39 protein-coding genes and 2 tRNA genes are annotated in these 48747 nt (G+C 38.4%); 12 read left to right on the top strand and 29 right to left on the bottom strand.

The genetic code is table 11. The annotated features are described in order from the left end of the window. The 10 genes from HMPREF9180_RS04760 to HMPREF9180_RS04720 form a co-directional block, all read right to left on the bottom strand. A partial coding sequence (locus HMPREF9180_RS04760; protein WP_029745405.1) for an Ig-like domain-containing protein occupies positions 1-1397 on the bottom strand: 1397 nt, incomplete at its 3' end. Between the two features lie 272 nt (positions 1398-1669). Continuing rightward, positions 1670-2377 carry a glucosamine-6-phosphate deaminase gene (locus tag HMPREF9180_RS04755; protein ID WP_006145346.1) on the bottom strand — a complete coding sequence of 236 codons (708 nt, stop codon included), beginning with the start codon at positions 2375-2377 and terminating at the stop codon, positions 1670-1672. A gap of 150 nt (positions 2378-2527) precedes the next feature. Then, the gene (locus tag HMPREF9180_RS04750) at positions 2528-5113 is read right to left on the bottom strand and encodes a GbpC/Spa domain-containing protein (RefSeq protein WP_006145345.1); all 2586 of its coding nucleotides are present in this window, start codon (positions 5111-5113) and stop codon (positions 2528-2530) included. A gap of 235 nt (positions 5114-5348) precedes the next feature. Next, positions 5349-12185: an SspB-related isopeptide-forming adhesin gene (locus HMPREF9180_RS0101730; protein WP_025168645.1), complete on the bottom strand. Its 6837-nt coding sequence runs from the start codon at positions 12183-12185 to the stop codon at positions 5349-5351. 390 nt (positions 12186-12575) lie between these two features. Next, on the bottom strand, positions 12576-15752 hold the full coding sequence (gene carB / locus HMPREF9180_RS04745) for a carbamoyl-phosphate synthase large subunit (RefSeq protein WP_006145343.1): 3177 nt from the start codon (positions 15750-15752) through the stop codon (positions 12576-12578). 197 nt (positions 15753-15949) lie between these two features. After that, positions 15950-17032, bottom strand: a complete 1083-nt coding sequence (locus tag HMPREF9180_RS04740; RefSeq protein ID WP_006145341.1) for a carbamoyl phosphate synthase small subunit — start codon at positions 17030-17032, stop codon at positions 15950-15952. Positions 17033-17081: 49 nt separating this feature from the next. Beyond that, on the bottom strand, positions 17082-18005 hold the full coding sequence (locus tag HMPREF9180_RS04735; protein ID WP_006145340.1) for an aspartate carbamoyltransferase catalytic subunit: 924 nt from the start codon (positions 18003-18005) through the stop codon (positions 17082-17084). A gap of 17 nt (positions 18006-18022) precedes the next feature. Continuing rightward, the gene (pyrR, locus tag HMPREF9180_RS04730) at positions 18023-18544 is read right to left on the bottom strand and encodes a bifunctional pyr operon transcriptional regulator/uracil phosphoribosyltransferase PyrR (RefSeq protein ID WP_006145339.1); all 522 of its coding nucleotides are present in this window, start codon (positions 18542-18544) and stop codon (positions 18023-18025) included. Positions 18545-18753: 209 nt separating this feature from the next. After that, a complete protein-coding gene (nth, locus tag HMPREF9180_RS04725) occupies positions 18754-19383 on the bottom strand; it encodes an endonuclease III (protein ID WP_006145338.1) in 630 nt (209 codons plus the stop codon). After that, entirely contained in the window at positions 19384-19926 is a 543-nt protein-coding gene (locus tag HMPREF9180_RS04720; protein ID WP_006145337.1) for a YceD family protein, read from the bottom strand. It lies immediately after the preceding gene. Positions 19927-20091: 165 nt separating this feature from the next. Between HMPREF9180_RS04720 and HMPREF9180_RS04715 the strand changes: the two genes are divergently transcribed. The 3 genes from HMPREF9180_RS04715 to HMPREF9180_RS04705 all read left to right on the top strand — a co-directional run bounded on the left by HMPREF9180_RS04715 (position 20092) and on the right by HMPREF9180_RS04705 (position 22765). Further along, entirely contained in the window at positions 20092-20421 is a 330-nt protein-coding gene (locus HMPREF9180_RS04715) for a hypothetical protein (RefSeq protein WP_006145336.1), read from the top strand. An 80-nt stretch (positions 20422-20501) separates the two neighbouring features. Further along, positions 20502-20873: an EXLDI protein gene (locus HMPREF9180_RS04710; protein ID WP_006145335.1), complete on the top strand. Its 372-nt coding sequence runs from the start codon at positions 20502-20504 to the stop codon at positions 20871-20873. A gap of 365 nt (positions 20874-21238) precedes the next feature. Next, positions 21239-22765 (top strand): ATP-binding cassette domain-containing protein, encoded by a 1527-nt coding sequence (locus tag HMPREF9180_RS04705; protein ID WP_006145334.1) that lies wholly within the window; start codon positions 21239-21241, stop codon positions 22763-22765. A gap of 64 nt (positions 22766-22829) precedes the next feature. On the opposite strand, the gene HMPREF9180_RS04700 is transcribed toward HMPREF9180_RS04705, so the two are convergent. Then, positions 22830-23381: a LemA family protein gene (locus tag HMPREF9180_RS04700; protein ID WP_006145333.1), complete on the bottom strand. Its 552-nt coding sequence runs from the start codon at positions 23379-23381 to the stop codon at positions 22830-22832. Between the two features lie 93 nt (positions 23382-23474). Between HMPREF9180_RS04700 and rsmG the strand changes: the two genes are divergently transcribed. Together rsmG and HMPREF9180_RS04690 are read left to right on the top strand one after the other, a co-directional pair. Then, entirely contained in the window at positions 23475-24188 is a 714-nt protein-coding gene (gene rsmG, locus HMPREF9180_RS04695) for a 16S rRNA (guanine(527)-N(7))-methyltransferase RsmG (protein WP_006145332.1), read from the top strand. A gap of 297 nt (positions 24189-24485) precedes the next feature. Then, positions 24486-25769, top strand: a complete 1284-nt coding sequence (locus HMPREF9180_RS04690; protein WP_025168644.1) for a uracil-xanthine permease family protein — start codon at positions 24486-24488, stop codon at positions 25767-25769. Positions 25770-25810: 41 nt separating this feature from the next. On the opposite strand, the gene HMPREF9180_RS04685 is transcribed toward HMPREF9180_RS04690, so the two are convergent. From HMPREF9180_RS04685 to HMPREF9180_RS04665, 5 genes are all read right to left on the bottom strand, one after another. Next, positions 25811-26719 carry a DMT family transporter gene (locus HMPREF9180_RS04685; RefSeq protein ID WP_006145330.1) on the bottom strand — a complete coding sequence of 303 codons (909 nt, stop codon included), beginning with the start codon at positions 26717-26719 and terminating at the stop codon, positions 25811-25813. 4 nt (positions 26720-26723) lie between these two features. Continuing rightward, a complete protein-coding gene (locus tag HMPREF9180_RS04680; protein WP_006145329.1) occupies positions 26724-27662 on the bottom strand; it encodes a serine hydrolase domain-containing protein in 939 nt (312 codons plus the stop codon). Further along, complete coding sequence (locus HMPREF9180_RS04675; protein ID WP_006145328.1) at positions 27659-28384, bottom strand: CppA N-terminal domain-containing protein; 726 nt, start codon at positions 28382-28384, stop codon at positions 27659-27661. Before HMPREF9180_RS04675 ends, HMPREF9180_RS04680 begins: the two co-directional genes overlap by 4 nt. 148 nt (positions 28385-28532) lie before the next feature. Continuing rightward, positions 28533-29351, bottom strand: a complete 819-nt coding sequence (locus tag HMPREF9180_RS04670) for an endonuclease/exonuclease/phosphatase family protein (RefSeq protein ID WP_006145327.1) — start codon at positions 29349-29351, stop codon at positions 28533-28535. Between the two features lie 52 nt (positions 29352-29403). Then, positions 29404-31590 carry a PTS transporter subunit IIBC gene (locus HMPREF9180_RS04665; protein ID WP_006145326.1) on the bottom strand — a complete coding sequence of 729 codons (2187 nt, stop codon included), beginning with the start codon at positions 31588-31590 and terminating at the stop codon, positions 29404-29406. A gap of 188 nt (positions 31591-31778) precedes the next feature. Here HMPREF9180_RS04665 and mnmL point away from each other — a divergent pair, with 188 nt between their 5' ends. Genes mnmL through HMPREF9180_RS04640 form a run of 5 tightly spaced genes read left to right on the top strand, consistent with a single transcriptional unit; the run spans position 31779 to position 36491 of the window. Beyond that, positions 31779-32729, top strand: coding sequence for a tRNA modification radical SAM protein MnmL/YtqA (gene mnmL / locus HMPREF9180_RS04660; protein WP_006145325.1), 951 nt, complete (start codon positions 31779-31781; stop codon positions 32727-32729). Continuing rightward, positions 32713-33270: a tRNA 5-(aminomethyl)-2-thiouridylate-methyltransferase MnmM gene (gene mnmM, locus HMPREF9180_RS04655; RefSeq protein ID WP_006145324.1), complete on the top strand. Its 558-nt coding sequence runs from the start codon at positions 32713-32715 to the stop codon at positions 33268-33270. Before mnmL ends, mnmM begins: the two co-directional genes overlap by 17 nt. After that, positions 33263-33517, top strand: a complete 255-nt coding sequence (locus HMPREF9180_RS04650; RefSeq protein ID WP_006145323.1) for a hypothetical protein — start codon at positions 33263-33265, stop codon at positions 33515-33517. The genes mnmM and HMPREF9180_RS04650 overlap by 8 nt, the downstream gene beginning before the upstream one ends. Before the next feature lie 11 nt (positions 33518-33528). Further along, on the top strand, positions 33529-35583 hold the full coding sequence (locus HMPREF9180_RS04645) for a cation:proton antiporter (protein ID WP_006145322.1): 2055 nt from the start codon (positions 33529-33531) through the stop codon (positions 35581-35583). 44 nt (positions 35584-35627) lie between these two features. Further along, entirely contained in the window at positions 35628-36491 is an 864-nt protein-coding gene (locus tag HMPREF9180_RS04640; protein ID WP_006145321.1) for a YihY/virulence factor BrkB family protein, read from the top strand. A 67-nt stretch (positions 36492-36558) separates the two neighbouring features. Here HMPREF9180_RS04640 and HMPREF9180_RS04635 read toward each other — a convergent pair whose 3' ends face one another. Together HMPREF9180_RS04635 and HMPREF9180_RS04630 are read right to left on the bottom strand one after the other, a co-directional pair. Beyond that, on the bottom strand, positions 36559-37500 hold the full coding sequence (locus HMPREF9180_RS04635; RefSeq protein ID WP_006145320.1) for an ATP-grasp domain-containing protein: 942 nt from the start codon (positions 37498-37500) through the stop codon (positions 36559-36561). Positions 37501-37513: 13 nt separating this feature from the next. Then, positions 37514-38764: a dicarboxylate/amino acid:cation symporter gene (locus HMPREF9180_RS04630; RefSeq protein ID WP_006145319.1), complete on the bottom strand. Its 1251-nt coding sequence runs from the start codon at positions 38762-38764 to the stop codon at positions 37514-37516. 244 nt (positions 38765-39008) lie between these two features. Here HMPREF9180_RS04630 and HMPREF9180_RS04625 point away from each other — a divergent pair, with 244 nt between their 5' ends. Further along, positions 39009-39368 carry a DUF3397 family protein gene (locus HMPREF9180_RS04625; RefSeq protein ID WP_025168642.1) on the top strand — a complete coding sequence of 120 codons (360 nt, stop codon included), beginning with the start codon at positions 39009-39011 and terminating at the stop codon, positions 39366-39368. A gap of 108 nt (positions 39369-39476) precedes the next feature. Next, complete coding sequence (locus tag HMPREF9180_RS04620; protein ID WP_006145317.1) at positions 39477-41138, top strand: N-acetylmuramoyl-L-alanine amidase; 1662 nt, start codon at positions 39477-39479, stop codon at positions 41136-41138. Between the two features lie 37 nt (positions 41139-41175). Here HMPREF9180_RS04620 and HMPREF9180_RS04615 read toward each other — a convergent pair whose 3' ends face one another. The 11 genes from HMPREF9180_RS04615 to codY all read right to left on the bottom strand — a co-directional run bounded on the left by HMPREF9180_RS04615 (position 41176) and on the right by codY (position 48508). After that, positions 41176-41490 (bottom strand): hypothetical protein, encoded by a 315-nt coding sequence (locus tag HMPREF9180_RS04615; RefSeq protein WP_006145316.1) that lies wholly within the window; start codon positions 41488-41490, stop codon positions 41176-41178. Between the two features lie 173 nt (positions 41491-41663). After that, positions 41664-41736, bottom strand: a tRNA-Thr gene (locus tag HMPREF9180_RS04610). Between the two features lie 46 nt (positions 41737-41782). After that, on the bottom strand, positions 41783-42244 hold the full coding sequence (locus HMPREF9180_RS04605; protein WP_025168641.1) for a GNAT family N-acetyltransferase: 462 nt from the start codon (positions 42242-42244) through the stop codon (positions 41783-41785). A gap of 38 nt (positions 42245-42282) precedes the next feature. Continuing rightward, positions 42283-43068, bottom strand: coding sequence for an ABC transporter permease (locus HMPREF9180_RS04600; protein WP_006145314.1), 786 nt, complete (start codon positions 43066-43068; stop codon positions 42283-42285). A 1-nt stretch (position 43069) separates the two neighbouring features. Further along, positions 43070-43888, bottom strand: coding sequence for an ABC transporter permease (locus HMPREF9180_RS04595; protein WP_006145313.1), 819 nt, complete (start codon positions 43886-43888; stop codon positions 43070-43072). Position 43889: 1 nt separating this feature from the next. After that, complete coding sequence (locus HMPREF9180_RS04590) at positions 43890-44882, bottom strand: ABC transporter ATP-binding protein (protein ID WP_006145312.1); 993 nt, start codon at positions 44880-44882, stop codon at positions 43890-43892. A gap of 318 nt (positions 44883-45200) precedes the next feature. Further along, the gene (locus HMPREF9180_RS04585) at positions 45201-45746 is read right to left on the bottom strand and encodes a histidine phosphatase family protein (RefSeq protein ID WP_006145311.1); all 546 of its coding nucleotides are present in this window, start codon (positions 45744-45746) and stop codon (positions 45201-45203) included. A 163-nt stretch (positions 45747-45909) separates the two neighbouring features. Then, a complete protein-coding gene (locus HMPREF9180_RS04580) occupies positions 45910-46791 on the bottom strand; it encodes a class II fructose-bisphosphate aldolase (protein WP_025168640.1) in 882 nt (293 codons plus the stop codon). Between the two features lie 190 nt (positions 46792-46981). Beyond that, positions 46982-47067 (bottom strand) — tRNA-Leu (locus HMPREF9180_RS04575). 77 nt (positions 47068-47144) lie between these two features. Continuing rightward, a complete protein-coding gene (locus HMPREF9180_RS04570) occupies positions 47145-47720 on the bottom strand; it encodes a cysteine hydrolase family protein (RefSeq protein ID WP_006145309.1) in 576 nt (191 codons plus the stop codon). Then, positions 47720-48508, bottom strand: coding sequence for a GTP-sensing pleiotropic transcriptional regulator CodY (codY, locus tag HMPREF9180_RS04565; RefSeq protein WP_006145308.1), 789 nt, complete (start codon positions 48506-48508; stop codon positions 47720-47722). The genes HMPREF9180_RS04570 and codY overlap by 1 nt, the downstream gene beginning before the upstream one ends. Between the last annotated feature and the right edge of the window lie 239 nt (positions 48509-48747).

Genomic DNA, 48747 nt, shown 5'->3' with positions numbered 1-48747 from the left:
GAGGTTGTTGTCGGCGCTTCTGTCGTTGTTGTCGTTGTGGTTGTTGTCGGCGCTTCTGTTGTTGTAGTCGTTGTGGTTGTTGTCGGCGCTTCTGTTGTGGTTGTCGTAGTTGTGGTTTGTTCTTTTGGATTGACGATTGTTTTTGTAACTGATTTATCAGCTCCAAAATCTGTTGCATTCACTTCTGTGTCTGCTGTATTTATCACATAACCCTTTGGTGCTTCAACTTCAGTTAAGATATACTTGTCTTTCAAAAGGCCAGTTACTGTAATTTTCCCTTCAGCATCTGTAACATACTCACCAATCACTTGATTGTTAGCTTGTCGAACAACCTTAAATTTAGCACCAGCTACTGGTTGGTTTTCATCATCAACTTTATGGATATGAATCGTGAATACATATCCAATACCTGACCCACCAGATACTTGAACTACAGTTGATTGTACAACCTCTTTAATAGTTATTCCTTTACCTTTTAAGACAGCGTCATTATTCAAGATTTCGCCATCTGCTGGTGAATAATTGGCTTGAACATTATATTCAATGCGGTACTGGTCATTTTCTGTAATATCACCAAGTTGAATAACAAATGACTGACCATCTTCACTGACTGTAACAGTATGTTGGTCTGTTACATCTGTTCTATCTGTAAATTCCCAGAGACCTTTCACATAGTCAAACTTACCCTTGATCACTCGAATACTATCTTTGATATAAGATGCATTAGAAAACTTCAACGTGTCTTCTACAGTTGCATCTTGGACACTTTCTTTAGTACGGTTAATTGAGATAGTGTAAGAAAGTATATTTTGCTCTGCATTACTTACCCAACCTGTTTTAGAAAAAAGCTCTGGGTTTCCATCTCCAACACCGGTAAAGTTAACCTTGTCAACGATCTGTGTTTTTCCATTAATTGTTACCTCGACAGGGATTTCTCCTTTTTCAGGGTGTTTTTGGAAATCCACTCGAGTATAGACAAAGAAAGATCCACTGGTATCAGAGTGCTTTTCTACATAATCCGTATACGTTAATACGATATGTTTTTTAGTTTCGTCGATTTTAGCATTTGCGATGACTTCATTTGTTTTTTCATCACGAATCTCAAAATTTTCTGATTCGATATATAAAGCATCTGACAAATCTACAACCGTGGTATCACCAGCTTTAACATCTTTATCTGTCAAATCATATGTTGCGTTAAGCCTAAATGTAACCCACTGTTCCAAATCTTTCTCAAGATTACCACCTGAATTATTTGCAATATCTAATGATGTTATGGCATCAATAGTCTTACTACTTGCTGTATTTTCTGCAAAAGCTTTGTTCAAGCTAAGAGAAAAAATGATCGTAAATAAGCAAATAATGAACGAAAAAAAAGCTATTTTTTTCTTATTCACCTTAAATAGTCTCCTTAAATTTAATTGTTTAGACATTAAACGATTTCAGTATACCAGTATTTTTTACTAAAGTCTAGTTTTATTCATAAAATAGTTTGAAATATATTTATAAAAAACACTTTTTATATATTTTACGTTTATTAGGTGTTGTTATTTTATAATCCGTTCTTTTTTAAACCTGACTGCTAGATATTTTTAAATGTTTACTTATCAAATATCAAACAAAAAGACCAATCAAAGTAAACCATAGATTGGTCTATATAAATGTCAACTTATTTCTTTAACAAGCTAAGTGCTTCTGCATCCGCAATAATAGTCACATCCGAATGATTTTGCAAACTACTTGCTGGTAGATTTTCAGTCACTGGACCTTCAACAGTTCCGGCAATAGCTTCTGCTTTTGACGGGCCATAAGCGAAGAGAAGAATAGATTTGGCATCTAAGATATTTTTAATACCCATTGAAATAGCTTGTGTTGGTACGTCTTCGACTTTATCAAAGAAACGAGCATTAGCCTCAATGGTAGACTGATCAAGGTCTACAAGATGTGTTTGGCTATCGAACGGAGTTCCTGGTTCGTTAAATCCAATGTGACCATTTCGACCAATTCCCAAGATTTGCAAATCAACCGGATGATCAGCAAGAATTTGATTATAGCGTTCTACTTCTTCTTCTGCATTGTCTTTAACTCCACGAGGCAAAAAGCTTTCTTTGAATGGCTTTTTATTGAATAGATTTTCTTGCATAAAGTAACGATAAGATTGTGGGTTATCTCCATCAAGACCTACATATTCGTCCAAGTTGACACTTGTAAGGTTTGAAAAATCAAGGTCACTCTCTACGATTTCTCTGTAGAACTCAAGTGGACTGCTACCTGTCGCAAGTCCTAATGTTTGAGCACCATTTGCTAACTTTTCTTTTAAAATTTCAAAAGCTACTTTTCCACCTTCTTCAGGATTTTTTACTTGAATAACTTTCATAATTGTTCCTCCATATTTCTTTATTTCATTATATGGTATAGACCAATTTTTGTCAAGTGTAAACGGTTTAATATTTTAAATTTTATAGGATAAAGTTAAGTAAAAAAAGAAGACTAAACTAGTCTTCTCTTTTTAAACTGTCAGAATGAATTAGTCTTCTTTTTTCTTTCTTGACAAAGCATAACCGGCAGTAGCTAAACCAATAAGTGCTGAATAAGTCATGAATGATTGTTCAACTGAACCAGTATTTGGCAATGATTTCTTAGATGATTCTGGTTTTGATTCTGGCTTAGGCTCTGGTTTTGGTTCTGGCTTAGGCTCTGGTTTTGGTTCTGGCTTAGGCTCTGGTTTTGGTTCTGGCTTAGGTTGTGGTTTTTCATTTTCCTTGATAAGCACAACATTTTTATTCCATTCAACAACTGGTTTTTCTGTTTCTTTCTTAACAGGATCCTTCAGCAACTCAGGTGCTTCTGGTTTAACCGGTTCACTTGGTAGGACAGGTACAGTTTTATATTCTGGTTCTGTCGGTGGAACTGGTTTTTCTTTAACAGTTGGTACTTCTGTCAATTCTGGTTTTTCAGGTTTAACTGGAGGTGTTGGTTCTGTTGGTTTAACTGGCTCTTCACCTGGATCTTGAGGGAAGCCAACGTTTGAGTTGATAGAGAACCAATAGAGAGTTGCTTCACCTGTTGCGTTAGCACCTTTTGCTGTAAATTCAAGATGACCATCTTTCAAAATAACAGCAGCACCACCATAGTAAAGGTAAGGGCTCTTAGGATCATCCCAACCCTTAGTTTCACTTGAAGAGTCTGCATTAAATGTAGCACCTTGATCCATGTATTGGTTTTGTTCTTTAGCAGATACTTCTTTTGTCGATGAATCTTGGTCTACACTTGAATTTGGAAGTTTAATAAACTCTTTGTCACCAATGTTTACAGACTCAACGTGAGGAGTATCTTGGTGTTTCATTTTTGGTGTGTATCTCAAAACACCTGATGTAGCGTCTACAGTGTAAGAACCGATAACGTCTGATTTATCACCGAATGTGTAATCTTCAGTACCAACTGAGTGACCATTTCCGCCACCAGATGCGTTCACTGTTGTAGCATCAACTGCTGTTTCTCCAGTTACTTTGAAGGCATCATCAACCCATGTTGCTTTTTGAGCAACAATTTTCAAAGGATTATCAGCATTGATATCAACTTCTGCACTACCGAAGTCAGCCTTACCGCTTTTCACAACAACGTCTGCACCATCAAGTTTTGGTTCACTTCCATCTGAATATGGATCCCAAGTTCCACGAACTGTATTGCCTTCGCTATCTTTAGCTTCAACAACTAGAGGACGAGGTTTGTCATTTTCAACATAAGATGCACCATTCCAGTGGTTAAGTGAGTTAAGGGCAAGGATTGCATTGTGTTGTGACAAATCAATCAATTGGTCATTTTCATCATAAAACTCAATGTCAACACCAACTGTAACTGGGTTTTCAGTATCAGTTGAGCTACCAATTGTCATTGTAACCGCTGGATCGTTATAAATTTGAACGATTCCTTTTCCATCTGATGATGGAAGGCTCTTCACATCGTATTTATAAACAACTTTTGCAATACGTTTTTCTTCGCTACCTTTTACAATTTTAGCTTGAGTAAGTCCTGTGTATGTCACATCAAATTTATCTCCGACTTTTACAACTCCCCACTCAATTTCATTATTAGCATATGGGTTTGTAGTTGTCAAATCAGAATCTTGTAGATTCTTTGTTTCATACATTTTAGTAGCTTTACCATCACCGTACATGCGAGATTGACCTTCTTTTGTCAAGTAAGTTGTTAATCCAGTTGTTTGGTGTGTGATTTTAGTTGTTTCGCCATCAGCAAGTTCTTCAGATAGGAATGTCAAATCTTGTTTGTATTTCTCAGGATTTCCACCACGCTCTGCAACCATCTTATTGAAGGCATCTTTAGCATCATCGTATTGTGCTTTTTTCTTGTTGTAAATTTCGAGCTCAATCAAGTAAGCAGCTTGTGCTTCATCATAAGCAGCTTTTTTAGTCTTGTAGTCAGCTAATTTAGCTTCATATTCTGCTTGAGCTAATTTATTACTTTCAGTAGCTTCTTGATTTGCTGTTACAGATGCATTGTATGCTGCAAGTGCTGTGTTATATTCTTCAAGAGCTTTTTCATAAGCAACACGTGCTTCTTCATTACTCTGTTCTACTGCTGTTTTTTCTGCTGATTTTTCAGTCAATTCTTTTTTATAAGCAGTAAGTTTTTCGTTGTAAGCTGCAAGCTCTTTATCGTAGTTTGCTTGTGTAGCAGCATTTTTAGCATCAACTTCAGCTTTTTCTTTTTCGTAAGCTTCTTGATTTGCTGCCACTTCAGCTTTATAATCAGCCACAGTTTTATTAATATCAGTAACTTGTTTTTCGTAATCTTTAGCAGCGGCTTCCTCTGAATCTTGCTTTTTAGTCTCAGTTTCTTTAACTTCAAGACCTTCATTTGTGGCAGCAGTTTTAGCTTCTTCCAATTTCTCTGGAACTGCAACTTCTTTTGTTTCTTCTCCAGCTACTGTTGTAATTGAAGTAACCGGTGTAGTTGCTGATGAAGTTTCATCGGCAGATACAGTCGCAATACCTGCAGCAGCAATCACTGTTGCGACCGCAACAGAACCAAAAGCAACTGAGGTTTTTCTCAAGGCATACTTAATCGTTTTATTATTCTTTAACGATGACATGACAATTCCTTCTTTTATTTAAGATTTAAAACATTCTCAAGAAAAAGATTTGATTCTTAAAAACATACTAATTTTATCAAAAAAAATATGTGATTTCAATAATTTTTATTTTCTTTCAATAAAATTTCATAGACATTTAAAAATAATAAAAAGGCCTTGCTCTTACGAGCAAAGCCTCTTCATTTCAGAACTAAAATCGTTAGTTCATCGCTAAATGAATGCGATTTTGTATATTTTATTCTTCACGTTTTTTACGTTTTACAACCAAACCTAGACCTACAAGACCAAGCGCAGCACCAAGTGCAGCAACTCCAGATTTAGATTGTTCACCAGTATTTGGCAACTCAGGACCTTTAGGTTTTTCTGGTGTTGGCGGTGTTGGCGGTGTTGGCGGTGTTGGCGGTGTTGGCGGTGTTGGCGGTGTTGGTGGTGTTGGTGGTGTTGGTGGTGTTGGTGGTGTTGGCGGTGTTGGCGGTGTTGGTGGTGTTGGTGGTGTTGGTGGTGTTGGTGGTGTTGGTGGTGTTGGTGGTGTTGGCGGTGTTACCTTGTTGTTAAACTCAGTATCTTCAGGCATTTGTGAAGTAAGGGTCAACACTTTACCATCCTTAGTTACAGTAACTCCAACAGTCACTACCATCTTGTCATACTCAACTCCAGCCTCTGTACCTTTCACTTCTTCTACATGATAGATATGAGTGCCTTCTTGACCACGTTTGAACTCAAGAGCTGAGAACTTGATCTTACCTTCTGCATCGTTGCTTACAGTTTCAATTACGTTGCCATCTTTGTCTTTCAACACGAAGCTGAATTCTCCAGCTTTCAACGCACGACCTTCCAATTTCTTCGTGAAGTTGAATTCAACTTTTACTGGGATATTAACAACACGTTTTTCAGTTGGTTTTTCTGGTTTTTCAACTGATTTCTTAGTTGGATCATATTGGTGAACAATTTGAGAAGCTGTATTTTCAATATCTACACCTTCCTTAGCAGTGTCCTTGATATGTGCAAGAATATCAAACTTATAGTAACGACCAAACGCTAGCTTAGTAGTATCAATTACTTGTGTATCTTCCGCATCACCGAGTGATTTAGTCAAATCAACCTTAGACGTAGCAGTAATAACACCATCTTCAACCTTGATATCGAACTTGTCAGTCACATCAGCTCCAGTTACTGAATCGTAAGCCTTAATTTCAGATACATTAACATCCAAGTTTTCGTTGTCATATTTATCTGTAATTCCTAAAGATTGAATATTGTGACCTTCTTTGAATTTAGTTGTATCCAACCATACTTGGTAAACAACCTTATCACCTTTATGGAGTGTTTGAGTATTGATATTTTGCTTTTCATTATTATCAACATTGTCCACATATGGATCTTTGTTGGTATCAGCTACTTTATCAGTCAACTCTTTATCATCATCCAGAAGTTTAGTTCCAGTAATATCAAATTTTTCTTCATTAAGGATGTATTTTTCTGGGTTAAACTCAGGAGTTTCTGGTGGAGTCACACGGTTGTTAAATTCTTTATCCGCAGGTTCTGTCACGTTTGTGATCAAGGCTTTCGCAGTACCGTCATGAGATACTGTTACAGTTACTTCTGCTTTCATTGTATCGTATGATACAGTTTCGTCTGTACCCTTAACCTCTGTTACAGTGTACTTGTAAGTACCTTCTTGACCCTTCTTGTATTTAAGGGCAGTAACAGTTTCACCAGCTTTATTAGTGTAATCTACTGGAGCAAACTTGATCTTGCCAGCCGCATCGTTGGTTGCAGTCGCAATCACAACATTGTCGCTGTCTTTCAACTCGAATGTGAATTCGTTAGCTTTCAGTTCACGACCTTCCAATTTCTTAGTGAAGTTAAATTCTACTGAGATTGGAACACTGTTGACACGTTTTTCAGTTGGTTTGTTTGGTTTTTCAACAGTCTTGCTTACTGGGTTGTAGTAGTTAACGACTTGTGCTGCCTTGTTTTCAATATCTGCACCAGCTACGACATCATCTTTCACTGTTGCTGGGATATCGAACTTGTAGTAACGTCCGAATTCGAATTTAGTTGTATCGATCACTTGTGTGTTTTCAGCGTCGCTAAGTGACTTCGTGAAGCCATCTTTCAGGTTAGCTGTCAGAACACCATTGTTATCAGAGATATCGAATTTCGTCGTAACGTCTGCACCAGTAACGGAATCGTAAACCTTGATATCTGAAGCATTAACAGTCAATTTATCCTTGTCGTAGTTATCTGTGATTCCTACTGTTTGGATATTGTCTTTGTTGTTTGCGTCAAATTTAGTTGTATCCAACCATACTTGATAGTAAAGTTTTTGACCACGTTCAACTGGTTTCGTATTCAAATTTTCATCTTCGTTGTTGTTAGTTGTATCCACATATGGGTTTGTATTTGTTTCACCATATTTATCTGTCAACTCAGAATCGTCATCAGCGAGCTTCGTACCTGTAATATCGAATTTCGCTTTAGAAACAACGTATTTCTCTGGTTGGAACTTAGGCTCTTCTGGAGGGCGAACTGTGTTATTAAATTCTTTATCGGCAATATCTCCGACCTTAGCAACTAAAGCTTTAGCTGTACCATCATGAGAAACAGTGACTGTTACAACAGCCTTCATATTGTCATACGTAACGGTTGAGTCTATACCAGCAACTTCTACTACTTTGTAACGGTAAACACCGAGATCATTGTTTGTGTATTTAAGGCTAGTGAATTTAATCTTACCATCCTTATCATTAGTTGCTGTTTCAAGAACATTGAATTCATCATCGTCTAACAATTGGAAAGTAAACTCATTCGCTTTCAATTGACGACCTGCAAGAGCTTTCTTGAAGTCAAGTTCAATTTGAATTGGGACGTTGTTTACACGTTTTTCAGTTGGTTTGCTTGGTTTTTCAACTTTTTTAGTCGTTGGGTTGTAGTAGTTTACTACTTGAGCCGCACTATTCTCGATGTCTACACCACCAGGAACATCAGCTTTCACTGTTGTTGGGATATCGAACTTGTAGTAACGTCCGAATTCGAATTTAGTTGTATCGATCACTTGCGTGTTTTCTGCGTCACCAAGTGACTTCGTGAAGCCATCTTTAAGGGTTGCAGTAATCACACCATCATTTACAGCGATATCGAATTTATCAGTTACTTCTGCACCTGTTACAGAGTCGTAGGCTTTGATGTCAGCTGCATTAAGATTTAATTTAGCTTCATCATAGTTATCTGAGATACCAACTGTTTGGATGTTGTCCTTGTTAGCAGCATCAAATTTAGTTGTATCCAACCATACTTGGTAAACTAATTTAGAACCACGTTCAACAGTCTTAGTATTTAAGTTTTCCACTTCATTATTGATGGTATTATCCGCGTATGGATTCGCGTTTGTTTCACCATATTTATCTGTCAACTCAGAATCGTCATCAATGAGCTTATCACCAGTGATATCGTATTTCTCTTTAGAAACAACGTATTTCTCTGGTTGGAACTTAGGTTCTTCTGGAGGAGTAACTGTATTGTTGAACTCTTTATCAGCAGCATCTGTTACGTTGGCAACAATTGCCTTTGCTGTACCATCATGTGATACAACTACTTTAACAGTAGCAACCATTGTGTCATAATTGACAGTTGCATCTGCACCAGGAGTTTCTTCTACTGTGTAGTTGTAAGTCTTACCAAGATCATCGCGACCGAACTCGAGAGTCTTGAAGACAGCATTACCAGCAGCATCATTCTTCACGCGTTCAACTTCAACGCCGTCTTTCTTCAATACGAATTCGAATTCGTTGGCTTGAAGTTCACGACCATCCAAACGTTTAGTGAAGTTCATTTCCACTGGAACTGGAACGCTGTTGACACGTTTTTGTGTTGGTTTTTCAGGTTTTTCAACTGTCTTGCTTACTGGGTTGTAAACGTGAACTGTTTGGTTGGCTGTATTTTCAATATCAGCACCAGCTTTAACAGATTCTTTCACAGTTGCTGGAATATCAAATTTATAGTAACGTCCAAATTCGAACTCAGTTGTGTCGATAATAGGAGCATGCACTTTATCTTTGATAAATTCATCTTTTGAAGTTGCAGTAATCGTACCATTTTCAACTTTGATGTCGAATTTATTGGTTACTTCTGCACCAGTTACTGAATCATATGCTTTGATATCCGCTGCATTGACGTCCAATTTATCAGCGTCGTATGTATCAGATACACCAACGTATTGGATGTTATTTGCTTCAGTGAATTTAGTAGTATCAAGCCATACTTGGTAAACTAATTTAGAACCACGTTTAACTGTCTTGGTATTCAAGTTTTCTGGTTCGTTGTTAGTGGTCTTGTCTACATATGGATCTGCATTTGTTTCAGTGTATTCATTTGCCAACTCATCGTCGTCGTTCATCAACTTGTTGCCAGTAATATCATATTTCTCTTTAGAAACGACAAATTTTTCTGGTTGGAATTCAGGTGTTGCTGGAGGAGTGACTTTGTTGTTGAATTCAGTATCTTCTTGAGTGTCAGTTGATTCCCCAGCAGCATTCTTACCACCTGTTGAAGCAATATCTGTAACAGTTGTTAAGGTATGGCCATTTTTAGCAACTTTTACACGAACAAATGCTTTCATGGTATCGTATGTCATACCAAACTCTTTATCTGCATCAGCTGGGATAACTTCCTCAACAGAGTATGAGTGGGTACCAATTTTAGTATTGTCATATGACAATTCAGTAAAGGTCACATTTCCTTCTTCATCATTCTTAACTGTTTCAATAACATTACCATCTTGATCTTTGAGAACAAAGCTGAATTCACCAGCTTTTAACTTACGACCGGCTAATTTTTTAGTAAAGTCAAATTTTGTAACAACTGGAGCAACAACATAGTTATTGAAGATTTTATCATCATTACTTGCGCTAAATCCACCTTCTGAACTGTATTTAACTGTAGCTTCCAAGTCACCCTGAGTGTTCTCAGTTACATTGACAGTCATGGTTACTGTCATCGAATCGTAATCTACATTTGCATCAGAACCCTTTTGTTCAGTGATCTTGTATTTATAAGTACCAACTTTGTTAAAGGAAAGCTTGCTGAATGTAGCTTTTCCATCTTTATTGCTTACTGTTTCTTCATGTTTGTCAGGTGTACTTTTCTCTTCTGTTAATTTGAATGTAAACTCACCGTCTGTCAAGACACGTCCGTCCAATTGTTTTTCAACTTCCGGAGTCACTTCAACTGGATTTTGTTTGACGTAGTAATAAATTGGTTGTTTGTATGGTGTTAATGAGTTGAGCAAGTCAACGTTTGTACCGATTCCATTAACTCCACGTTCCAATTGAGCATTTGGAGAAAGATGACCGATATTATCTCCCAAGAATGGTACGAATACAGTTTTCTTAGGTGTGTATCCTGCTGCTGTTTGGAAATCAAATGGAAGTTCTTTACCATTTGGATATTCTGTTTTTGCTCCAGTTCTTGGATCTGTTACTGTGTGCGCAATAGTTGTAAGAGGTGATTTCTTAACTACTAAATCTTCTTTATTATAATCACCTGGTTTAATCGGTTTTGTTTCTGCAAGCAACATGTAACCGTCTGTACTTAATGAACCATCAGTACGTTTGCTTTGTTGTTTTGGATCAAGAAGATAAACACGAACGACTACAGTTCCATCTTCGCCGACGATTTCCTTAATACGCTTAATTCCTGCACGCTCAGCGTCCATGAATTTGGTACCAACAGTATAAGGGCGACTTACATAACCAGATGTTGTATCTGGATCTGCCGTTTGGTACAATTTGTAGCCATCAAATTGACGCTCACCAGATGCTGTGAAGTTTTGTCCTTCCATAGCTTTAGTGGTATATCTAGCCAAATCTTCTTCATTGCCATTTGGAACGTAGTCTTGAACAGTTTTATCTGTTTTATTGGCGTTAAATGTCGCATTGTTTTTATCAACTACTTTATAATAAGTTGTTTTTTCTACAAAACGTGGGATTTTACTGTTAGTATCCGTAATTGTACGACCATTATAAGCAGGTTCTACAACGTTAATAATATCTGTTGATGTACGAGCAGCATATACAGCATCGTATAATTTTTTCTCATCTGGAGTAAGGTTGTGACTAGGAGCGACTAAAGCTTGGATACTCGCACCAACTTCATAACCGTATTGTAGGAATGGTTGAGCTGGTTCAGCTTTACTAGCAGGTGTCCCTTTATCATAATCTACTTGATAAGTTAACTCTCCCTTTGATGCAGTCGCAGTAGTTGTAAATTTTTGAATACCACTTGATGAAGTAATCGTTCTAGTTTCTACTACATTACCAGTCGTTTTATCAATCAATTCAACAACTGTATCTGTAGAATCATCAAATCTCTTATAAGCACGAGAGTAATATTTTGTGTTGTAACGTTCGTTGAAGCGAGTAAGGTCTACAATACTGTATGTATAGTAATCACCTTCTTTTCTTGCATATCCAGCTGGTACAGTTTGAGACCTAACCGTAGCTCCATTTGGATTCTGTATAGTTGGATCAACTGTTTCACCATCTTTTAGATAGGTACTAACACTGACAGGCTTAGAGTTGTGATCTCCAGAAACTGCATCTTCAGTTGTAGCACGACGATTACGAACTTTAGGTTTATCACCTTCTGAAATAGCTGGCTTAGTTTCTTCAGCTTTTTCAACCGGCTTAGCAGTTTCCTTATTAGCAACTTCAGACTCAGTTGAAGCAGGTTTTACTTCTTCTGCTTTTTCTGAAGACACTGGTTCAGATTTAGCTTCTTCTACTTTAGACTCAGAAGTAGGTTTTGCTTCTTCTACTTTATTTTCTACAGCAAGCTCAGCAGTTGCAACATTTGCTACAACATCTTGTTCCTTTTTAGAGGAATCCTCACTTCTGACATCCTTTTTCACCAACTCAGTTTTTTCTTCAGAAGCTGGTTGTGTAGGAAGCTCAGAAGCTTGAACTGCACCACCATTAGCCATCAAAAAGCTAAGAGTTGTCCCTAAAAATACAGATGCAACACCTACCTTATATTTTCTCAAAGAAAAACGTTGTTGTTCCTTTCTTATCATATGAATAAGTTCTCCTTTTATATATTTTACTAACAGAAGGTAATATTTCTACAAATCTTGTACCCTATGCACAATAATTGAAAGCTAGAATTTACCCACTTTAACATTTCTATCATATCAAAAAATCAATATTAATTCAATTAATTATATACTCTGGAAAACGCCTTCTTATTGATTTTAACAGTATTTTTAGCTATCTATAATTTATAATATATATTTACATGTATGCATAAATCAGTCCTTATATACAAGATTTTTTATTTAATAATCTTTTTCATTTATTATATTTCTTTTTCTAAATATTTTAATTTGATTACATTTTAATGATTGTGAAAACCTTATCATTGTTTTCATAAATAAAAAAAGATTCTCCAAAGAGAATCTTATTTTTTAAATCGCTTCTGTGACAAAACTTCTGCTTTCTAATACTTTTAGCATGGCATCTGCTGTATCCAAAGCTGTAAAGAGAGGCACCCCATGTTCGATAGCTGAACGTCTGATTTGCTCTCCATCTTCATCGGCTGTCCGTTTGGTACCAACAGTGTTGATGATAGCTTGAATTTTTCCTTTGCGGACATAGCTTGGGATATCGTGTTCATCATCACCAATCTTACCAACGAGTTGGGCTTGCAATCCATGACTTGCAAAGAACTCCGCTGTTCCTGCAGTTGCAAGGATTCCGTAACCAATATTTTGGAAACGACGCGCTAATTCCAAGGCTTCTTCTTTTGCATCATCAGCGATGGTAAAGACAACATTTCCAAAGGTTGGCAAGTGAAGGTAAGAAGCTTCAAAGGCCTTGTAGAGAGCTTTTTCAAGAGTAGTATCAGAACCCATAACTTCCCCTGTTGACTTCATTTCAGGGCCGAGCAAGCTGTCTACTTTCGCTAGCTTGGTAAAGGAGAAGACTGGCGCTTTGATATGAACTCGTGTACTTTCAGGGTAAAGTCCATCTTGGTAACCAAGTTCTTCGAGACTTTGACCAAGAATCAACTTAGTCGCTACCTGTGCCATAGGGATATTGGTTACTTTTGAAAGGAATGGTACGGTACGGCTAGCACGAGGGTTTACTTCAATGACGTATACTTTCTCATCCTTGATAACAAACTGAATGTTCATCATACCAAGACAGTTGAGGCCAATTGCCAGACGCTTAGTGTAATCTGCAATCGTGTCTTGCACCTTTTGAGACAAGGTTTGTGGAGGGTAAACAGCCATTGAGTCACCTGAGTGGACACCAGCACGTTCGATATGTTCCATGATACCTGGAATGAGAACATTTTGTCCGTCTGAGATGGCATCAACTTCACATTCTTGTCCAACGATATAAGAGTCGACAAGAACTGGATGGTCTGGGCTTGCCTTAACGGCTGTACGCATGTAAGAACGAAGGTCTTCTTCGTTTTCTACAATTTCCATGGCACGTCCACCCAAGACATAAGAAGGACGAACAAGGACTGGGAAACCAATCTTACTTGCTGCAAGCACCGCTTCTTCTTCATTGGTTGCTGTTTGTCCAGGAGGTTGTGGAATATCCAAGTCTTTGAGGGCTTGTTCGAAGAGGTCACGGTCTTCGGCACGGTCTAGGTCAGCGACTTGTGTACCAAGAATGGTCACACCAGCTTTGGCTAAAGGCTCAGCAAGGTTGATAGCTGTTTGACCACCAAATTGAACGATAACACCTTTTGGTTGCTCTAAATCGATAACATTCATAACATCTTCGAACGTTAATGGTTCAAAGTAGAGTTTATCAGATACAGAGAAGTCTGTTGAAACTGTCTCTGGATTTGAGTTCATGATGATAGCTTCGTAACCAGCAGCTTGAATCGCCTTAACTGAGTGAACCGTTGCGTAGTCAAACTCAACCCCTTGACCGATACGGATTGGACCAGAACCCAAGACTAGAACAGATTCCTTATCAGACTTGATAGATTCATTTTCCCAACCATAGGTTGAATAGAAGTACGGAGTTTCTGATTCAAACTCTGCAGCACAAGTATCAACCATCTTGTAAACTGGGACAATCTTGTTTTCTAAACGTAGTTGGCGAACATGGTCAGCCGTAGTTCCCCAAAGTTCAGCAATTTTACGATCTGAGAAACCATTGAGTTTTGCTGTTTTTAGGACTGCTAGATCTTGTGGATGTGCGCCCAATTCTTGCTCAATCTCAAAGATATGCAAGAGTTTATCGAGATAGAAGATATCAATCTTAGTCAAGTCAGCAATCTCTTCTGGTGTATAACCACGACGAATGGCTTCAGATACGTAGAAAAGACGGTCATCCTGTGCTTTGACAACTTTTTCAATCAAGGCATCATCTGAGACTTCTGCAAGTTCAGGCATTTCATTGTGGTGAACTCCAATTTCAAGAGAACGACAAGCCTTAAGAAGTGATTCCTCGATGTTACGACCGATAGCCATAACTTCTCCAGTTGCCTTCATCTGAGTACCAAGACGACGTTCACCCTTTTCAAACTTGTCAAATGGGAAGCGTGGAATCTTTGCAACCACATAGTCAAGGGCTGGTTCAAACATAGCATAAGTTGAACCTGTAACAGGGTTAATAACCTCATCCAATGTCAATCCTACTGCAATCTTAGCAGCCAATTTAGCGATTGGATAACCTGTTGCCTTAGAGGCAAGAGCTGAAGAACGAGATACACGAGGATTTACTTCGATGACATAGTACTTAAAACTGTGTGGATCAAGTGCAAGCTGAACGTTACATCCGCCTTCAATCTTGAGAGCGCGGATAATGCTCAAACTAGCATCACGAAGCATTTGGTTTTCATAGTCAGACATGGTTTGCGCAGGGGCAAATACGATAGAGTCCCCTGTGTGAATCCCGACAGGGTCAAAGTTTTCCATGTTACAAACAACAAGGGCATTATCAGCTGAGTCACGCATGACTTCATACTCAATTTCCTTGAAACCGGCAATGGAACGTTCAATCAAACACTGGGTAACAGGTGACAACTTCAAACCATTTTCAGCAATTTCACGTAATTCTGCTTCATTGGCACACATACCACCACCAGTACCACCTAGAGTAAAGGCTGGGCGGACGATAACTGGGTAGCCAATAGTTGCTGCAAAGGCAACTGCTCCCTCAACCGTGTTTACAATTTCTGATTCTGGAATTGGTTGCTTGAGTTCTTCCATCAATTGTTTAAAGAGATCGCGGTCCTCTGCTTGGTCGATAGCAGACAATTTAGTCCCGAGAAGTTCTACTCCAAGCTCATCCAAGATACCATTTTTTGACAATTCCATGGCCATATTAAGCCCTGTTTGCCCTCCAAGAGTTGGAAGCAAAGCATCTGGACGTTCCTTACGGAGAATACGAGTCACAAACTCAAGTGTAATCGGTTCGATGTAGACCTTGTCTGCAATCTCTTTATCCGTCATGATGGTTGCAGGATTTGAGTTAACCAAAACAACCTCATACCCCTCTTCTTTCAAAGACAAGCAGGCCTGGGTTCCAGCATAGTCAAACTCAGCAGCCTGACCAATAATAATCGGACCAGAACCAATCACCATAATTTTTTGAATATCAGTACGTTTAGGCATTTATAAGATATTAAGGGCGTCAAGCGGACAAAGCTAAAATAGGAGTTATGACGAAGAACTGTCAGTTCTAGAAATAACTATCTTTTTAGCACCGTCCGTAGCCCGTATTCAGTTCAGCAAATACGGACCACCCTTCTCCTTTCTATTCGTCGCCTCACAGGGCGACATTAAATAAATTCTCCGACGATTTTTAGTCGTCATTTATTTGTTTGTTTAAAGGCTTCCATCATCTCAATGAACTCATCAAATAGATAACTTGCATCGTGAGGGCCTGGAGCTGCGTCTGGGTGGAATTGCACAGAGAAACCTGGTTGGTATCTGTGACGCACTCCTTCAACTGACTTGTCATTGATTTCTTCGTGGGTGATAATCAAGTGTTCAGGTAAATCCTCACGGCTGACTGCATAACCATGGTTTTGACTCGTGAAGTCCACGCGCCCTGTCGCAATTTCACGAACTGCATGGTTAAAGCCACGGTGACCAAACTTCATCTTGTAGGTCTTGGCACCATTTGCCATCGCAAAGAGCTGGTGCCCCATACAAATACCAAAGATTGGAATTTTTCCGAGGATACCACGAATCATATCAAGTGCTTCTGGTACATCTTCTGGATTTCCAGGACCATTTGACAACATAACTCCGTCAGGGTTTAAATGCAAGATTTCCTCAGCCGTAGTTGTGTATGGAACTACAGTCACGTTACAATCACGTTTAGATAGCTCTCGTAAAATAGAGTGTTTAAGGCCGAAGTCTACTAAAACAACGCTCAAGCCAACTCCTGGAGCCGGATAAGCAGTCTTTGTAGAAACTTGTCTGATATTATCAGTCGGTAATACAGTTGCTTGAAGTTGATCTGCAATGTGATCCATACTATCGCCAGCGTGTGTTAGAGTCGCTCTCATGGTACCATGTTTACGAATAATCTTTGTAAGAGCTCGAGTGTCAATGCCTGAAATTCCTGGAATTTTCTTAGCCTTCAAGAATTCGTCCAGCGTCATTTGGTTACGCCAGTTGCTGGCTCTACGAGCCTCTTCGAAAACCACAACTCCCTTACAAGTAGGACTGATAGACTCGTAGTCGTCACGGTTAATCCCATAATTCCCTACCAGTGGATATGTGAAGGTCAAGATTTGTCCATTATAAGATTGGTCTGTAATGGATTCTTGATATCCTGTCATTCCAGTGTTAAAGACTATTTCCCCTGTTACATCAATATCTGCACCGAAGGCCTTACCTTCAAAAACTGTGCCATCTTCTAAAACTAGAAGTCGTTTTGTCATATTTTCACCTCTCGTGGACGCTCACTGGCGTCTTTTAACGTTTTGTGTATTATTTGGCTTTTCTACTTGCCAATACGGATTCTAAGATTGCCATTCGAACAAATACTCCATTGGTCATTTGTTGGACAATGCGTGATTTTGTTGCTTCAACAAGATGATCGGCAATTTCTACATCCCGATTAACAGGAGCCGGATGCATAATGATTGCTTCTTCTTTTAAGCGATTATAGCGTTCTTGGTTCAAGCCATGATGAGCATGGTAGTCTTCTTTTGAAAAGACCACTCCACTTTCGTGCCGTTCATGTTGAACTCGAAGTAACATCAGAACATCCACCTGATCAACAATTTCGTCAATAGTTACAAACTGCCCATAATCTGCAAACTCTTGACTTCTCCATTCTTCAGGCCCTGCAAAGTAGAGATCTGCACCTAAACGTTTCAAAATCTGCATATTGGACTTAGCAACACGTGAATGATCTAAGTCACCAGCAATGGCAACCTTGAGGCCTTCGAAATGGCCGAATTCCTCATAGATCGTCATCAAATCAAGTAAACTCTGACTAGGATGCTGCCCTGAGCCGTCGCCACCATTGATAATCGAAGTCGTAATCGTCGGACTCGCAATCAATTCTCTGTAATAATCATCTTCTGGATGGCGAATGACACAAGCTTCTACTCCCAAGGCAGACAAGGTTAAAATGGTATCATACAGTGTCTCACCCTTATTGACGGAGCTCGTTTTGACATCAAAATCAAGTCGGTCCAATCCAAGTTTAATTTCAGCAACTTCGAATGATTTATGGGTACGGGTTGAACTTTCAAAAAAGAGATTTGCAACAATGTGACGATTCTCATAAGAATCAACTGCTCCATTTTTAAATTCGATGCCTCGTTTAATCAATTTTAAAACCTGATCTACTGTGAGGTCTTCCATTGAAACCACGTGTTGCAAGGCTTGTTGATTTTCTGACATGGCTACTCCTTTAGCTCTTAAGCTTCTTCAGTAATCAAAACTCTATCTTGTCCATCCAGTTCCATCATCTCTACGATGATTTCTTCTGAACGACTAGTTGGGATATTTTTCCCAACGTAATCTGGACGAATTGGCAATTCTCTATGTCCGCGGTCAACTAGTACTGCAAGGCTCACGCGCGCAGGTCGACCTTGTCTAACAATATTGTCAATAGCTGCTCGAATTGTTCTGCCTGTATAAAGCACATCATCCACTAGGATGACTTCGCGGTCTGTCACATCAACAGAAATCAATGAAGTATCTTCACCGGATTTTACATCATCGCGGAAAGGCTTGGTATCCAACTCCAATACCGGAACTGAGATATTTTCTAATTGTTCCAAACGCTCTTGGATACGATGAGCAATAAAGACACCTCGAGTTTTAATTCCTGCTAAAATGATTTTATTCAAATCTTTGTTGCGTTCGATAATTTCGTAAGTGATACGCGTAATTGCTCGCTTGACGGTTAACTCGTCTACAACTTCTTTTGTCTTCATGACAAACCTCCAAAAAGAAAAGTCTCCTTTTTCAAGGAGACTTGAGAATGTATAACTAAGCGAGCCACACTGTATACAGTATAGACTTACCCTTCTACTTAATCGAGCTCCTTGCCTGCCTCACGGGACAGGTTTAAAGGAATATTTTATTGTCCTTACTATATCACAAAGCCTAGTTCAAAGCAAGTAAAAACATTCAATACTCGGTCTTATAATGAACTAAAATCGTACAATTGTGGATAGTGTTCGCATTCTGGATTTTTTGGATGACAGATGGCTCTTCCAAAATAAATCATAGCCTGATGAGCCGCAAGCCACTCTTCAGGTGGTAGAACTTCCATCACTCTTTTTTCAACTTCAAGCGGTGTAGCTGATTTTTTAACAATATCGTGGTGTTTGCAGATACGTTCTACGTGAGTATCAACTGCAAAAGCCGGAATACCGAAGCCTACACTCAAAACTACGTTTGCTGTCTTTCTTCCGACGCCTGCCAAGCTCTCTAATTCTTCCCTAGTTTGAGGTACTTGGCCATTAAAATCGTCTAGTAACTGCTGGGCACATTTTTTAAGGAACTTAGCCTTATTGCGATAAAGCCCTAAACGCGAGATGTGTGAAGCAATTTCACTCTCACTTGCTTCTGCCATAGCTTGTGGGGTTGGAAAGGCTGCGAAGAGTCCAGGTGTAGCTTTATTTACTGCTGCATCTGTCGTCTGAGCAGACAACATAACCGCAACCAAAAGTTCAAAATGGTTACGAAAATCAAGGCTTGGTTTGGCATCAGGAAAAAGAGCAATAATTTCCTCAATGACATGACGAGCACGTTTCTTGGATAAAACCATCTACTCATCCTCGTTAAATAATCCTTGCAATCCTGCAAAAGGACTATTTTCTTCTTTCTTAACTGCTTGTTGAGCTTGGAACTCTTCCTCCGTCATGATTTGCCAGTCATTTCCAGAAACAAATCCCTGACCAGCTTCTTCCTCAGCCGTTAAAACCTTGATAGGAATGTTGAGCAAGATATTGTCTGACACACTTTCAGCCAAATCAATTTCTCCATTTTCAATCGGCAATACCAAATCCTCATCTAAAATTTCTTGATCCAGTTGATTGGTAGCACCTTCCATAAAAATCTCATTTACTGGATAGGATTCCTCCAATTCCACAGGTTCCATACTACGACTAGAAGCCAGCACAATCGTATAAGACAAGAGATAGTCTAGGAAAAACATACGGTCTTCATATTGGACCTTACCTGTCACTTGAATATTCTTAACGTCTAAAATTTCTTGATTACGTTTACGTAAGTCAGCTGCCAAATCTAAATTTTGCTCAAAATACAAGCCTTCAGGCAACTTACGAATTTCTTGAATATTTAATTTCATACTTCCTCCATAAAAATTTACTTCCTTGATTATACCATGAAATCACTTAATTTAATCGCTCCAGACCCTGTTTTAAATATTATTAATTTACAATATATATTATGACAACTTTACTTTTTGTGCTATACTATAGGCATCAATACATGGGTAAAGGAGGACGCTCGTATGGAAGACAAAGCCCTTTTAACTAAAGCCTATCAATTAGTCTCAAAATTAAATCAAACGATACAAAACTGTAAACAAGGATTACCTGATGATTTACGCTTACAGCAAAATATAGATGAAATTCTCAGAGCACTAAAAAAAGCTGAGAAAGTGGACAATGCTATCTTAATTGAACTGGAAAGCTTTTACCAACGGACTAGTCTTTTAATTGGACTTGGTTCACTGAAATTAACTGACCAAGCCCGCACTGCTTGGAGAAACTATGACAAGTTCCACTTCGATCACGTTAAACATGCATTAACACTCTATGGACCTGTTTTTGGTTTCTAGAAAGATTGAATTTCTCATTTCTTTTGACAACGTTTTCCAAAAGGTATAAAATAAACATAGTAATTTTTGGAGGTAAGGTTATGGATTATGAAGTGATTAAACTTAACGTTTCAAATGATAAAATTCGAGAATATAAGCAATTCGAGGGATTAAAATTATATTCAACTATTATTAAATCTCAAGATGAACGGACTCTGATAAATAAAAGAATTTACGTTACGAAAAAGAACAACTATGTTTATTACGAACGAACCGATACGAATTGGAATTTTTGGTCAAATCCAAAAAATCATCAATCTTCATTCGTACCAGTTGAAGAAAACCACCATATTCTCTTTGAAGTCGCATCTGACTTAAGTGCATTCTCCAAGTATTTAGGGGAAGAACTGATTCAAAAAATTCAAACCAAACAACAGAATGGTGAAATCAAGCTTGCCAAACTTTGCAGGTGATGGCAATCTATTGTCCATAGCATCTCATCTTATTTTTAAAAATTTAAGAAGTGAACGCCATTATAAAATGCTATCCTTCATTATAAAACGAATAAATATCTTAATTTAGTTTGACAAAATTTACCAAATAGTTTATGATACTGATAGCAATATTCGGAGGTAAGGGAGACATGAACAACTAAGTCTATCAAATAAAGAACCTTTATTTAGTAGATCTTGTTTCTGTCTCTTTTTGTGTACTCTTTTTTCTGCTGCTTTTTCAGCTCTTTTAAAAGAGGATTTTTTGACATAAATGATTAGCTCTACTAAGTAAGGTAGAGCTATTTTTATAATGACATCACAATGATAGAAAGAGAGTACACTAGATGATACAAATTCACAAGCTAACTATTACTCACAATAAAGATTTACGCAATCTTGCCTCAGACTTAACTATGGTCATTCGAGAAGGAGAAAAGGTTGCCATTATTGGCGAAGAAGGAAATGGAAAATCAACCTTGCTACAGACCTTAATGGGAAAACGACCATTGGACTTCACTATTAGTGGCCAGATTCATTCTGATTTTGGTTCATATTCCTACATTCCTCAAAGTCTACCAGCTGATCTCAAAACACTTTCACTCCATGACTACTTTTTTTCTGGTCGAGATGACCTAGACTATAGTCTCATCTATCGTTTTGCAGAAGAACTACAATTTGATAGTGATCGTTTTACCAGTCAGCAATTAATCGGTAGTTTATCAGGTGGCGAAGCCTTAAAAGTTCAACTCATTCACGAGTTATCCAAAACTTTTGAAATCTTATTTTTAGATGAACCGTCTAATGACCTAGATCTAGATACGGTCCTATGGCTAAAAAAGCAAATCCAGCGAATCAAAGAAACTGTGATTTTTATTTCTCATGATGAAGATTTTCTCTCTCAAACAGCCAATACCATTGTACACCTAAGACTGGTCAAACATCGTAAAGAAGCAGAAACACTTGTAGAACACCTCGACTATGATCGCTATAGTCAACAAAGCCGAGATCATTTCATAAAACAAAGCCAACAAGCAGCCAATGAACAACGTGTCCATGAGAAGACCATGGAAAAAAACAGACGAGTCAAACAACAGGTAGAAAATGCTTTACGAAATACAAAAAATAGTACTGAGGGACGCCTACTGGCTAAAAAGATGAAAAATATCCTTTCTCAAGAAAAACGCTTTGAAAAATCTGCTCAGTCTATGACGCAGCAACCTCTAGAAGAAGATCGTATCCAATTGTTTTTTTCAGATGTTCAGCCTCTGCCAGCTTCAAAAGTCTTACTTCATTTTGAACAGCAAACCTTGTTTGTAGAAGACCGACAACTTGCCGATAAGCTTAAGCTCACAGTGCGAGGACAAGATAAAATTGGGATTATTGGACCAAACGGTATCGGAAAATCAACATTACTGGCTAAAATTTATCATCTTTTACAAGATAAACAAGAAATATCTCTTGGCTACATGCCACAAAATTATCAGGAAAAGCTCCCTCAAGCTCTATCACCTGTGGCCTTTCTAAGTCAAACTGGGGAAAAAGAAGAACTTCAGAAAATCCAATCATTCTTGGCTAGTCTGAATTTTAGCTATTCTGAAATGCAACATGAAATCTGTAACTTATCTGGAGGTCAGCAAGGAAAACTCCTACTACTAGCATTGGTTTTACAACGGGCAAACTTTCTCATTTTAGATGAACCAACACGTAATTTTTCACCCACTTCACAACCTGAAATCAGAAAACTCTTTGAGGACTATCCAGGAGGCTTCATTACTGTCTCTCATGACCGACGTTTTTTAAAAGAAGTCTGTACAAGTCTATATCGCTTAACTACACATGGTCTAGAAGCAGTTGAAATTGGAGAAATCTAGATTGGACACATAAAAACATCCAGCAGGAATTCCTCTGGATGTTTTTACATCAATTTCAGTCACCTTAACCATTAAAATCAACTTTAGGTACTTCTTTTTCTCCTTCATCAGTTTGAAGAAAATCAGCTGCTTTAAAGCCAAAGATACCAGCCACTAGATTACTTGGGAAAGTTTCCAACTTGAGATTGTAATTGCTGACAACACTATTATACAGCTGCCGACAATAGGAAATTTTATTTTCCGTATTGGTCAATTCTTCTTGTAATTGTGAAAAGTTACTACTAGCCTTTAAGTCTGGATAATTTTCTGCAACAGCAAAGATACCTGAAATTTGACGAGTCAGTGCATCACTAGCCTTCATAGCTTCAGCTGGTGAAGTCGCTGCTGCCACTTGATTGCGAAGCTCCGCTACTTTTTCTAGAGTTCCCCCTTCATACTGTGAGTACCCTTTCACTGTTTCAATCAAGTTCGGTAAGAGATCATTTCGACGCTTCAACTGAACATCAATCTGACTCCAAGCTTCCCTGGTTTGCATACGACTTTTTACCAATCGATTGTAGCAGTCCATTACCAAAAACATAATAAGAGCAAGAATTCCAAAAAAAATCCAATTCATTTGAGATTTCCTTTCTGCTTGAAGATTAGTACCAGTATATCAAATTTCCTAAAATTTGTGGTAAAATAAGATAACATCAAAGAAGGAAAAACAATGAAACCAGAAACATTTTATGACTTGCTTGCTGAACAAAATCTCAGTCTAACTGAGCAACAAAAAATGCAGTTTGAGCATTATTTCCAACTCCTTGTTGAATGGAACGAAAAGATTAACCTAACAGCCATCACAGACAAAGAGGAAGTGTATCTCAAACACTTTTACGATTCGGTTGCTCCAATCCTACAAGGGTTAATCCCCAATGAAACAATTAAACTACTGGATATCGGAGCTGGTGCAGGATTCCCAAGTATTCCTATGAAAATCCTCTATCCTAATCTCGAAGTGACCATCATTGACTCGCTCAATAAGCGGATTAACTTTCTTCAGCTCTTAGCAGGAGAACTTGGCCTAGAAGGTGTTCACTTTTACCATGGACGTGCAGAGGATTTTGCCCAAGATAAAAACTTTCGTGCCCAGTTTGATATTGTCACAGCTCGAGCAGTTGCCCGCATGCAAGTCTTGTCTGAGTTAACGATTCCTTTTCTAAAGGTCGATGGAAAATTACTGGCACTCAAGGCAAGCAACGCACCTGAGGAATTGACGGATGCAAAAAATGCCCTCAATCTTCTCTTTAGCAAGGTTGAAGATAACATCAGCTATACACTTCCTAACGGAGATCCTCGCTACATGACGATTGTAGAGAAGAAAAAGGAAACTCCAAATAAATACCCAAGAAAAGCCGGGATGCCTAACAAACGCCCTCTTTAAAAATGATTTACAAAATCATGCCTCGCTTTCCCTTTTCTTGACTCGGGAAAAATTCGTTTACAAAACGAACCTCGCTCTCACATTTCTAGGCTCGGGAAAAATTCGTTTACAAAACGAATTTTTTCTGCTATACTATCACAAGCAAAGGTTTTTAATGTCATCCTGTGAGGTGACAAAGACACAGAAACTTATCGTTCTTTAATGAAGACTAACAATGTTTTTTAATAAAGTCTTACTCTGAGAGCCTGTTGCTATAAAATAATGGGCTCTTTTTTGGTGCCCAAAAGTGAGGTTTTTATGAAAGAAGAATCAACTGTTGATTTGATTTTAGATGTGGATCAATCCCCTTCCGTTGGAAAAGGAATCCTTCTCAGTTTCCAACACGTCTTTGCCATGTTTGGAGCAACCATCCTAGTACCTCTCATTCTAGGAATGCCTGTTTCCGTTGCCCTCTTTGCATCCGGTCTTGGAACACTGATCTACATGATTGCTACTGGCTTTAAAGTTCCAGTATACCTTGGATCTTCCTTTGCCTTTATCACAGCTATGTCACTTGCCATGAAAGAAATGGGTGGGGATGTATCTGCTGCTCAAACAGGGGTTATTCTGACAGGATTCGTGTATGTCCTTGTTGCGGCCAGTGTTCGCTTTGCAGGTACAAAATGGATTGATAAACTCTTACCACCAATTATTATTGGACCTATGATTATCGTAATTGGTCTTGGTTTAGCAGGTTCTGCCGTTACAAATGCTGGTTTTGTAGCTGATGGTGACTGGAAACATGCCCTCGTTGCTGTAGTAACCTTCCTAATCGCAGCATTTATCAATACCAAAGGAAAAGGATTTTTCCGTATCATTCCTTTCCTATTTGCCATTATTGGTGGCTATATCTTCGCTCTCTTTCTCGGACTGGTCGATTTCACACCAGTTTTACAAGCCAACTGGTTTGAAATTCCTGGATTCTATCTTCCATTTAACACAGAAGGAGCTTTCAAAGAATACAACCTCTACTTTGGTCCTGAAACAATCGCTATCTTGCCTATCGCTATTGTAACTATTTCTGAACATATCGGTGACCACACGGTCTTGAGCCAAATCTGTGGTCGTCAATTTTTGAAAGAACCAGGTCTTCACCGTACTCTTCTCGGTGACGGTATTGCAACATCTGTATCAGCCTTCCTTGGCGGACCAGCCAATACAACTTATGGAGAAAATACAGGAGTTATTGGGATGACTCGTATCGCTTCTGTCTCTGTTATCCGTAACGCTGCTTTTATCGCCATTGCACTCAGTTTCCTTGGTAAATTCACTGCCTTGATTTCCACAATCCCTAGTGCCGTACTTGGTGGTATGTCTATCCTTCTTTACGGAGTTATTGCCAGCAACGGTTTGAAAGTGTTGATCAAAGAACGTGTTGACTTTAGTCAAATGCGTAACCTTATCATCGCAAGTGCAATGCTCGTACTTGGACTTGGAGGAGCAATCCTTAAACTTGGTCCAGTTACCCTTTCAGGTACTGCCCTATCAGCAATGACAGGTATCATCCTAAACTTAATCTTGCCATACGAAAATAAAGACTAGTCATCTAAATACAAAAATCCACTCTACATGAGTGGATTTTTTTAGGATTCAACTTTCTTTTCGAGTAGTAGATCTTTTAGCGAAATCATTATAACAGCTGATAAAATCATGGCCATACCAATAAAATCAATGGGATAAAATTGTTCCTTCATAATCATAAAAGCAAAGAAAACCGCTGAAATAGGTTCAATTGAGGCTAAAAGACTGGATTTGACAGGTCCTATCATACTAGCACCTTTTAGAAAAAGAGTGTAGGCAAAGACAGTCCCAATCAAAATAATCCCGACAAAAGCTGATAGTAGGTCTGAACTAAAAGATAAATCAGCATGAAAGAGACCTGTAAAGGGAGAAGCTAGTATTCCAGAGAAAAGCATTCCTATTCCAATTACTGGCATACTGCCCCATTTCTGAATCAAAGTGATTGGGATAATAATGTATAGCGCATAAGTAAATGCTGAAAAAAGTCCCCAGAAAAGACCGGCTGGAGTCATCGATAATTCATGCAGCTGACCATGAGTTGCAATTAAAAAGGTGCCTCCTATTGCTAGTACAATTGAGATAATCTCTGCAATCGTAGGTGCTACCCTATCCTTAATACAGGTATAAAGTAAAATGCCGATTGGACAAACATATTGCAAGACCGTTGCAGTTCCTGCATTGGTCTCTTGAATAGCTGCCAAATAAGCAAACTGATTTAAAAAAAGGCCAAATAAGGAAAAAAGTAAAAGTGATTTTAAACTATCTCGGTCTTTGACAAATGCTAACAATTGCTCTTTTGATCTAGCATAAGCCATGATAACAAGTAATAAACCTGCAATAATCAAGCGAATATTGGTTAATAGGATGGCAGAAATTCCGTGAGCCATTAGATATTGACCACTCGTACCTGATAAACCCCAGGCTATCCCTGCAACAATAGTATATATTGTCCCCTTTAAAAGTCTTGACATCGGTTTAGTACCTATCCTCCTGACGAATCAAATCCATGACTTGGTTGCGATCCAAAATCCACTGGGCACGTTCATCCCTCTCATAAGTCCGATTGGATAGAAAGATAACAGCTTCTTGTTTGTTACGATTCCACATGATAAAGGTTCCAGTATAGCCTGTATGGTCTAGCCAATCACCTTCAAGATTCCAGGCCAAGGAACGTTCCTTATCATCTAAATCTGAAAAATTCTGTGTTAACTCTTCTGCAAATGAATCTTTTAAATAGCGCTCCAAAAAGATCTTCAAATCAGCCACTGTAGAAAATAAACCTGCACTTCCAGCATGTTTTCCAAGCACACGAGCCTTGGGATCATGAACGACTCCTGCTTTCTGTCCACGAACGGTTGGAACAGCACTTGGAACTGGTCCAAATCGGGTTTCTCCCATCTTCCATGGAGTCAAAACTTGCTCCTGTAAAATCACATCCAAGTCTTTCTTAAAGTAATCTTCCAAAAGAAAGCCTAGCAAGAGAAAATGTACATCCGAATAAAGAAAAGAACGTTTTTCTCGTCTATTTAGATGAAACATGGCCTCTCTCAGCTGCTCTGAAGTCAGTTGGTCACGATTAGGGATAAAGGGATCTAAGTCTGTTGTATGCGTTAATAATTGTCGAATGGTGATGTCTGGATAATCCGCTTCCGGAAGATAATCTTTTATAGAGTCATCTAACTCAATCTTACCTGCCTTCCACAAGAAGGTTAAGACTGTTCCAACTCCAACGACTTTACTGACACTAGCCAAATCATAGACCAAACCCTTTCGAGTTTTTTCAGCTATTTCTGGATTTGATTCTCCAAGATACCAGTCGGTCCAAGCGCCATCCTGATAATATGCAAAAGAGGCACCAGGATAAATCCCTGCCTCAATTTGTTGCTTTATTTTTTGAATGATTTCTTGCTTCATACTTGTTCAAACCATAATTCAATATTGTTGGAATCCTTGGTTAGGAAAAATTTTTCAGACTTAGGGACAAAGCAATCAGCAGTTTCAAAACGCTGACGGAGAATAGCAAGGTTAAACTCTTTTACTTGGAATTTTAACATAGACAAGTCCCAAGTTACATTATTTTCAACAAGTAAATCACTACCTTGAGCTTGATTAAAAGCTAGTCGGCCCTCAATATCTTCCTTTTCGAGTAAGCTCCTTGTCTCGTCTGGCAAGTTAACTTCTACTGAGATTTCAAATGCAGTCAAATATTTCATGCTCTCGTCTTTTGAAAAAGTGATTTCATCCTCAACCTTTTTCAAATTCTTGATGTCATCTTCAGCATGGATAAGGACACAATCCCCTTCTGGAGAAAGTGCTTCAAAAGCATATCCCTTATTTCCCTTATAGAGTGGAGGGATTTTATCCATTCTAGCTAGTAACGCTTCAATCTCAGATGGATTCTCTACTTTTACAATTAATCTAGCTAATTTTTTTACCCCTTCAACCTTACGACTTCTCATACTTGGAGATTCTTCTAAAACCAACTTTTCAATACCTGACTGGTCTCCAAGTGATAAAAAGGCTGACTCCTCAAGTAAAGGTTTCATACCCAAATTTTCAACATAAAACAGTTCATTTAAATTTCTATTATTCACCTTTAGCGTCGGGATCATACGCACAATTTGATTCACACTCATAAATTCCTCCAACACTTTTTATTTTATAAGATTTTATTTTTTTTACAAGTTATTCTATAAAAAATTTTACTCATATTAACTCTTTTAATAAATCAACCCCTTCTGTCAGTAGAAGGGGGACTTGTTTGTTTTTACTAAAATTCCTTGTTTAGTTTTTCCATGATAGTTCTGCTTGTAGACCATAGTGATCACTAACTTGTGGATTTTGTTTGCCATCAAACACCACGTGTAAACTCTCTATCTGTATATCCTTTGTCGTAAAAACATAATCGATTCGAAGAGGCTCACTGTTACCCTTCCAACCATCAATTTCAGGTGGAACAGTATAGCTACCCCTTCTCTCTTTTGCAACTTCAAATGCATCTTGCAACTCTAGTGGACTAGCTAAAATAGCTTGATAACCTTCTTGACCAGCAGGATTATTAAAATCACCGGCTAGTAAAAGAGGTTTGTTTAGCTCTTTCAGAACTGCTTCAAAACGTGCCCATTCCTCTTGGAATCCTTTACCCCACCATGAAAGATGTACACTCGCGACTGCAAGTTCTTTGCCTTCTACTACTGTTTCTGCCAAAGCAACGCGGCGAGTGTGATAATCTGTCGGATCATCTACATCTGAAACCAAAATCTCACGCGCTTCAATAGGTGTTTTAGAGAGAATTGCAACACCTTCATGATAGCGGTCATAACCGATATGATTATAAGCCCATGTCCAGTAGTATTTCAATCCTTTCTCAGCTAACTGTTCAACCAAAAGACGGACATAATGGTCTTGGTGAATCGGTTCTGCTGAAGGTAACGGAAAATAAAATGGACCAGCATCTACTTGAGATGATGTGATTTCTTGGTTAATCTCTTGAAAACAAATCAAATCATAATTGTTTTCAAATATATCTTGTAACAAGAGCTGAAATTTTTCTTCAGGATTTTTTTCCATCCAACTATGAGTATTAAGTGTTAAAAATTTCATCCTTTTCTCCTATAAACAAGAGGTTGGAAAAATACTTCCAACCCCTAATCGATTACAATTCTACTTTTGCAACTGGCGTGTTAGCTGCAAGAGAACCTGTTTGTTCCAATTTAACAGACTTAATCGCGTCACCATTTGTGAAGACTACAACCGTAGTAGTTTCACGACCTGCTTCACGAATAGTAGCCAAGTCAGCTGTGACAAGAAGATCACCCGCAGTTACTGCTTGACCTTCTGAAACCTTCACATCGAATGGTTTTCCTTCAAGGCTTACAGTATCAAGACCAATGTGAACAAGAACTTCAAGACCTTCTGCAGTCACAAGACCAAGAGCGTGTTTAGTTGGGAAGATACTTGACACAGTACCTGCAACTGGAGATACAATGTTTCCGTTTGCTGGTTCCACTGCAAATCCATCACCCATCATTTTTTGCGCGAATACAGGATCCTTCACTTGTTCCAATTCAATAACTTGACCGTCAGCAACTGAGTAAACTTCTTCGGTCACACCTTTAAATGCTACAGTATTTTGTTGAGCTGCTGTCATTTGACTTGGAAGAGTTTCAGGAATCACCTCACCTGAATCAAGAATATCTTGGATATCTGATTTTAAAACGTCAGCTTTAGGTCCGTAGATAGCTTGGACACCTTGTCCTTTCATGACAAGTCCCATAGCTCCTTCTGCTTTCCATTGTTCTTCTGTTCCAACTTTTTCAGCGTCTTTTACAGTTACACGAAGACGAGTCATACATGCGTCCACATCGACAATGTTGGCACGTCCACCAAGAAGGTTGATGATGTTAACTGCCTGAGAAGCTTCTGCAACTTTAGTTTCACCAGTAGCTGAAGATTCAGAAGAAGCATCGGCGTTTTCATAGTTACCGTTACGTCCTGGTGTTGCATAGTTGAATTTCTTAATCATGAAGTTAGCGATAAAGTACATGATAAATGCAAAGAGTACTGTCACCCAAATAAAGTTAACAATATCCATACCAAGACCAGCGTTGATAGCTAGCGGAGTACGAGTCAAGAATTCGATTGAACCGAATGAGTGTACACGAAGGTTCACAATATCAGCCATTGCAAAAGCAGCACCTTGAACAAGAGCGTAAACAAGGTAAAGAGGTGTTGCGATGAACATGAACATGTATTCGATTGGTTCAGTTACCCCTGTCAAGAATGTTGCAAGAGCAGTTGCAATCATCATACCTTTGTATTGGTGTTTCTTATCTGGATCAACGTTACGGTAAATCGCAACAATGATACCCATCAAGATACCAAACGAACCAATCATTTGTCCAACTTTGAAACGAGCTGGATGTACTGTATCTAACAAGTGTTGGTATTGAGCTGCGTCAGTACCTTTAAGGTTTACAAGGTCAGTAACCCATGCAAGCCAGAGTGGATCTTGACCAAACACTTGAGTTCCTTTTGCTGCACCAGTTAAAACATCATAAGTACCACCAAGAGCTGTGTAGTTCATTGGGATAGTTAACATGTGGTGAAGTCCGAATGGCAAGAGCAAACGTTCCAAAGTACCATACAAGAATGGCGCTAGAACTGGAGCTGTTTCTTGAGAATTCGCAATCCAAATACCAAAGTTGTTGATACCTGTTTGAACAAGTGGCCAAGCAATTGAAAGAACAATCGCTGCAATTGCTGAACGAAGGATAACAACAAATGGTACAAAACGTTTCCCGTTAAAGAACGATAGAGCATCAGGAAGCTTACGGAAGTTATAGTATTTGTTAAAGGCAGTAGCCCCTACAAAACCAGAAATAATCCCTACGAACACACCCATGTTAAGTGCTGGTGCTTCCATAACGCTGATAAAGTAATCAGAAACTTTAATTGATCCACCTAACAGCGTTGAAACCATAGCATTTGGATCTTTTAACATATCTCCTGATACACCAAAGATTGTACCAGTGATACGGTTAATTAAAATAAAGGCAAGACCTGCTGCAAAGGCACCGCCAGCACGTTCTTTAGCCCAGCTTCCTCCGATAGCTAGAGCAAATAAAATGTGCAAGTTCCCAATAACTCCCCAACCGATTTGCTCTAGAACACCACCAGTAATAACTAGGGGAGCAAAGTTAGGATTAATCATCACAAGTGATTTCCCAATTGAAATCATCAATCCAGCCGCTGGCATAACAGCGATAACAACCATTAAAGCCTTACCGAATTTTTGCCAAAATTCGAAAGACAAGACATTTTTGAATGTATCTTTCATCATTCAAATCTCCTTATATTATTTGTGCAAGCGATTTCCGCAAACGTTTGCATCAATCACTCCTCTATTATACCATTTTTTATTTTTTGTAAAGGCCTTTTTTATTATTTTTTGATGTTCATACTTTTTAACAACTTTTCAAAGGCTTACTAACTTTGAGTTTACAAGTGTTTTCTGATATAATATTAGCTATGAAATCCTATAATACCTTGAATGATTACTATCGAAAACTTTTTGGAGAAAAGACTTTTAAAGTTCCTATTGATGCTGGATTTGATTGTCCCAATCGAGATGGAACTGTAGCACATGGGGGCTGTACGTTTTGTACAGTTTCTGGATCTGGAGATGCAATCGTTGCACCTGACGCTCCTATTCGTGAGCAATTTTATAAAGAAATAGACTTTATGCACCGTAAATGGCCAGATGTTCAAAAATATCTGGTATATTTTCAAAATTTTACCAATACTCATGAGTCTGTCGAAGTGATTCGCGAGCGCTATGAACAAGCCATCAACGAACCAGGAGTCGTTGGGATTAACATTGGAACAAGACCAGACTGCTTGCCAGATGAAACCATGGCCTACCTAGCAGAATTGACCGAACGTATGCATGTGACTATCGAACTCGGTTTACAGACGACCTTTGAAACAACATCTGAATTGATTAATCGCGCTCATAGCTATGAACTCTATGTAGAGACTGTACAGCGGATTCGTAAGCAAGTTCCTAAAGCAGAGATTGTTTCTCACTTAATCAACGGTCTTCCAGGAGAAACGCATGACATGATGGTCGAAAATGTTCGTCGCTGTGTAACGGATAATGATATTCAAGGAATTAAACTTCATCTACTTCACCTCATGACCAACACTCGAATGCAACGAGACTATCATGACGGGCGTCTACAACTCATGAGTCAAGACGACTATGTCAAAGTCGTCTGTGACCAACTAGAAATCATTCCCAAACATATCGTTATTCATAGAATCACAGGAGATGCCCCCAGAGATATGCTGATTGGTCCTATGTGGAGCCTCAATAAATGGGAAGTTCTAAATAGCATTGAGGCTGAAATGAGACGACGAGGCAGTGTTCAAGGATGCAAGGCTGTAAAACAGGAGTTTATAAATGAAAAAACCACTTGAACTGGCGCATGATTTTCTAGCTGAAATTATCAACAAAGAGGACATTGTTGTCGATGCAACCATGGGAAATGGCTACGATACCCTTTTTCTTGCTAGACTAGCTAAACAAGTCTACGCTTTTGATATACAAGAACAAGCTCTTGAAAAAACAAGTCAACGTCTACAAGAAGCCGGTTTGACCAATGCAGAATTAATCCTGCAAGGTCATGAGACTGTGGATCAATTTGTAGGAGAAGTCAAGGCAGCTATCTTTAATCTAGGTTATCTTCCTTCTGCTGATAAAAATATCATTACCAAACCACAAACAACTATTGAAGCACTGGAGAAACTTTGCCGCAAGCTTATTAAGGGTGGAAGAATAGCCATCATGATTTACTATGGGCATGAAGGCGGAGATATAGAACGGGATGCAGTCATGGACTTTGTCAGTCAATTACCGCAACAAGAATATACTGCCACAATCTATCGCACCCTCAACCAAATCAACAACCCACCGTTTTTAGTCATGATTGAAAAATTAGAAAGGTATCGACATGGATAAACAATACCTAAAAGATAAAATCGAAGCTCTTCGCCATAAATTCGTCGAGTCAACCCAACATGAACGGGCAGTTGGTATGTTAGATGAAGCGCATCTAAGCAAAAAGATGCTGAAAATCAAGAAAAAAATGATTTCACTTGAAATGGAGCGTTGTCAGAAAAAAATCGAACATAAGGACTGCTCTAAGATTGATCAAAAAATCCAAGAACAAAAGGAACTTTTTGAAAATTGTTGTAAACAAAAATAGGGAGGTGGAAAATGAATTTACTTTTTTATCTCTTAGTATTTTTACTAGTTCTTATTGTTTCTAGCACTACCAATAAGCTTCTGCCATTTTTACCCATGCCTCTGATTCAAATTTTGTTAGGGATTGGGATTGGACTTTGTTTACCCAACAACCAATATCACTTAGATACTGAGTTGTTTCTAGCTTTAGTCATTGGCCCACTACTCTTTCGCGAAGCCCAAGAAGCAGATGTAACCTCTATCTTAAAACACTGGAGAATCGTTCTCTACTTGATTTTCCCAGTTATCTTTATCTCAGCCTTGAGCATGGGAGGACTTGCGCATGTCCTTTGGGCTAGCCTACCATTAGCCGCCTGTGTAGCAGTTGGTGCCGCCTTAGGGCCAACAGACCTAGTCGCCTTCGCATCCCTTTCTCAACGCTTTACCTTTCCAAAGCGGGTTTCTAATATCCTAAAGGGGGAAGGGCTTCTTAATGATGCTTCTGGACTAGTAGCCTTTCGTGTGGCTCTCATCGCCTGGACAACAGGAACATTTTCGCTCACCCAAGCTGGAACTTCATTAGCCATTTCCATTGTTGGAGGATTTGCTGTCGGGCTTATAACCGCCTTCATAAATCGCTCCCTCCACTCTTTTCTCCTCAGCGTTCGAGCTACAGATATCGCGAGTGAGCTATTGCTCGAACTCAGTTTACCTCTCTTGACTTTTTTCATAGCTGAAGAAATTCATGTCTCAGGTATTATCGCCGTTGTAGTCGCTGGGATTCTGAAAGCCAGTCGTTTCAAGAAAATAAATCTCCTTGAAGCGCAAGTTGATACTGTTACTGAGACTGTTTGGCAGACTGTAACCTTTATGCTCAATGGTTCAGTCTTTGTCATTCTTGGGATGGAACTGGAAATGATCGCGGAACCAATTCTTAAGAGTGCATTTTACAACAAAGTTCTTCTCTTGCTCAGTGTTTTCCTCTTGACCTTCCTGCTTTTTGCTATCCGCTTTGTCATGATCTATGGATTTTACGCATTTCGAATTAAGAAGCTTCATAAAAGTTTAGACAAATATGTCAAAGACATGCTCCTCCTTACCTTTTCTGGTGTGAAGGGAACTGTATCCATTGCCACTATCCTTTTGATACCGTCTAATCTGGAACAAGAATACCCTCTTCTTCTCTTCCTCGTAGCTGGTGTAACTCTGGTAAGTTTCCTGACGGGATTACTAGTACTCCCTCACCTTTCTGAAGAGAAAGAACCGTCTAAGGATCAGCTCATGCACATCGCTATTTTAAATGATGTCGCCATGGAGTTAGAAAAAGATTTGGACCATACCAAAAACAAGGTCCCTCTCTATGCTGCTATCGACAACTATCACGGCCGAATTGAAAATCTCATTCTCAGCCAAGAGAACAAAGAAATCCAGGAGGACTGGGAAGCTCTTAAACTCTTGATTCTGAGTATTGAAAGCGATGGTTTGGAGCAAGCCTACGAAGAAGGCAAAATCGGTGAAAGAGGATATCGTGTCTATCAACGTTATTTGAAAAGCATGGAGAAAAATATTAAGCGAAACTTTGCTTCTCGACTAACCTACTACTTCCTTGTCTCCATACGCATTCTTCGTTTTCTACTTCATGAATTGCTCACATTTGGGAAAACATTCCGTTCATGGAAAGGCAAGGAAAAACAGCGACTTCTTGCCATTGATTATGACCAGATTGCAGAGCTCTACCTAGCTAATACGGAAATTATCATCGAGAGTTTGGAAAACCTCAAGGGGATTTATAAGAGTTCTCTGATCAGCTTCATGCAGGAATCTCGTCTCCGTGAAACCAGTCATATTACGAGTGGTGCCTTTGTGGAACGGGTTATCAATCGTATCAAACCCAATAATATTGATGAAATGCTTAGAGGATACTACCTTGAACGTAAATGTATCTTTGAATACGAAGCTCAAAAACTCATCTCAGCTCAGTATGCTAAAAAACTACGCCAAAATGTCAATAATTTAGAAACTTATTCCTTAAAAGAATCTGCTAATACCTTACCTTATGATATGATGGAATTAGTTCGAAGAAATTAAAGTCTATACAAAACAAGACAGAAAGAAAGTTGGAGGATTGTAACATGAAAAAGTTGTGGAAACAGCTGACTGATAGACCCTTATTAAAAGCTTTTTTGCACTACTATCAAGCCTCCGATAGTGAGTTAACTAGCGTTGCTGTTGCCTACTATTGGTTGATTTCAATCTTCCCTTTACTCATGATAGTGGTCAATATCTTACCCTACTTTCAAATTCCCATCTCAAACTTTCTATTAACAATCAAGGAATTTTTACCAGATACAATCTATGAAGTTGTTGCGAAGATTGTTAGAGAAGTTCTGACTCAACCATCGACAGGTTTACTAAGCTTTGCTATCTTATCAGCTCTTTGGACTTTCTCCAAATCCATGAATTTTCTTCAAAAGGCTTTTAATAAAGCCTATGGAATCGCAAAAAATAGAGGAATTATCTCACACCAGCTGATGAGTCTCTTAGTTAGCTTTGGCCTTCAAATTCTCTTTGCCCTTGCCTTATTCCTCAGTATGTTCGGCCATATGCTGTTGGATTTGCTTAAAAACTACTGGAAATCCGAGAGTGCTCTGTTTTCTTATCTACAAGATTTTACAGGACCGCTGATCTATGCCTTTCTTTTTGCAATCGTAATCATGCTCTATTATTTCCTACCAAATGTTAAAGTAAGTAAGATTCGCTACGTCATACCTGGAAGTCTCTTTGTACTAGTTACGACGATTGCTTTATTAAACATCTTTGCAGCTTATTTCAACAATTATGTCAATTATCTCGTTGATGTCAGATTTTTCAGTTCTATCGTCGTTGTTGTGATGATGTTCTGGTTCATTATCATTGCCAAGATATTGATCATCGGTGCTGTCATCAATGCCAGCGTTCAAAGTTTGAAGGATCCAGACTTTAAAGCAAAGCCATAAGTTTTCACCTAGTAAACAAATCAATCCCCCAGTCATTTGATACTGGGGGATTTTTGAATTTCCTACTTTATTGACCACTCGTTAGAGCTTGCAATTCTGTTTTTAGATACTGAGCCAAATGTTGGTGAGCAAAAATATTGGCATTTTTTTCTGCGGTAGGATTGTAGTTGGTGTTGGTATTTACATCATAGACATAAATGTCTCCACTCTCTGACTGAACCCATTCAATCGCCGCAACTTCAATCTGAGCATTTTTCAAGAAATTCTCATAAGATTCTCTCCGGTCATCTGGTAGAGGTTCTGTAATCTGGAATTTTTCAGACGTTTCTAGTTGCTCTGGTCTCTTGCCGATTTGACAACCATCTGCCGGACAAAGTTGGAAACCATCTGAAGAATCGATTGAAACAGTGTAGAGGAATTTTTGATTGATAAACTCTGAACGACGGATACGTCCATCACTTGGCTTGATGTAGGCTTGTAACAAAGTAATCCCATCCACCGAAGGTTCAAAGAGGGGACTATTGACATAAGCTTCCAGTTCCTCTTCATTTTGGAAGAGTTGAACTCCTAATCCTTTTCCAGCTCGATTATGCTTGGTAATCAAAGGATAGATATTTAACTTTCTTGCTGCCTCAATAATATTTTCTTGACCCAAAACTGCAACTGTCGCAGGCGTTTCAATACCAGACTCGTTTAACTTCAAATATTGTTTGACTTTACTGATTTCAAGGTTGATAGCACCGGTACCATTCACAACTTTGCGTCCGTGTGCTTCTAACCAAGTAATCACTTGCTCTGTAAATTCTGGCGCATAACGATGTCCTCTTGTGTGAGAAGACGCAGACATACGATTGTAAAAGATACCTTGTGGCGGTGGACTTTGCAAATCTAAAATCCCACTAGACAAATCCCAAAGTTCATAAGGGACTTCTAATTCTTCCAACCATTTCACTAAATGTTGAGTCCATTCTAGATTCTCGTGAATCACATAAACTTTTGCTTCACTCATTATTCATATCTCCTTAAGAAAAGCTGACTGATAATTGGCTTTCCTTTTCTTCTTCTAAAATATATCCTTCTGTTTTTTCGATAACGCTAACTGTTAAGATTTGACCCAAAACATTGATCATGGTACGACCAGCATTGACAAAGAAATCAACTGCAAAAATCAAGGCTACTCCTTCAACTGGTAAGCCCAATTGAGGTGCTGCAGCAAGTAGAACTACGATAGCTCCTGATGGTACGGTTGCCGCAGTTTTTCCAATCAAGGTCAAGAGTAAAACAGTAAACAAGAGACTTGATAAAGAAAATTGAATACCATAGGCGTGGGCGATAAAGATGGTCGCTACTGAGAAATAAACCGCTGCTCCTTCTAAGTTAAACGTATATCCTAAAGGAACAACTAAATCAATTGTATGCTCGTCATGCCCCTGTTTTTTCAAATCTTTAAGAAGGGATGGCAAGACTACACTAGAACTACCAGTAACAAAGCCCAGAGTCAAGAGACTCCAATTTTCACGAAAGGCTGATAAATACGGTACTTTAAAGAAGAAAGCAATCAAAGGGAAAATAAGCAGAACCAATACAGCATAAGCCAAATAAGTTCCAATTACAAACTGACCAAGCCCAATCAACTTGTCAACACCAGTAGTTGCAACATCTTTAGCGATAAATCCAAAAATACCAATCGGTGATAGTTTAATAATGACTGCAACAATCTTATAGATGGCTTCAATCCAAATTTGGAAACCTGCGATAATTTTCTGAGATTTCTCTGATTTAAGATTTCCAATTCCGTAACCAAGAAAGATTGCAAAAACGATAATTGGCAATAGAGAGCCATCTGAAAGAGATTTAACGATATTTGATGGAATGAATCCAAGCAAAAATTCGCTGAACTTGACATTGTTAGCAATCCCATCAAGGTTTCCACCAGTTTGACCGATATTCACTCCTTGACCAAATCCTAAATAGTAACTAGCAAATACAAACAAGAGCGTAATAGCAGTTGTTACGGTGAAAAAGTAAACCAAACTCTTGGTCAAGATTTTCCCAAAAGATTTTTTCCCGATAACACCAGCTACAGCAACAACGATAGTCGGGAAGATTAGTGGAATGATGACCATGTTGATCAATTTAATAAAGGCTTGTCCTAAAAATTGGTAAAAGCCTGCAAATTGTGGCCAGATGACCGCAGCGATAACACCCAAGACCAAAGCCACCAATAATTGGATTCCTAGTGAGAGTTTTGACCATAACGTAACTAATTTCATAAGATGCTCCTTTGTTTTATTTGCTACTCATTCTACTACGATTCTTTTCTTCTGACTAATATATATTTTCTATGGTCACCATAAAAAAGATTTATCATGAGGGCTCAAACTATTATCTTTTTTGTACTCAATATACATTGAATATTAATTAAGCATGAAAAATTAGATTTCAACAATTATTTTTACAAAAACATTGATAAATCAAGAAATTTGCTTCTCTATTCTTCAATTTTTATGATACAATATTGTTATGATTTTAATGAAATTCGCTTCCGTCTTGCTTTTGGTATTAACCTTAGCTTTAGCAATTATACTAAGCCGTTTTTTTAAGTTAAATAAAAGGGGCATCAACTTTGCTGATTTGGCTTTCCCTTTTCTCATTTTCGAATATTATTTAATTACTGCTAAGGTTTTTACACACAGTCAACTTCCCATTTTGGGAGCTGCCTTATCTTTACTGGCTATCATTCTAGCCTTTTTCTTCCTGAGCAAAAAACGTAGTTTTTATTATCCAAAATTCCTTAAATTCTTTTGGAGAGCTGGATTTCTGCTGACATTGCTCATCTACATCATCATGATCATTCAAATCTTTATGATGAAATAAAAATAAACCATGCCAGCATCTCAACAGTTGGTGACTAGTTCTTCCACATGAGGTGCTTTTCTAATGAAATTTTAAAAAGAGATTATTAATGAATAGGAGATAAAACAAGTGAAAAAAACGCTCTTGGCTAGTGCCATCACGCTTACATATCTAGGATTCGCAACAAGTTCAGCTGTAGCTGAGGAACATCAAGTACAAACTACTGTAGCTGAAACAAAGCAACAAACAACAACCGATAAAGTTGAAAAGAACACCCCATCCACTGAAGTAAAATCAAGTGTCCCAACACCTTCCACAACGAATCCAAATGAAAGTCAAACAAATAAAGAAGCAAACAAAACGCCTGAAGTTCAAAAAGATGGATGGGTATTAGAGAAAAATATCTGGCGCTTCTATGAAGCTAACCAACCTACACTAAACTGGAAAAAGATCAACGGAAAATGGTACTACTTTGATAAAGACGGTATCATGCTCAGCGATACTATCTTTGATGGCTATATTCTGACTAGTAGTGGTGCTATGGTTGATAGTGGTTGGGCTAACATTAAAGATAAATGGTATTACGCTAACGCTTATGGAAAAATTTCTCAACAAAAATGGGAAAAAGTCGGAGGTGTATGGTATTACTTTGATAAAGACGGTGTCATGCTCAGCAACACAATTTTTGACGGCTATATTTTTACCAATAGTGGTGCCATGGCTGAGAGCGCTTGGGTAAAACAGGATGGGAAATGGTACTACGCCCAAGCTTCTGGTCGATTAATCAAAAACAAGTGGGAAAAATTTAGTGGGATCTGGTACTACTTTAATAATGATGCCACAATGGCAAGCAACCAATGGCAAGGTAGCTACTACTTAAAAGATAGTGGTGCCATGGCTGAAAAAGAATGGATATTCGATAAAAACTACAATAGTTGGTTCTATTTGAAATCCGGTGGTGCTTATGCAGAGCGTGAATGGATTGGCTCCTACTACCTCAAGGCAGGTGGTTACATGGCTAAGAGTGAGTGGATTGATGATAGCTACTATAAAGCTCGTTACTATGTAGATGAAAATGGTGTTTATGTCACAGGAACCCATAAAATAGATGGAAAAAACCAACAATTTCAAAGTGATGGAAAATGGATTGGTGAAGCTTCTGTGAGTCGTGGTTTTGAAAAGGGGAAATATAACAACATCATCTTCCTAGATCCAGGTCACGGCGGTAAAGATCCTGGTGCTGTTTATTACAATACTAATGAAAAAGACCTAACCATGCAAGTTTATCAAAAATTACGCAAGGAACTCCAAGGTCTTGGCTATACTGTCCTTTCTTCTAGAGATAGTGATGTCTTTGTCGACTTTGTCACTGAACGTTCAAGAATAGCCAACAATACTGATTCAGATATATTGATCAGTATTCACTTTAATGCTAGTGGAAATCCAGCTTCAAATAGTGCTGGTATTCAAACTTATTCTTATGAAGCAGACCCTAGTTATCCTTCTAGGATCAACAAATACTGGCATAACAATCCCGACCGAATCAGTGAAAGCAATCGTCTTGCAGCTGACATCCACTCTTCTCTTCTAGCTGAAACAGGTGCCAAGGATGCAGGTCTCCTCCAAAGAAGTTTTGCTGTACTTCGTGAAACTGATAAACCAGCAGTTCTTTTAGAATTAGGATACATTGATAATTTCGACGAAAATCAACAGATTCGTAGCGATGCCTACCAGAACAGATTAGTGGCTGGTATTGTCAAAGGTATTCAAAAATATTACGCAGGTCAATAAAGAAAAAGTCTCGAGAAAGCTCGAGACTTTTTTTGTATTATGCTTCTTTCTTATTAACGTCAGGAATGAGAAATCCAATTCCCACGCAAGCCAGCACTCCTGCACCGATAACTAAACCACTTGAAAGTGGCAAGATGTCAAAAATAGCATTTGCAATGATAAAGGCAATCATCAAGCTCATGAGACTGGCCTTATAATCTTTTTTCACTAGATTTTCAAGTGTAAATAATAGAAACAGACCTACTGGAAATAGTGCCCAGATGTTAACATCCAAACTTGGCCATCCAACTAAACCAAAATACAAGACTGCTCCTGCTACTACTAAAAATCCGATACCTAATACTTTTTTCATGATTCTACCTCATTTTCTATTTTGTTAGGAAGCTATATCTCCCCTTGACAATTACTACTATAACAGAAATAAAAATCACAAACAATAGATTTTGTCTATGTGGTAAACATCATAGACTATGTGGTCAGAATTTTATAAAAAGAAAAAGAAGCCCAAATGGACATCTTTCACTTTGCCGATTGCAGGGATCGAACCTGTGACCTACGCGTTACGAGTGCGTTGCTCTACCAACTGAGCTAAATCGGCGATTACCACTTTAGTATAGCACTCTCAATTTTTTTGTCAAGAAGTTTTAAACGATTTTCTTTATCAAAACCTGACAAGGATTTTGAGGATCCCATAGTTGAGGAAAAATCTCTAATTTTTTAAAACCAACACTGCGATAAAAGACATTTGTTCGGTCATAATCTTGATTAGAGCCTTCTGCGACTGTTTTCACTTGTAAATAATCAACGTTTTTACGTGCTTCACTTTCTAAAGTAGCAAGCAATTGACTCCCAATTCCTCTACCTTGATGACATTTTTTTACACCGAGACAATCAATCTCTGCACAATCTTCACTAGAATAGGACAAGCTTACAAAGCCAAGCAAATCACCCTCCTGATAGGCAGCCCACACTTGCAAGTCCTTGGCTCCTTCGATGTAGGCTTGCGTGCTTTCTGGTATTCCAAACCATTCTGGCAAATCCTTTAAAACCTCCGCGACAACTGCCATTTTTTGATCTTCATTCTTGACTTCTTTAATTACAAACATCATAAGTTCCTTTCTTGATTTTAGTCTTACTCTAGTTCTTACGAACCAGCACTTTCGTAGGCATCTAGCCCCCTGTCCCAAAGTTTGAGGGAAATAACAAAGAAAACAAGAGAAATCAGAATCAAACCACCGATATTAAAGAAGACATCCTTGTCCTGCAAGAAATAGCTGGCAGGATAGTAGGCCGTAAAGGCGAAAGGTACAATAAAGCTAATTAACCAACGAAGGAGCGAATTGTAAATAGAAATAGGATACTTGGCAAAATCATTAAACATATAGAAAATGTAAATCATGGCACCTGACTGCTTGGTCCAAAAAGCGATGCTGGCTGTCGCAATTTTCAAGGAAGTATAAATCAAGGTCGCAAAAGGAATACAAACTAGAAAAAGCAGGAATTTGGGAAGAGTCCAAGCAATGCTAGTCGCCGTTGTCGCTAGTAAGATTCCACCGACCAAAAGTTCACCCAAGGCATCAATCTGAAAGGTCTCAACGAGGATGTGAAAAAGAGGATTAATAGGACGAGTCAGATACTTGTCAAACTCCCCTTTTCGAACTAGTCGTTGACCTAAAGCCCAGAGATTGTCAAAAAAGAGATGATCTAATCCCTTTGGAATTAAGGAAAATCCATAGATAAAGGCAATCTCTTGAAAGGTCCAACCTTCTAGCGAGGGGATGTGTTGAAAGATGACATTGAGAAACAAGAGGTTCAATCCTTGAGTCAGAAAGACTCCCAAGACACCAACCACAAAATCAACCTTGTACTCCATGATTTGCTTGATGTATTGTCTGATAAAAATCAGATGCATGCGTTGATATTTTTTCATCCTAACCTCCCTGAATGGTGATAAATGACTGGACTCGTTTCCAAATCAACTGAGACAAGCCCACCATCACTATAAGCCAGAAAAACTGAAGCAAAAGTGCTTGAAGAATCTGACTGGAATCGTATTTCCCAACAATGATCATAACCGGAGTGTAAATCAAGGATGAAAATGGCAAGAAGGACAGAATATCTGAAACGATTTTCGGAAAGAAAGCCAAGGGAATCAAACTGCCAGACATAAAGGCCACTATTGAAGTCTTGAGTAGATTGGAACCCCATAGATTTTTAAACACAAAGGCTGAAAATCCAAAGCAGATATTAAAGAAAAAGTTAATCAGATAAGCCAGAGTTAAGCTAAAGAGGTAAAGGACAGTTAATCCTAGCACTTCTACAATACCTTGCCCAGATATGATTTTCATCAAAACAATGACACTTAAAAATGGCAGCCCAACAGAGATAAAAATCAACCACTTGGAGCCAAGTTCGGTGAAAAGGTAAGAGGCCGCAAAATGCACTGGTCTAAGCAAGCGCATGATAATGGAGCCATCCTTGACCTCCTCCCCAATCATAAAGGAGCTATCAGACCTGGTCAACAGATTGGTCACAAAACTCATGATGATGTAGAGAGTGATATCTGCCATACTGAAGCCCTGAATCAAAGACTCTTGCGAAGAATCAAAGACAGCCTTCCAGAGATAAAAGGCCACAAAAGCCCCCATAACATCCCCAATCCGATAGAGAATAAAGTTGACTCGATAGGTAATCAACTCCTGAATCCCTGCATTGATAAAGGGTTTATAACGTCTCCACAATTTGACCATCTTAGAGCTCCTTTCGATAGAAGCGACGGATAATATCTTCAATATCCGTATCTACCATCTTCAAATCACGGACTTCAAAATCAGATAAGGTTTGCTTAATAATATCAGCTGATTGGTAGCAAGAACTATCGAATTCAATAGTCAGGTTATTTCCTTGTCTATCAATTATCATATCAGGCAAGCCTTCATAATGAGAGACGAGATGACTTTGACCTGGCGTCAGCTCAAAGGAGAGAGTCTTCATCTTGCCAAAGGTCTCCTTGAGCTGGCTCACCGTTCCATCAAAAATCTCCTGCCCCTTGTCAATCATAAAAATCCGATCACAGAGTTGCTCAATGTCGCTCAAATCATGAGTAGTCAAGAGAATAGTTGTTTCTTCTTCTTGATTGATTTGAGTAATAGCCCGGCGAATGTTATCCTTGACCGACACATCCAAACCAATAGTCGGTTCATCTAAAAAGAGAACCTTGGGATTGTGAAGTAAGGAAGCCGCAATATCCGCCCGCATCCGTTGACCTAGTGAAAGAGTCCGCACAGGATCCTTGATAAATTCCTTCAAATTCAAAACTTCATTCAAAAACTCCATGCGCTTACGGAAAAGCGAGTCTGGCACATCGTAAATTTCCTTCAAGACCGTGTAGGTCTCTTGCAGTGCCAAATCCCACCATAACTGGGTGCGTTGTCCGAAAACGACTCCAATATCCTTGACATAATCTTGGCGATTGTCCTGGGGAATCTTGCCGTTAATCCGACAAAAACCAGAAGTCGGTTTTAAAATTCCTGTCAGCATTTTGATGGTGGTTGACTTCCCAGCACCATTTGCCCCGATAAATCCTAAAATCTGCCCTTTTGGAACTTCAAAAGTTAAATCCTTGACCGCTTCAAAGGTCTGCTTTTCAGGATGAATAAAGGAGCGCAAGGCTCCCTTTAACCCCGGCTCCTTAACTGTCTTCACAAAATTTTTCTGAAGATGTTGCACTTCTATCATTGCCATATCTATCTCCCTATCGTAAGAAACAACATTGTATTTTTGACTATAAATATTCTAAATCCTTACTTTCTAAAACTTCTAAATTTTTATTATTACAGAAGAATTTATACCAACCTATTATAATCCAATAAAAAAAGGAATGCAAGCGTTTGCTTGTAGATTATGAAATTAGATATTTCTCTCTTAAAATAGTGCTTTTGAGTCAGAAATTCTGGTTTAATAGTTCCTTAAAACACCAAAAAACCTGCCCTTAGGGGCAGGCTACGAATTGTAAAAAGGCAAACTATTTTGATCAATATGAATCACTATTGAATCAAAGAACTAATCTTTCATAATTCTTTTCACAATCCCATTTCTATCAATTAGAAAACAATCTGGAAAGGTCATCTGCTCCCATTTTTCATAATCAAAACTGGAATCAAAGTGATGTAGTAGTATTCCTATCAAATTCCCGTGTGAACTCAGTAAAATCGTCTTATCTGAGTATCTTCCTTCCAATTCCTCCAATAAATTTAGGATTCTCTTTAAAGCTACTTGATTTGATTCACCTCCTACAAAAGATTGATCTGGATTGTCCCATAAATATTTAATACTGTCCTCAAACTCAGAATCTTTTATAAAGGTTGAAGATAATTTTCGCTCTCGTAACCGATTATCAAGAACTATTTTATCAAATTGAATTGGCGAGCTATTAATCGTTTCAAATGCTCGTTTATAAGGACTAGAAAAATAATAATCAATATTAAAAGAATTCAAAAACTCTAACTGGTCAAGAGATGAAAATCCTTTTTCTGACAAAGTTCTATTAAAATCATCACTTGAAAATCTTGAATGAGCATGTCTAAGTAAAATATAAGAATTATTCATGAATTATAATTACCCTGAAAATATATACTATATAAGGAGGAAAGTTGTTTTACAAGCTCATATTATCTTACTTAAGTATAATTGTCAAATAGATTCATTCATTTTAGTCATACAAAAAACCCACCTTCACAGGCAGGTTTCTATTTTGTATGTCTAGGCTAGATTAAGCTTTACCTTCTGAACCGAATACGTCGATACGTTCTTCAACTGCAACAGTGATTGCATCAAATCCTGGTTTCAAGAATTTACGTGGGTCGAAGAGTTTCTTCTTATCGTATTCTGCTTCATTTGCTTCGTATTCACGAGCAAATTTACGAGTTGCGTTAGCAAATGCGATTTGGCATTCAGTGTTAACGTTAACTTTAGCAACACCAAGTTTGATAGCTGCTTGGATTTGGTCATCAGGGATACCAGAACCACCGTGCAATACAATTGGGAATCCTGGAAGAGCTTCAGTTAATTTCTTCAAGTGGTCAAGGTCAAGACCTTCCCAGTTTGCAGGATAAGGGCCATGGATGTTACCGATACCTGCTGCCAAGAAGTCAATACCTGTAGCAACCATTGCTTTAGCGTCATCGATTGGAGCCAATTCACCTCTACCGATGATACCGTCTTCTTCACCACCGATAGTACCAACTTCAGCTTCAACTGAAACACCCTTAGCATGAGCTTTGGCAACTACTTCTTTAGCCAATTTAAGGTTTTCATCTACTGGAAGGTGTGAACCATCAAACATGATTGAAGTATAACCAGCTTCGATACATTCAAGAGCATCTTCGTAATGACCGTGGTCAAGGTGAATAGCAACTGGTACAGTGATTCCCATTGCTTCTACAAGGTTTTCAATAAGGGCTTTACATACTTTATATCCACCCATGTATTTAGCAGCACCCATTGAAGTTTGGATCAAAACTGGAGCTTTTTTAGCTTCTGCTGCACGCAAGATAGCTTGAGTCCACTCAAGGTTGTTAGTGTTGAATCCACCAACTGCGTAACCATGGTCACGAGCTGCTTGGACAAATTTTTCTGCTGAAACGATTGCCATTTTATCAGGCCTCCTGTATATTTTTATGGGATATCCCATTTACATTGTTTATTTTATCACTTTTGAGCAAAAAAAGCTAGTTTTTCCCTAAACTTTAAAGCGTTTTCTTTTTTTACCTAACAATAGGATAGTTTTTACAAGGCTTATTTTCATGAACAAAAAAAGACAGCCAAAGCTGTCTCTTATCCTATGCGGAGAGAGGGACTTGAACCCTCACGACCTAAAGCGGTCACAGGATCCTTAGTCCTGCGCGTCTGCCAATTCCGCCATCCCCGCGTCGATTACTGTACTAGTATATCAACTTTCCCAAATCTTGTCAATACTTTTTTCATATTTTTACATATCTATGAAAATTATTCAGTTATTTCACTTAAATTTTCATCAAGCAACTTGGCTCCTAGGGTATTCTTGAAGTGAGAGAGCGCAAATTGATGATTTTCAGGCCAAATAGAAGCGACAGCTGGTTTGACAATTTCAATCTGATAGCCAAGATTGTATGCATCAATAGCTGTGTGGAGAACACAAATGTCTGTTAAAACGCCTGTCAAAATGACAGTATCTACACGACGCTCTCTTAGACGAATATCCAAATCTGTCCCTGAAAAGGCTGAATAGTGACGCTTATCCATCCAGAAAACACGACTATCATTAGCATGCTCCTGATAGAAGTCTGCTAACTTTCCATACAAATTGCGTCCACTAGTCCCAATGATGTTATGAGGTGGGAAGAGTTTACTTTCCGGATGAAAAACATCGTTTTCCTCATGAGCATCAATCGTAAAGAAGATATAGTCCCCGCGCTCAAAAGCTTTCCTTGTCACCTGATAGATAGTATCTGAAATAGCTTGCGCTGGAGCACCAGCAGTCAATTTTCCATCATCTGCAACGAAATCTTCCGTGTAATCAATCGAAATCAAAGCCTTGGTCATTAGTAATCCCTCTTCTTCACTTCTTCAAATATATCTGGAATCAATACTTTAAGATAGGTTCCCTTCATACCCAGAGAACGGCTCTCAATAATTCCTGCTGACTCAAGTTTACGTAGGGCGTTGACAATCACTGAACGTGTAATACCGATACGGTCTGCAATAACTGAAGCTGTCAGCTGACCTTCATTACCATTTAGTTCTCCTAAAATAGCAGATACTGCTCTAAGTTCAGAGTAAGAAAGGGTATTAACTGCCATCGTTACTGCTGTACGACGACGAATATTTTTTTCATCTTCTTCTCTTTGGAAATTGAGAAGTTGAATCCCAACTACAGTGCTTGAAATCTCAACAAGAATCAAATCATCATCTTCAAATTTCTTATCGTTACGCCAAATAATCAAAGATCCTAAACGAATTCCTGAGACATGAATTGGAGCAATAGTTGTCAATCCATCAGGAAAATCAGCACGACTCTCAGTCGGAAAAATAGTCAAGTCATGCTCTACTGGAAGGTTTGCTTCCGTATCATAAATCATGTTAGCACCTTGAATATAGTCATCAGGGAAAATCTTTGATTGGAAAAATTGCTCTACACGGTCATTATTGGTTTTGTAGCGCATAAAATATCCCAAAAGTCGACCTTTACTATTCACAATACAGGCATTGCAATGGATAATATCAGCCAACTGACGGGTAATGGCATTATAAGGTAAATCATCTTGGAATTGTTCCTCAGAACGTTTCAACATAGATGTAATTTTTCTTGTTTTTTCTAATAAGTTTGCCATAACTCACCTCGCATTTAATCCCTATTATTATAACATAAAGAAAGCGATTTTTCAATAATTATCTGAAAATTGTTTATTGAATTGCAATTCTCTTTTGTTTGGAAATTTTTGATATTTTTTGAATATTTTTATTGACAAAGCTATTCTTTTTTGATAATATAATATTACAAGATAACAAATATATAAATCCTTTGATGTGTATGAGTATTTCTAATGTAGGTCTCCTTATATATAAAAAA

This window comes from Streptococcus peroris ATCC 700780 (assembly GCF_000187585.1).
Classification (GTDB): Bacteria; Bacillota; Bacilli; order Lactobacillales; family Streptococcaceae; genus Streptococcus; species Streptococcus peroris.
The sequence above is the reverse complement of the archived record's forward strand: the minus strand, read 5'-3'. Positions and strand labels throughout refer to the sequence as shown.

Bases quoted from the DNA above. Each gene is read 5' to 3' on its own strand.
- HMPREF9180_RS04755 (WP_006145346.1), bottom strand. From the start codon at position 2,377: ATGAAAGTTATTCAAGTAAAAAATCCTGAAGAAGGTGGAAAAGTAGCT.
- HMPREF9180_RS04750 (WP_006145345.1), bottom strand. From the start codon at position 5,113: ATGTCATCGTTAAAGAATAATAAAACGATTAAGTATGCCTTGAGAAAA.
- HMPREF9180_RS0101730 (WP_025168645.1), bottom strand. From the start codon at position 12,185: ATGATAAGAAAGGAACAACAACGTTTTTCTTTGAGAAAATATAAGGTA.
- carB (WP_006145343.1), bottom strand. From the start codon at position 15,752: ATGCCTAAACGTACTGATATTCAAAAAATTATGGTGATTGGTTCTGGT.
- HMPREF9180_RS04740 (WP_006145341.1), bottom strand. From the start codon at position 17,032: ATGACAAAACGACTTCTAGTTTTAGAAGATGGCACAGTTTTTGAAGGT.
- HMPREF9180_RS04735 (WP_006145340.1), bottom strand. From the start codon at position 18,005: ATGTCAGAAAATCAACAAGCCTTGCAACACGTGGTTTCAATGGAAGAC.
- pyrR (WP_006145339.1), bottom strand. From the start codon at position 18,544: ATGAAGACAAAAGAAGTTGTAGACGAGTTAACCGTCAAGCGAGCAATT.
- nth (WP_006145338.1), bottom strand. From the start codon at position 19,383: ATGGTTTTATCCAAGAAACGTGCTCGTCATGTCATTGAGGAAATTATT.
- HMPREF9180_RS04720 (WP_006145337.1), bottom strand. From the start codon at position 19,926: ATGAAATTAAATATTCAAGAAATTCGTAAGTTGCCTGAAGGCTTGTAT.
- HMPREF9180_RS04715 (WP_006145336.1), top strand. From the start codon at position 20,092: ATGGAAGACAAAGCCCTTTTAACTAAAGCCTATCAATTAGTCTCAAAA.
- HMPREF9180_RS04710 (WP_006145335.1), top strand. From the start codon at position 20,502: ATGGATTATGAAGTGATTAAACTTAACGTTTCAAATGATAAAATTCGA.
- HMPREF9180_RS04705 (WP_006145334.1), top strand. From the start codon at position 21,239: ATGATACAAATTCACAAGCTAACTATTACTCACAATAAAGATTTACGC.
- HMPREF9180_RS04700 (WP_006145333.1), bottom strand. From the start codon at position 23,381: ATGAATTGGATTTTTTTTGGAATTCTTGCTCTTATTATGTTTTTGGTA.
- rsmG (WP_006145332.1), top strand. From the start codon at position 23,475: ATGAAACCAGAAACATTTTATGACTTGCTTGCTGAACAAAATCTCAGT.
- HMPREF9180_RS04690 (WP_025168644.1), top strand. From the start codon at position 24,486: ATGAAAGAAGAATCAACTGTTGATTTGATTTTAGATGTGGATCAATCC.
- HMPREF9180_RS04685 (WP_006145330.1), bottom strand. From the start codon at position 26,719: ATGTCAAGACTTTTAAAGGGGACAATATATACTATTGTTGCAGGGATA.
- HMPREF9180_RS04680 (WP_006145329.1), bottom strand. From the start codon at position 27,662: ATGAAGCAAGAAATCATTCAAAAAATAAAGCAACAAATTGAGGCAGGG.
- HMPREF9180_RS04675 (WP_006145328.1), bottom strand. From the start codon at position 28,384: ATGAGTGTGAATCAAATTGTGCGTATGATCCCGACGCTAAAGGTGAAT.
- HMPREF9180_RS04670 (WP_006145327.1), bottom strand. From the start codon at position 29,351: ATGAAATTTTTAACACTTAATACTCATAGTTGGATGGAAAAAAATCCT.
- HMPREF9180_RS04665 (WP_006145326.1), bottom strand. From the start codon at position 31,590: ATGATGAAAGATACATTCAAAAATGTCTTGTCTTTCGAATTTTGGCAA.
- mnmL (WP_006145325.1), top strand. From the start codon at position 31,779: ATGAAATCCTATAATACCTTGAATGATTACTATCGAAAACTTTTTGGA.
- mnmM (WP_006145324.1), top strand. From the start codon at position 32,713: ATGAAAAAACCACTTGAACTGGCGCATGATTTTCTAGCTGAAATTATC.
- HMPREF9180_RS04650 (WP_006145323.1), top strand. From the start codon at position 33,263: ATGGATAAACAATACCTAAAAGATAAAATCGAAGCTCTTCGCCATAAA.
- HMPREF9180_RS04645 (WP_006145322.1), top strand. From the start codon at position 33,529: ATGAATTTACTTTTTTATCTCTTAGTATTTTTACTAGTTCTTATTGTT.
- HMPREF9180_RS04640 (WP_006145321.1), top strand. From the start codon at position 35,628: ATGAAAAAGTTGTGGAAACAGCTGACTGATAGACCCTTATTAAAAGCT.
- HMPREF9180_RS04635 (WP_006145320.1), bottom strand. From the start codon at position 37,500: ATGAGTGAAGCAAAAGTTTATGTGATTCACGAGAATCTAGAATGGACT.
- HMPREF9180_RS04630 (WP_006145319.1), bottom strand. From the start codon at position 38,764: ATGAAATTAGTTACGTTATGGTCAAAACTCTCACTAGGAATCCAATTA.
- HMPREF9180_RS04615 (WP_006145316.1), bottom strand. From the start codon at position 41,490: ATGAAAAAAGTATTAGGTATCGGATTTTTAGTAGTAGCAGGAGCAGTC.
- HMPREF9180_RS04605 (WP_025168641.1), bottom strand. From the start codon at position 42,244: ATGTTTGTAATTAAAGAAGTCAAGAATGAAGATCAAAAAATGGCAGTT.
- HMPREF9180_RS04600 (WP_006145314.1), bottom strand. From the start codon at position 43,068: ATGAAAAAATATCAACGCATGCATCTGATTTTTATCAGACAATACATC.
- HMPREF9180_RS04595 (WP_006145313.1), bottom strand. From the start codon at position 43,888: ATGGTCAAATTGTGGAGACGTTATAAACCCTTTATCAATGCAGGGATT.
- HMPREF9180_RS04590 (WP_006145312.1), bottom strand. From the start codon at position 44,882: ATGGCAATGATAGAAGTGCAACATCTTCAGAAAAATTTTGTGAAGACA.
- HMPREF9180_RS04585 (WP_006145311.1), bottom strand. From the start codon at position 45,746: ATGAATAATTCTTATATTTTACTTAGACATGCTCATTCAAGATTTTCA.
- HMPREF9180_RS04580 (WP_025168640.1), bottom strand. From the start codon at position 46,791: ATGGCAATCGTTTCAGCAGAAAAATTTGTCCAAGCAGCTCGTGACCAT.
- HMPREF9180_RS04570 (WP_006145309.1), bottom strand. From the start codon at position 47,720: ATGACCAAGGCTTTGATTTCGATTGATTACACGGAAGATTTCGTTGCA.
- codY (WP_006145308.1), bottom strand. From the start codon at position 48,508: ATGGCAAACTTATTAGAAAAAACAAGAAAAATTACATCTATGTTGAAA.